45 protein-coding genes and 2 tRNA genes (2 of these 47 cut by a window edge) are annotated in these 57,671 nt (G+C 60.4%); 14 read left to right on the top strand and 33 right to left on the bottom strand.

All coding sequences use genetic code 11. The features are described from left to right. The 10 genes from L6D82_RS01750 to rnr form a co-directional block, all read right to left on the bottom strand. Positions 1-1,466: the 5' portion of a circularly permuted type 2 ATP-grasp protein gene (locus L6D82_RS01750; RefSeq protein ID WP_236187927.1), read on the bottom strand. The gene continues 1,021 nt to the left of window position 1, outside the view; 1,466 of the gene's 2,487 nt are visible here — the first part of the coding sequence; its start codon is at positions 1,464-1,466; the stop codon falls past the left edge of the window. 88 nt (positions 1,467-1,554) lie between these two features. After that, positions 1,555-4,830 (bottom strand): transglutaminase family protein, encoded by a 3,276-nt coding sequence (locus L6D82_RS01745; protein ID WP_236187926.1) that lies wholly within the window; start codon positions 4,828-4,830, stop codon positions 1,555-1,557. Positions 4,831-5,170: 340 nt separating this feature from the next. Beyond that, positions 5,171-7,474, bottom strand: coding sequence for a YgiQ family radical SAM protein (locus L6D82_RS01740; protein ID WP_011332195.1), 2,304 nt, complete (start codon positions 7,472-7,474; stop codon positions 5,171-5,173). A gap of 112 nt (positions 7,475-7,586) precedes the next feature. Beyond that, entirely contained in the window at positions 7,587-8,984 is a 1,398-nt protein-coding gene (dnaB, locus tag L6D82_RS01735) for a replicative DNA helicase (RefSeq protein ID WP_011332193.1), read from the bottom strand. A gap of 120 nt (positions 8,985-9,104) precedes the next feature. Then, the gene (gene rplI / locus L6D82_RS01730; RefSeq protein ID WP_003186385.1) at positions 9,105-9,551 is read right to left on the bottom strand and encodes a 50S ribosomal protein L9; all 447 of its coding nucleotides are present in this window, start codon (positions 9,549-9,551) and stop codon (positions 9,105-9,107) included. Positions 9,552-9,570: 19 nt separating this feature from the next. Continuing rightward, a complete protein-coding gene (locus L6D82_RS01725) occupies positions 9,571-10,461 on the bottom strand; it encodes a YybS family protein (protein WP_039766674.1) in 891 nt (296 codons plus the stop codon). Between the two features lie 36 nt (positions 10,462-10,497). Then, a complete protein-coding gene (rpsR, locus tag L6D82_RS01720; RefSeq protein WP_002551829.1) occupies positions 10,498-10,728 on the bottom strand; it encodes a 30S ribosomal protein S18 in 231 nt (76 codons plus the stop codon). A gap of 28 nt (positions 10,729-10,756) precedes the next feature. Further along, a complete protein-coding gene (gene rpsF, locus L6D82_RS01715) occupies positions 10,757-11,185 on the bottom strand; it encodes a 30S ribosomal protein S6 (protein ID WP_007950702.1) in 429 nt (142 codons plus the stop codon). Between the two features lie 307 nt (positions 11,186-11,492). Next, a complete protein-coding gene (gene rlmB / locus L6D82_RS01710; protein ID WP_007950704.1) occupies positions 11,493-12,260 on the bottom strand; it encodes a 23S rRNA (guanosine(2251)-2'-O)-methyltransferase RlmB in 768 nt (255 codons plus the stop codon). Next, positions 12,257-14,887, bottom strand: coding sequence for a ribonuclease R (gene rnr / locus L6D82_RS01705; protein ID WP_102716970.1), 2,631 nt, complete (start codon positions 14,885-14,887; stop codon positions 12,257-12,259). Before rnr ends, rlmB begins: the two co-directional genes overlap by 4 nt. A 225-nt stretch (positions 14,888-15,112) precedes the next feature. Here rnr and L6D82_RS01700 point away from each other — a divergent pair. From L6D82_RS01700 to L6D82_RS01685, 4 genes are all read left to right on the top strand, one after another. Then, positions 15,113-15,199: transfer RNA gene (locus L6D82_RS01700), tRNA-Leu, on the top strand. Positions 15,200-15,381: 182 nt separating this feature from the next. Then, a tRNA-Leu gene (locus L6D82_RS01695) sits at positions 15,382-15,468 on the top strand. Positions 15,469-15,660: 192 nt separating this feature from the next. Beyond that, positions 15,661-16,671, top strand: coding sequence for an extracellular solute-binding protein (locus tag L6D82_RS01690; protein ID WP_236187925.1), 1,011 nt, complete (start codon positions 15,661-15,663; stop codon positions 16,669-16,671). Beyond that, positions 16,671-18,236 (top strand): ABC transporter permease, encoded by a 1,566-nt coding sequence (locus L6D82_RS01685; protein WP_236187924.1) that lies wholly within the window; start codon positions 16,671-16,673, stop codon positions 18,234-18,236. Before L6D82_RS01690 ends, L6D82_RS01685 begins: the two co-directional genes overlap by 1 nt. 41 nt (positions 18,237-18,277) lie before the next feature. On the opposite strand, the gene L6D82_RS28840 is transcribed toward L6D82_RS01685, so the two are convergent. The 12 genes from L6D82_RS28840 to L6D82_RS01625 all read right to left on the bottom strand — a co-directional run bounded on the left by L6D82_RS28840 (position 18,278) and on the right by L6D82_RS01625 (position 33,270). Then, the gene (locus tag L6D82_RS28840; protein WP_102686853.1) at positions 18,278-20,212 is read right to left on the bottom strand and encodes a methyl-accepting chemotaxis protein; all 1,935 of its coding nucleotides are present in this window, start codon (positions 20,210-20,212) and stop codon (positions 18,278-18,280) included. Positions 20,213-20,352: 140 nt separating this feature from the next. Then, on the bottom strand, positions 20,353-21,642 hold the full coding sequence (locus tag L6D82_RS01675; protein WP_085711159.1) for an adenylosuccinate synthase: 1,290 nt from the start codon (positions 21,640-21,642) through the stop codon (positions 20,353-20,355). Positions 21,643-21,696: 54 nt separating this feature from the next. Next, a complete protein-coding gene (locus L6D82_RS01670) occupies positions 21,697-22,884 on the bottom strand; it encodes an ATP phosphoribosyltransferase regulatory subunit (RefSeq protein WP_102686781.1) in 1,188 nt (395 codons plus the stop codon). A gap of 313 nt (positions 22,885-23,197) precedes the next feature. Next, positions 23,198-24,067, bottom strand: a complete 870-nt coding sequence (gene hflC / locus L6D82_RS01665; protein WP_007950723.1) for a protease modulator HflC — start codon at positions 24,065-24,067, stop codon at positions 23,198-23,200. Next, positions 24,067-25,236, bottom strand: a complete 1,170-nt coding sequence (gene hflK, locus L6D82_RS01660) for an FtsH protease activity modulator HflK (protein WP_039766653.1) — start codon at positions 25,234-25,236, stop codon at positions 24,067-24,069. The genes hflC and hflK overlap by 1 nt, the downstream gene beginning before the upstream one ends. Before the next feature lie 96 nt (positions 25,237-25,332). Further along, positions 25,333-26,634: a ribosome rescue GTPase HflX gene (gene hflX, locus L6D82_RS01655; protein WP_007950725.1), complete on the bottom strand. Its 1,302-nt coding sequence runs from the start codon at positions 26,632-26,634 to the stop codon at positions 25,333-25,335. A gap of 12 nt (positions 26,635-26,646) precedes the next feature. Next, on the bottom strand, positions 26,647-26,907 hold the full coding sequence (gene hfq, locus L6D82_RS01650) for an RNA chaperone Hfq (protein ID WP_007902656.1): 261 nt from the start codon (positions 26,905-26,907) through the stop codon (positions 26,647-26,649). A 93-nt stretch (positions 26,908-27,000) separates the two neighbouring features. After that, positions 27,001-27,972 carry a tRNA (adenosine(37)-N6)-dimethylallyltransferase MiaA gene (gene miaA / locus L6D82_RS01645; protein ID WP_085746507.1) on the bottom strand — a complete coding sequence of 324 codons (972 nt, stop codon included), beginning with the start codon at positions 27,970-27,972 and terminating at the stop codon, positions 27,001-27,003. After that, positions 27,972-29,879, bottom strand: a complete 1,908-nt coding sequence (mutL, locus tag L6D82_RS01640; protein WP_085746506.1) for a DNA mismatch repair endonuclease MutL — start codon at positions 29,877-29,879, stop codon at positions 27,972-27,974. Before mutL ends, miaA begins: the two co-directional genes overlap by 1 nt. Next, positions 29,876-31,261 (bottom strand): N-acetylmuramoyl-L-alanine amidase, encoded by a 1,386-nt coding sequence (locus tag L6D82_RS01635; RefSeq protein ID WP_371857334.1) that lies wholly within the window; start codon positions 31,259-31,261, stop codon positions 29,876-29,878. The genes mutL and L6D82_RS01635 overlap by 4 nt, the downstream gene beginning before the upstream one ends. Before the next feature lie 51 nt (positions 31,262-31,312). After that, positions 31,313-31,783 (bottom strand): tRNA (adenosine(37)-N6)-threonylcarbamoyltransferase complex ATPase subunit type 1 TsaE, encoded by a 471-nt coding sequence (gene tsaE, locus L6D82_RS01630; protein ID WP_007950729.1) that lies wholly within the window; start codon positions 31,781-31,783, stop codon positions 31,313-31,315. Continuing rightward, positions 31,771-33,270, bottom strand: a complete 1,500-nt coding sequence (locus L6D82_RS01625; protein WP_236187922.1) for an NAD(P)H-hydrate dehydratase — start codon at positions 33,268-33,270, stop codon at positions 31,771-31,773. The genes tsaE and L6D82_RS01625 overlap by 13 nt, the downstream gene beginning before the upstream one ends. Before the next feature lie 63 nt (positions 33,271-33,333). Here L6D82_RS01625 and queG point away from each other — a divergent pair, with 63 nt between their 5' ends. After that, on the top strand, positions 33,334-34,404 hold the full coding sequence (gene queG / locus L6D82_RS01620; RefSeq protein WP_236187921.1) for a tRNA epoxyqueuosine(34) reductase QueG: 1,071 nt from the start codon (positions 33,334-33,336) through the stop codon (positions 34,402-34,404). Positions 34,405-34,413: 9 nt separating this feature from the next. Here the strand turns inward: queG and L6D82_RS01615 are convergent, their stop codons facing one another. From L6D82_RS01615 to orn, 7 genes are all read right to left on the bottom strand, one after another. Further along, positions 34,414-35,904 (bottom strand): leucine-rich repeat domain-containing protein, encoded by a 1,491-nt coding sequence (locus tag L6D82_RS01615; protein WP_236187920.1) that lies wholly within the window; start codon positions 35,902-35,904, stop codon positions 34,414-34,416. Positions 35,905-36,247: 343 nt separating this feature from the next. Beyond that, positions 36,248-37,582, bottom strand: a complete 1,335-nt coding sequence (locus L6D82_RS01610) for an RHS repeat-associated core domain-containing protein (RefSeq protein ID WP_236187958.1) — start codon at positions 37,580-37,582, stop codon at positions 36,248-36,250. After that, positions 37,566-41,012 carry an RHS repeat domain-containing protein gene (locus L6D82_RS01605; RefSeq protein ID WP_236187919.1) on the bottom strand — a complete coding sequence of 1,149 codons (3,447 nt, stop codon included), beginning with the start codon at positions 41,010-41,012 and terminating at the stop codon, positions 37,566-37,568. The genes L6D82_RS01610 and L6D82_RS01605 overlap by 17 nt, the downstream gene beginning before the upstream one ends. Positions 41,013-41,103: 91 nt before the next feature. After that, positions 41,104-42,048, bottom strand: a complete 945-nt coding sequence (locus tag L6D82_RS01600) for a hypothetical protein (RefSeq protein ID WP_236187917.1) — start codon at positions 42,046-42,048, stop codon at positions 41,104-41,106. A gap of 410 nt (positions 42,049-42,458) precedes the next feature. After that, positions 42,459-43,490 carry a hypothetical protein gene (locus L6D82_RS01595; protein WP_236187916.1) on the bottom strand — a complete coding sequence of 344 codons (1,032 nt, stop codon included), beginning with the start codon at positions 43,488-43,490 and terminating at the stop codon, positions 42,459-42,461. Between the two features lie 298 nt (positions 43,491-43,788). Next, the gene (locus L6D82_RS01590; RefSeq protein ID WP_085746499.1) at positions 43,789-44,400 is read right to left on the bottom strand and encodes a trimeric intracellular cation channel family protein; all 612 of its coding nucleotides are present in this window, start codon (positions 44,398-44,400) and stop codon (positions 43,789-43,791) included. Between the two features lie 83 nt (positions 44,401-44,483). Continuing rightward, positions 44,484-45,026, bottom strand: coding sequence for an oligoribonuclease (orn, locus tag L6D82_RS01585; RefSeq protein ID WP_065258764.1), 543 nt, complete (start codon positions 45,024-45,026; stop codon positions 44,484-44,486). A 107-nt stretch (positions 45,027-45,133) separates the two neighbouring features. Between orn and rsgA the strand changes: the two genes are divergently transcribed. From rsgA to L6D82_RS01565, 4 genes are all read left to right on the top strand, one after another. Continuing rightward, on the top strand, positions 45,134-46,165 hold the full coding sequence (gene rsgA, locus L6D82_RS01580; RefSeq protein ID WP_039766628.1) for a small ribosomal subunit biogenesis GTPase RsgA: 1,032 nt from the start codon (positions 45,134-45,136) through the stop codon (positions 46,163-46,165). Positions 46,166-46,374: 209 nt separating this feature from the next. Further along, complete coding sequence (locus L6D82_RS01575; protein WP_064379087.1) at positions 46,375-46,782, top strand: TIR domain-containing protein; 408 nt, start codon at positions 46,375-46,377, stop codon at positions 46,780-46,782. A gap of 2 nt (positions 46,783-46,784) precedes the next feature. Further along, positions 46,785-47,744 carry a caspase family protein gene (locus L6D82_RS01570; RefSeq protein ID WP_102686788.1) on the top strand — a complete coding sequence of 320 codons (960 nt, stop codon included), beginning with the start codon at positions 46,785-46,787 and terminating at the stop codon, positions 47,742-47,744. After that, positions 47,744-48,235 (top strand): toll/interleukin-1 receptor domain-containing protein, encoded by a 492-nt coding sequence (locus L6D82_RS01565; RefSeq protein WP_064379085.1) that lies wholly within the window; start codon positions 47,744-47,746, stop codon positions 48,233-48,235. The genes L6D82_RS01570 and L6D82_RS01565 overlap by 1 nt, the downstream gene beginning before the upstream one ends. A gap of 88 nt (positions 48,236-48,323) precedes the next feature. Here the strand turns inward: L6D82_RS01565 and motB are convergent, their stop codons facing one another. After that, a complete protein-coding gene (motB, locus tag L6D82_RS01560; protein WP_129972330.1) occupies positions 48,324-49,391 on the bottom strand; it encodes a flagellar motor protein MotB in 1,068 nt (355 codons plus the stop codon). 3 nt (positions 49,392-49,394) lie between these two features. Next, positions 49,395-50,246, bottom strand: a complete 852-nt coding sequence (gene motA / locus L6D82_RS01555) for a flagellar motor stator protein MotA (protein ID WP_007952169.1) — start codon at positions 50,244-50,246, stop codon at positions 49,395-49,397. Between the two features lie 166 nt (positions 50,247-50,412). On the opposite strand from motA, the gene L6D82_RS01550 reads away from it, so the two are divergent. From L6D82_RS01550 to asd, 3 genes are read left to right on the top strand one after another with little or no spacing between them, the layout of a single operon-like run. Then, on the top strand, positions 50,413-51,951 hold the full coding sequence (locus L6D82_RS01550) for an HDOD domain-containing protein (RefSeq protein ID WP_085746496.1): 1,539 nt from the start codon (positions 50,413-50,415) through the stop codon (positions 51,949-51,951). 39 nt (positions 51,952-51,990) lie between these two features. Then, entirely contained in the window at positions 51,991-52,806 is an 816-nt protein-coding gene (locus L6D82_RS01545; RefSeq protein ID WP_064379082.1) for a rhodanese-like domain-containing protein, read from the top strand. A gap of 18 nt (positions 52,807-52,824) precedes the next feature. Then, positions 52,825-53,685: an archaetidylserine decarboxylase gene (gene asd / locus L6D82_RS01540; protein WP_007952166.1), complete on the top strand. Its 861-nt coding sequence runs from the start codon at positions 52,825-52,827 to the stop codon at positions 53,683-53,685. A 60-nt stretch (positions 53,686-53,745) separates the two neighbouring features. Here the strand turns inward: asd and L6D82_RS01535 are convergent, their stop codons facing one another. Next, positions 53,746-54,147: a lectin OAA family protein gene (locus L6D82_RS01535; RefSeq protein ID WP_102686793.1), complete on the bottom strand. Its 402-nt coding sequence runs from the start codon at positions 54,145-54,147 to the stop codon at positions 53,746-53,748. A 222-nt stretch (positions 54,148-54,369) separates the two neighbouring features. Here L6D82_RS01535 and L6D82_RS01530 point away from each other — a divergent pair, with 222 nt between their 5' ends. After that, complete coding sequence (locus tag L6D82_RS01530) at positions 54,370-56,124, top strand: molecular chaperone (RefSeq protein WP_129972329.1); 1,755 nt, start codon at positions 54,370-54,372, stop codon at positions 56,122-56,124. 39 nt (positions 56,125-56,163) lie between these two features. Here the strand turns inward: L6D82_RS01530 and serB are convergent, their stop codons facing one another. Beyond that, on the bottom strand, positions 56,164-57,378 hold the full coding sequence (gene serB, locus L6D82_RS01525) for a phosphoserine phosphatase SerB (protein ID WP_129972328.1): 1,215 nt from the start codon (positions 57,376-57,378) through the stop codon (positions 56,164-56,166). 134 nt (positions 57,379-57,512) lie between these two features. Between serB and L6D82_RS01520 the strand changes: the two genes are divergently transcribed. Next, positions 57,513-57,671: the 5' end (the start) of an AhpA/YtjB family protein gene (locus L6D82_RS01520; protein WP_236187914.1), read on the top strand. The gene runs 1,350 nt beyond the window's last position; the window shows 159 of its 1,509 coding nt (coding positions 1-159); its start codon is at positions 57,513-57,515; the stop codon falls past the right edge of the window.

The raw sequence follows: 57,671 nt of genomic DNA, 5'->3' as shown, positions 1-57,671 counted from the left end.
TCACCGCTGGGCGGTCGATCCCCCAGCACCCAAGTGTCCTTGCTCGCGCCACCGCGCTGCATCGACACCACTTCGGCATCGGCTTCTGCCGCGACCCGGGTCAGGCCACCGGGCAGCACCCGATAACCGTCGTGACTCGCCACCGCGTACATGCGCATGCCGATTGCCCGGGGTTGCAGTTGCCCGTCCTCGGGCTGCCAGATCGGCGCCTGGGACAACTGGGCGAGTTCTTGCGCGACATAAGCATAAGGCCGGGCCTGCATGCGCGCGGCGAGACTTTCACGCTGTTTTTCGCTCAGATCCCGACCAAATACCGGCGCAAAACTTTGCGACGGAAACGCCGGTTTGATCAACAGCTCCGGCAGTTTTTCCAGGGCCTGGGCCAACACCGGCGCTTCGCCGCACCACCACGTGGCAATGGACGGCAGAATCAGCTCTTCGCCGAACAGGTACTGATTGATCTTCGGCAGGAAACCCAGCAACCCCGGCGACTCCAGCACGCCACTGCCCAGCGCGTTCGCCACCAGCACCCGGCCCTGACGCACCGCCTCCAGCAATCCCGGAACGCCGAGCGCCGAATCCGTGCGCAATTCCAGCGGATCGCAGAAGTCATCGTCGAGCCGGCGCATGATCGCGTGCACCCGGCGCAGGCCGCTGAGGGTTTTCAGGTAGACCGTGGCATCACGCACCGTCAGGTCTCCACCCTCCACCAGCGGATAACCGAGCTGGCGGGCGAGATAGAGATGCTCGAAATAGCTTTCGTTGAAACGCCCCGGGGTCAGCAACACCACCAGCGGCGCGTCATCGTCGCAGGGGGCCTGACGGGCCAGGGTTTCCTGCAAGGTGCGGAAGAAGCCGGCCAGATGCTGCACTTTCAGATCCCGGTACAACTCGGGAAAGGCGCGGGACACGATGGTGCGATTTTCCAGCGCGTAACCGGCGCCGGATGGCGCCTGGGTACGATCCGCCGTCACCCACCAGCGCCCGTCGGGCGTGCGCGCAAGATCCACGGCATACAGATGCAGAAAGGCCCCGTCCGGTGGCGCAATGCCCTGACAGGGCCAGAGGAAGTTGTTATGGCCGAACACCAGTTCTGCCGGCAGCAGCCCTTCGCTGATCAGCCGCTGCGGGCCGTACAGATCCGCCAGCACCGCATTGAGCAGCCGCGCGCGCTGGGCGATTCCGGCGGACAGTTGTTGCCACTCGTCAGCGGCGATCACGTGGGGCAGCAGATCCAGTTCCCACGGACGATCCGCGCCCTTGGGGTCGGCATAGACGTTGTAGGTGACGCCGTTTTCCTGAATCTGCCGGGTCAGCAACGCCTGACGCTGCACCAGTTGCGCCGGGGTGCTGCGCTGCAATTGGTCGACCAGTCGCCGCCAGTGCGGGCGCACCGCCCCGCTGTCGTCGAGCAGTTCGTGATAGGTGCCCGCCGTCAGCGGGTAGCGGTCAAGCAGGTCAGGCATGGAAAGCTCGGCAGCCGGCAAGGAACGGTCAGACTAACGCAGGCACATGACGCCCGGATATACGAAAAATCCGGGGGTCGTGTACGAATCAAAAACGTCGTAAATCGAGAGTCATCGGTAGCTCGTCGTTCGTTTCGACATTGGGTATCGGAAGTTTCCCCGGCGTATGTCCGATGCGGAAGAAACGCGCCATGCGCCGGCTCTCCGCCTCGTTGGCGTTGACCGGCAGCGTTTCGTAATTGCGCCCGCCCGGATGGGCGACGTGGTACTGGCAGCCGCCCAGCGAGCGCTGCATCCAGGTATCGAGCAAGTCGAATACCAGCGGCGCATGCACCGGGATCGTCGGTTGCAGGCAATTGGCCGGTTGCCACGCGCGGAAACGCACACCCGCGACAAACTCGCCCACCCGGCCGGTCGATTGCAGCGGCACCGGTATTCCATTGCAGGTCAGCAGGTAACGCTGCGGCGGCAGTCCCGTGAGTTTGACCTGCAAGCGCTCCAGCGATGAGTCGACGTAGCGCACCGTACCGCCCGCCGCGCCCTCCTCGCCCAAGACATGCCAGGGTTCAAGGGCCTGACGCAATTCCAGCTCGATACCGTTGACGGCGTAATCGCCGACCTTGGGGAAACGAAATTCAAGGTGCGCCGCGAACCATTCGGCGCGCAGTGGATAACCGGCATTGTTGAGTTCGACGATGACGTCGGCGAAGTCCTGCTCGATGAAATGCGGCAGCAGGAAACGGTCGTGCAGCTCCGTACCCCAGCGCACCAGTTTCGGCGGCGCATAAGGCTCGCGCCAGAACCGCGCCATCAGCGCCCGCAACAACAGTTGCTGAGCCAAACTCATGCGCGCATGGGGCGGCATCTCGAACGCACGCAACTCCAGCAGACCGAGGCGCCCAGTGGCGCCATCCGGTGAATACAGCTTGTCGATGCAGAACTCCGCGCGATGGGTGTTGCCAGTGACGTCGATCAGCAGATTGCGCAACAAGCGATCGACCAACCACGGCGGGCATTCCTCTCCCGGCGCCGGCATCTGCGCGAAAGCGATTTCCAGCTCATACAGCGCATCGTTGCGCGCTTCATCGACTCGCGGTGCCTGAGAGGTCGGGCCAATGAACAGGCCGGAAAACAGGTAGGACAGCGAAGGATGGTTGTGCCAGTAGCTGATCAGGCTGCGCAGCAGATCCGGACGGCGCAGAAACGGTGAATCGCCCGGTGTCGCGCCGCCGAGCACGAAATGGTTGCCGCCGCCGGTTCCGGTATGTCGCCCGTCGACCATGAATTTCTCGGTGGACAGTCGGGTCTGGCGCGCTTCTTCGTACAGAAATTCGGTGCGCTCGACCAGCTCGTCCCAGGTCGCCGACGGCTGCACGTTGACCTCGATCACGCCGGGATCCGGGGTGATGCGGAAATTGCTCAGGCGCGGATCGTTCGGCGGCTCGTAGCCCTCCAGCAATACCGGGCAATGCAGCTCCTCGGCGGTAGCTTCGATGGCGGCCACCAGCTCCAGATAATCCTCGACCCGCTCCAGTGGCGGCATGAACAGGTACAACCGGCCTTCCCGGGCCTCGGCGCAGAAGGCGGTGCGGGTCAGCCAGTCGGCGGACTCGTCGATCTTCGGCACACGTTCGTCCGCCAGCGCCGGCTCGCCGTGTTCTTTGAGCTGCGATGTTTCGGGCAGTTCGGGGAAGTCCTGGTTCGGGTCGTTCGGATGAATGAACGGATACTCCGCCGCTTTCACCCAAGGCTGCGACCCCAATGGCAGGCGATAGCCGAGCGGCGAATCTCCCGGCACCAACCGGCAATGCTCATCGCGCAGATACCAGCGCCCACTCTGCCATTGATCGCCCTTGGCGGTGCGCGCCAGCGGCAGCACCTGGCCGATGATCTTGTCCAACCCCTGACTGAACACCTTGCGCAGTCGCGCACGTTCCAGCGGCTCCTCCAGGCGCGAGTCTTCGGCGCTGACGTTGCTCGGCAAGGCGCCCTCGCGCCAGAGGTAATAGAAATTGTCTTCGTAGGCCGGGAAGACGAAGCGTGTCGGCAGTTTCAGGCGTTCGGCGACGCTCGCCAGAAAGCGCCCGGCCAGTTCACCCGTGGCGCCGTAATCCTGCTGCTCATCGGCGATCAGTGCATCGTTATGCCAGATCGGCACGCCGTCGCGGCGCCAGTAGCAATTCAGCGACCAGCGCGGCAGTTGCTCACCCGGATACCATTTGCCCTGGCCGAAATGCACCAGCCCTTTGGGCGCGTAGTGCTTGCGCATGCGCTGGAACAGTTCGGCGGAGAGCCGGCGCTTGTCCGGGCCCAGCGCGGCGGTGTTCCATTCGGCGCCGTCGGGGTCGTCGATGGACACGAAGGTCGGCTCGCCGCCCATGGTCAGGCGCACATCGCCTTCCAGCAGGTCGGCATCGATCTGCCGGCCCAGCGCCTGGATCGCCAGCCATTGCTCATCGGTGTAGGGCTTGGTGACCCGCGGTGCTTCCCAGATTCGCTCCACGGACATTTCGTGGCTGAATTCGCACTCGCAAGGCTCCACCAGACCGCTGATCGGCGCCGCCGACGATGGATCGGGACTGCAGGCCAGCGGGATATGCCCTTCACCGGCGAACAGTCCGGAAGTCGCATCAAGGCCGATCCAGCCGGCGCCGGGCAGATACACTTCGCACCACGCGTGCAGGTCGGTGAAGTCCACTTCGGTGCCGGACGGGCCGTCGAGGCTTTTCACATCGGCGGTCAGTTGAATCAGATAACCGGAGACGAAACGCGCCGCCAGCCCGAGGTTACGCAGCAGTTGCACCAGCAGCCACGCCGAATCGCGGCAGGAACCGGAGGCGTGTTCGAGGGTGTGTTCCGGGGTCTGTACGCCCGGCTCCATGCGGATCAGGTAATTGATGTCTTCGCTCAAACGCTGGTTGAGCGCCACCAGGAAATCCACGGCCGGCAGCGGCGTGCGGTCGATGGCGTCCAGATAGGCCTTGAATTTCGGCGTCAGCGGCAGGGTTTCGAGGTACGGCGCCAGCTCCTTGCGTTCATCGGCGGCGTAGGCGAAGGGGATTTTCTCGGCGTAGGGCTCGAGGAAAAAGTCGAACGGGTTGAACACCGCCATCTCGGCCAGCAGATCGACCTCGATCCGCAGTTCGGCGGTTTTCTCGGGGAACACCAGCCGTGCGAGGTAGTTGCCCTGAGGGTCCTGCTGCCAGTTGATGAAGTGCTGCTCGGGCGAGACTTTCAGTGAATAGGACAGAATCCGCGTGCGGCTGTGGGCAGCCGGGCGCAGCCGCACGATCTGCGGGCCGAGTTCGACAGCGCGGTCGTAGCGGTAATGGGTGACGTGATGCAATGCGACATGAATCGACACGGCGTGCCTCCTGCGAGCCCAAGCGTATTCGAAAGCGCGCAAGACTTATGCCATGCAGAGGCTTGGGCGCTTTCCCGGAATGCTTAGGGCAGTACAGCACCAAAATCGGGCGATGCGGTGAAATGGTTTGGCACAGTTGCACGCAAATGTTGCGAGGAGCCCCTTCCCCTGACCCTCTCCCGTGATCGTTCCCACGCTCCTGCGTGGGAATGCAGCCCGTGACGCTCTGCGTCACTGGACGCGGAGCGTCCCTGGAGGCATTCCCACGCAGACGGTTCGACGTGGGAACGATCATTGAGCTCCTAAATGCAAAACGCCAACCCGAAGGTTGGCGTTCTCGTTAGCGCGGTACGACCGGCTTGCGTGCCGGTTTCGGCCCTTTGCCTTTCGCGGCTTCCTTGCGCTCCTTGGCGGCCTGCTGGTTGCGGGCGAATGCCGCGGCCTTGGCCTGTTCACGCTTGTCCCAAGGATTGCCGCCATCACTGGCGCGTGGAGGCAGACCGGTGTGCTGGGTGAGGATCTTGGTGGTCTTCTCTTTCGCGACCTTGTGGCTGCCGGCCGGCGTCGAGTTCTTGCGACGGGCACTCTGGTAGCTGTCGGTGGCCGGCTGATGCAGCGGGATCAACTGGTGCTTGCCCGGCCCGATCAGGTCGGCGCGGCCCATGCGGGTCAGCGCTTCACGCAGCATCGGCCAGCCTTTCGGGTCGTGATAACGCAGGAACGCCTTGTGCAGACGACGCTGCTCCTCGCTCTTGACGATGGTCACGCCGTCGCTCTTGTAGGTGACCTTGCGCAGCGGGTTCTTGCCCGAGTGGTACATCGCGGTAGCGGTGGCCATCGGCGACGGGTAGAACGCCTGCACCTGGTCGGCACGGAATCCGTTGCCCTTGAGCCACAGGGCCAGGTTCATCATGTCTTCGTCGGTGGTGCCCGGGTGCGCGGCGATGAAGTACGGAATCAGGTACTGCTCTTTCCCGGCTTCCTTGGTGTACTTCTCGAACATGCGCTTGAAGCGATCGTAGGTGCCGATCCCCGGTTTCATCATCTGGTTGAGCGGACCTTCCTCGGTGTGTTCCGGGGCGATCTTCAGGTAACCACCGACGTGGTGGGTCACCAGCTCCTTGACGTACTCCGGCGATTCGACCGCGAGGTCGTAACGCAGGCCGGAGGCGATCAAAATCTTCTTCACACCCGGCAAGGCACGGGCGCTGCGGTACAGCTGAATCAGCGACGAGTGGTCGGTGTTCAGGTTCGGGCAGATGCCCGGGAACACGCAGGACGGCTTGCGGCACGCGGATTCGATTTCCGGGCTCTTGCAGGCGATGCGGTACATGTTCGCGGTCGGGCCGCCGAGGTCGGAAATGACGCCTGTGAAACCCGGCACCTTGTCGCGGATCTCTTCGATTTCGCGAATGATCGACTCTTCGGAACGGTTCTGGATGATCCGGCCTTCGTGCTCGGTGATCGAGCAGAAGGTGCAGCCACCGAAGCAGCCACGCATGATGTTCACCGAAAAGCGGATCATGTCGTAGGCCGGGATTTTTTCCTTGCCGTACGCAGGGTGCGGAACACGTGCGTAAGGCATGCCGAACACGTAGTCCATTTCTTCGGTGGTCATCGGAATCGGAGGCGGGTTGAACCAGACGTCGATCTCGCCATGCTTCTGTACCAGCGCACGGGCGTTGCCCGGGTTGGTTTCCAGGTGCAGCACGCGGTTGGCGTGGGCGTACAGGACCGGATCGTTACGCACCTTTTCCATCGACGGCAGGCGGATCACGGTCTTGTCGCGGGTCATCTTGGGACTTGCCAGGATCTGTACGACCTTGGCTTCTTCCGGATCTTCAACCGGACCCTTCTCCTGCTCGATCGCGCAGGCCTGAGTATCCTGGGTATTGACGTACGGGTTGATGATCTTGTCGATCTTGCCCGGACGGTCGATCCGCGTGGAGTCGACTTCGTACCAGCCCGCCGGCGTGTCGCGACGGATGAACGCGGTGCCGCGCACATCGGTGATGTCTTCGATCTTGTGACCGTAGGACAGACGCTGGGCGACTTCGACAATCGCGCGCTCGGCGTTGCCGTACAGCAGGATGTCGGCGCTGGCGTCGATCAGGATCGAGTTGCGCACGCGATCCTGCCAGTAGTCGTAGTGGGCGATGCGGCGCAGGGAGGCTTCGATGCCGCCGAGCACGATCGGCACGTGCTTGTAGGCTTCCTTGCAGCGCTGGCTATAAACCAGGCTCGCGCGATCCGGACGTTTGCCCGCCATGCCACCCGGGGTGTAGGCGTCGTCGGAACGGATTTTCTTGTCCGCGGTGTAGCGGTTGATCATCGAGTCCATGTTGCCGGCCGCGACGCCGAAGAACAGGTTCGGCTCGCCGAGCTTCATGAAGTCGTCTTTGGACTGCCAGTTAGGCTGCGCGATGATCCCGACGCGGAAGCCTTGCGACTCCAGCAGCCGGCCGATGATCGCCATGCCGAACGACGGGTGATCGACGTAGGCATCTCCCGTAACAATGATGATGTCGCAGGAATCCCAGCCAAGCTGATCCATCTCCTCCCTGCTCATCGGCAGGAATGGCGCCGGCCCGAAACATTCGGCCCAGTATTTTGGATAGTCAAATAACGGCTTGGCTGCTTGCATGTCGATGACCGGTGTTGAGGTGCAAAATCGCGGGCGCGGAATATAGCACAAAAAATGACCAATTCCGACGGCTGTGGTCGGAAATATCAGGGGCTTTCAGACGACGACAGATTTACTCGTCGTCGTCGAAGTTATAGCTGCCCGGCGCGAGGTTTTCGAAGCGGGTGTACTTGCCAATGAAGGCCAGGCGGATGAAGCCGATCGGGCCGTTCCGCTGCTTGCCGATGATGATTTCGGCGATGCCCTTGTGCTCGGTCTCCGGGTGATACACCTCGTCCCGGTACACGAACATGATCACGTCGGCGTCCTGCTCGATCGCTCCGGATTCCCGCAAGTCGGAGTTCACCGGACGCTTGTTGGGACGTTGTTCCAGGGAACGGTTGAGCTGCGACAGGGCGACTACCGGGCAGTTGAATTCCTTGGCCAGGGCTTTCAGGGATCGGGAGATCTCGGAAATCTCGTTGGTCCGGTTGTCACCGCTGGAGCCGGGGATCTGCATCAGCTGCAGGTAGTCGATCATGATCAGGCCGATGTCGCCGTGCTCGCGCACCAGACGCCGGGTCCGGGCACGCATCTCCGACGGGCTGATGCCGGCGGTGTCATCGATGAACAGCTTGCGGTCGTTGAGCAGGTTGACCGCCGAGGTCAGGCGCGGCCAGTCGTCGTCTTCCAGCTGGCCGGAACGCACCTTGGTCTGGTCGATACGACCGAGGGACGACAGCATACGCATGATCAGCGATTCACCTGGCATCTCGAGGGAGTACACCAGCACCACCTTGTCGCTGCGCAGTACGGCGTTTTCCACCAGGTTCATCGCGAAGGTGGTCTTACCCATCGACGGACGGCCGGCGACGATGATCAAGTCGGCCGGTTGCAGGCCGCTGGTCTTCTCGTCGAGGTCGGTGTAGCCGGTGGACAGGCCGGTGATCGAGTCGGCGGTGTTGAACAGGGTGTCGATGCGGTCGATGGCCTTGGTCAACAGGTCATTCACGCCCACCGGACCGCCGGTTTTTGGCCGGGCCTCGGCAATCGCGAAGATCTGCCGCTCGGCTTCGTCGAGGATTTCCTCGGCGGTGCGGCCTTCGGGATTGAAGGCGCTGTCGGCAATTTCGGTGCTGATACCGATCAGCTGACGCAACGTCGCACGCTGGCGGACGATCTGCGCATAGGCCTTGATGTTGGCGACGGACGGCGTGTTTTTCGCCAGCTCGCCAAGGTAACCGAGGCCGCCGACCTGCGAGGTCTGACCTTCCTTGTCCAGTTGCTCGGCAAGGGTCACGACGTCGATCGGCAGGTTCTGATCGGCCAGTTTGGCGATCGCCCGGAAAATCAGACGGTGGTCATGTCGGTAGAAATCGCCGTCGGAGACTTGATCGAGCACACGTTCCCAGGCGTTGTTGTCCAGCATCAGACCACCGAGCACGGCCTGTTCGGCCTCGATGGAATGCGGCGGCACCTTCAGCGCGGCGGTTTGCAGATCGTATTGCTCGGGAGCGGAGATTTCGTTCATGGCCACTTTTTAATCAGGAAAAGCAGGGAGTGCAAAAAGACAAAGGGCACGACCTGTAAACAGGATCGTGCCCGATGTTAACCGTCTGACGGACAAGCCGCCAGTCGATCAGGGTGTTGCTTAAGCTGCTACCACGACAACGCGTACGGTGGCTTCAACTTCGGCGTGCAGGTGCACAGCCACGTCGAATTCACCCACGTTGCGGATGGTGCCGTTCGGCAGACGAACTTCGCTTTTCGCAACTTCAACGCCGGAGGCGGTCAGTGCGTCAGCGATGTCGTGAGTACCGATCGAACCGAACAGCTTGCCTTCGTCGCCAGCGGTGGCAGTGATGGTCACTTCCAGCTCGGCCAGTTGGGCAGCACGGCTTTCAGCCGATGCTTTACGGTCTGCGGCGGCTTTTTCCAGCTCAGCGCGACGCTCTTCGAACGCAGCCAGGTTGGCAGCGGTCGCAGCGGTGGCTTTGCCGAAAGGCAGCAGGTAGTTACGGCCGTAACCGGCCTTAACGTTTACTTTGTCGCCCAGGTTGCCCAGGTTGGCGATTTTTTCCAGAAGGATCAGTTGCATGTGGAAATCCTCTTAACTTTTAACCTTCACCGTTCGCGTTATCGGTGTCTTTCGACACCCGACCGCGAAAATCAATCAGGCTGTCGACAATGGCCAGAACCACGAGCAACGGATAGATCAGCTGCATGAACAGCAACAGCGTCACGTACAACCCCACCAGCCAGAAACCGGCCAGTCGCCTTTGCGCCACCAGCCCGTGAATCAGGGCCAGCCCGGCGAACACCAGCGGTACACTGCACAACGGCGTCAACATGGCCATCTGTGCACCGAGATTCGGGCCCAGAAGCATCAACGCCAGCAGTAACATCGCCGGTCCCAGCGGGATCCGGATGGCGCGAAACTCGCGACCAAAACCACCCGGGTTGTACAACAACGCCTGCCAGTAACGCCCGACAATCAGGCTCAGCACGCTGACGATCTGCAACAAGGCCGCAATCAGGCCGGTCAGGACCGGTGCGATCAGCGACGCGAAACGCGCCTGCTCGTCTACCGACAATTGTTGGTAGGCATCACCGAGAAGCGCGGGCATGACCTTTACCAAGGCCTGCGCCAGCATCTCGATCTGGGGCGCAAACGCCGCCCCGAGCACCACTGAAAACACCAGCCCCATGGCTACGCTGACCAGCAGCGTGCGGACCCAGGACTCGCTTGCGCGCAACACCAGCGCAAGCCCCGAAGACCCCAGCAGCACCAGAAGTGCCCGTGGGTCATCGGCATACAACCACCATATCAATGCCGGCAGCAGTCCCAGCGACACGACGCCCAGGGCGTCGGTCAATCCGCGCCGCAGAAGCACCAGGCTCCCGGCGGCAGCACCCAACCAATACAACAACGGCAATGTTGCACACCCGGCCACTACGAGAGTGGCCTGCATACGGCCGCGCATGATGAACTCAGCTAAGGCACGCATGCATTCAATCCTTTGCTACTTGTCGACTGCCCGGTCTCAGCGGCCGTGGCTGTCGGTGTAGGCCAGCAGGGCCAGGAAGCGGGCGCGCTTGATAGCGGTGGCCAGCTGACGCTGATAACGAGCTTTGGTACCGGTGATGCGGCTTGGAACGATTTTGCCGGTCTCGGATACGTAGGCTTTCAGAGTGTTGAGATCTTTGTAATCGATCTCCTTCACGTCTTCAGCGGTGAAGCGGCAGAATTTACGACGACGGAAGAAACGTGCCATTTGATAGGCTCCTTAAAAGGTCCGTGGATTACTCGTCAGCGTTATCGCTGTTGTCGCTGTCGCTATCGCTGTCATCGCCATCGGCGCTGCCATCGTGCTCAGGACGTTCGCGACGCTCACGGCGCTCACTGCGGTTTTCTTCAGCCTTGAGCATCTCGGACTGGCCGGTAACGGCTTCGTCGCGACGGATGACCAGGTTACGGATCACAGCATCGTTGTAGCGGAAGTTGTCTTCCAGCTCGGCCAGGGCCTTGCCGGTGCACTCAACGTTCAGCATCACGTAGTGAGCCTTGTGAACATTGTTGATTGCGTAGGCCAGTTGACGACGGCCCCAGTCTTCCAGACGGTGGATTTTGCCGCCGTCTTCTTCGATCAGCTTGGTGTAACGCTCAACCATGCCGCCGACTTGCTCGCTCTGGTCAGGGTGGACCAGAAAGATGATTTCGTAATGACGCATGAATGCTCCTTACGGGTTGTAGCCTGCCGCTCAAAAACGGTCAGACAAGGAGTGAATGACACTTATGGACTTGCTGGCGCGGGGCACATGCATGCCTGCCGCCACAGCAAGGGGCGCAATTGTAGAGAAGGGACTGAAGAGGTGCAAGGCAATTGGTGATTATTTGAACAGTCACCAATCCGGGTCACCCCACAAAGCACTGTGGGAGCGAGCCAGCTCGCGATGGCGGCTTAACATCCAACAATGATGCTGAATGTAACTCCGCTTCGCGAGCAGGCTCGCTCCCACATTTTGAAAGGCGTGATGCTTAAGCTTTTTTGGCAGCTGCCTTGGCCTTCGCACCGCGTTGGCGCTGGGCTTCGAACAGGCACACGCCGGTCGCAACCGAGACGTTGAGACTGCTGACGCTACCAGCCATCGGCAGGTGTACCAGGTAATCGCAATGCTCGCGGGTCAGGCGACGCATGCCTTTGCCTTCTGCGCCCATGATCAGGATGGTCGGGCCGGTCAGGTCCTGGTCATAGATGCTGACCTCGGCCTCACCCGCCGTGCCGACAATCCACAACCCACGCTGCTGAAGCTTTTCCAGGGTGCGCGCAAGGTTGGTGACGGCCACCAGCGGAATCACTTCCGCCGCGCCGCAAGCCACTTTACGCACCACAGGGGTCAGGGTGGCCGACTTGTCTTTTGGCACGATGACCGCCAGCGCACCGGCAGCGTCCGCCGAACGCAGGCAGGCGCCGAGGTTGTGCGGGTCGGTCACGCCGTCAAGCACCAGCAACAGCGGTGCGCCTTCGGTGCGATCGAGCAGCTCGTCGAGCATCGCTTCGCCCCAGACCTGGCTCGGACTGACGTCCGCCACCACGCCCTGGTGCACGCCTTCGACCCAGGCATCCATTTCACGGCGCTCGGCCTGACCGATCTGAACCCGGTTTTCGTTGGCCAGTTCGATCAGCGTCTGCACGCGCGGATCGTTGCGGCTTTCAGCCAGCCAGATCTGCTTGACGCGTTTAGGGTGGTGACGCAGCAACGCTTCTACCGCGTGAACGCCGTAGATTTTTTCCAACTGACTCATGACTTCGCCTTCGGTTTACGCGCCCCGCCACTTTTGGCTGGAGCGGAACCCGCTTTCGGCGGGCCTTTACGGTGTTTGCTCGGTTTGGCTGGCTTGCCGCCGGAGGCCTTTTCAGGCGCCGACCGTCCGGTCTTTCCCCCGGACGCCGCTTTACCACCGTTTTTGGCGTCGGCCAGCAAGGCCTTCTTCATTTCACGGCTTTTGCGCAGCTCGGCGTTTTTCGCCACGGCGTCGCTCGGGCGATAAGCCTCGGCAACCTTTTCCTTGGCCGGACGACGGCTGGTGGATTTTGCCGGAGCTTTTTCTTCCACAACCTTGGCTGCAGGAGCAGTCGTTTCGGCGCCACGCTTCTTGCGGCCGATCGGCGCGCTGATGGTTTTTTCAGCCATCTCGAAGTCGATCTTGCGCTCGTCGAGATCGACGCGCATCACGCGCACTTCAACGGTATCGCCAAGACGGAAGCTGCGACCGGTGCGCTCGCCCGCCAGGCGGTGATGCACAGGGTCGAAGTGGTAGTAGTCGCCCGGCAGCGCCGTAACGTGCACCAGACCTTCGACGTAGATATCGGTCAGCTCGACGAACAGGCCGAAACCGGTCACAGCGGTGATCACGCCCGGGAACGATTCGCCCACGCGGTCTTTCATGAACTCGCACTTGAGCCAGTTCACTACGTCGCGGGTCGCTTCATCGGCACGGCGCTCGCTCATCGAGCACTGCTCGCCGAGTTGCTCCAGCGCTGCTTCGTCGTACGGATAGATGCGCGCCTTCGGAATGGTCATCGCCCCGGCACGACGAACGTGCGGAGTATCCTGTTTCGAATGGATCACGCTGCGGATCGCCCGGTGCGTGAGCAGGTCCGGGTAACGACGGATCGGCGAGGTGAAGTGGGTATAAGCTTCGTAATTCAGGCCGAAGTGGCCTTCGTTCTGGGCGCTGTACACCGCCTGGCTCAGGGAACGCAGCATCACGGTCTGGATCAGGTGGAAATCCGGACGGTCCTTGATGCTGGCCAACAGGGCCTGATAATCCTTCGGCGACGGACCATCCTTGCCTTTGTGCAGGGACAGACCGAGCTCACCGAGGAACGCGCGCAGTTTTTCCAGACGCTCCGGTGGCGGGCCGTCGTGGACGCGGTACAGCGCAGGGATTTCGTGCTTCTTCAGGAATTCGGCGGTGGCCACGTTGGCCGCCAGCATGCATTCCTCGATCAGCTTGTGTGCATCGTTACGGGTGGTCGGACGGATTTCGGCAATCTTGCGCTCGGAACCGAAGATGATCCGGGTTTCCTGAGTTTCGAAATCGATCGCGCCACGCACGTGACGGGCAGCCAGCAATACCTTGTACAGCGCGTAGAGCTGCTTCAGATGCGGCAAGACGTCGGTGTATTCACCGCGCAGCTTGCGACCTTCGGTAGCCTTCGGCGTTTCCAGCATCGCGCTGACCTTGTTGTAGGTCAGACGAGCGTGGGAATGGATCACCGCTTCATAGAAGCAGTAGTCGGTCATTTCGCCGGACTTGGAGATGGTCATCTCGCAAACCATGGCCAGACGATCGACATGTGGATTCAGCGAGCACAGGCCGTTGGAGAGCTGCTCCGGCAGCATCGGCACCACGCGCTCGGGGAAGTACACCGAGTTGCCGCGCACCTGGGCTTCATTGTCCAGAGCCGAACCGATCTTCACGTAGCTGGAAACGTCGGCAATCGCCACGTACAACTTCCAGCCGCCGGAGAACAGGCGCAGCTTGCCGGGCTTGGCTTCGCAGTAAACCGCGTCGTCGAAGTCGCGGGCATCTTCGCCGTCGATGGTGACGAACGGCAGATGGCGCAGGTCGACGCGCTTCTCTTTGTCTTTCTCTTCGACTTCCGGCTTGAGCTTGCCGGCTTCCTTCAGCACGGCTTCAGGCCAGACGTGCGGAATGTCGTAGGTGCGCAGGGCGACATCGATTTCCATGCCCGGCGCCATGTAGTTGCCGACGACTTCGATCACGTCACCTTGCGGCTGGAAGCGCGGGGTCGGCCAGTGGGTGATTTTCACCTCGACGAACTGACCGATCTGGGCGTTGGCGTTACGGCCCGGCGTCACCAGCACTTCCTGCTGGATCTTCGGGTTGTCCGCGACGACGAAGCCGATACCGCCTTCTTCGAAGTAGCGGCCGACGATGCTTTCGTGGGCACGGGACACCACTTCGACGATCACGCCTTCGCGACGACCGCGACGGTCCAGGCCGGACACACGGGCCAGGGCACGGTCGCCATCGAACACCAGACGCATTTGCGCCGGACTCATGAACAGGTCGTCGGAGCCGTCATCCGGCACCAGGAAGCCGAAACCGTCGCGGTGACCGCTGATGCGGCCGAGGATCAGGTCGAGCTTGTCCACCGGCGCATACGTGCCACGGCGGGTGTAGATCAGTTGAGCGTCGCGCTCCATGGCGCGCAGGCGGCGGCGCAGGGCTTCGATCTGGTCTTCTGTGGTCAGACCAAACTCTTCGACCAGTTGCTCGCGGGCAGCAGGCGAACCCCGATCAGCAAGGTGCTGAAGGATCAGTTCGCGGCTGGGAATAGGGTTTTCATATTTTTCCGCTTCACGAGCGGCCTCGGGATCGAGGGACTGCCAATCGGCCATTAGAGAGTTTTCACCTTGTCTATATGCGGGTTAGTTTGGCATAGGCGCCATCAAACGGGAAATTTCCGACTATATAAGACGCGTCTGGAGCCTTGTATCGACGCCTGGAGGGCGTTTTGAACACCGCTGGTAAAAAAAATCATTTTTTTTGCTGCCAGGGGTTTACAGTTAAAAAGGCGCTCCGTATAGTGCGCGCCATCGACGACGTACACACGTTGACGAGATGCCCAGGTGGTGAAATTGGTAGACACGCCAGCTTCAGGTGCTGGTGACCTTACGGTCGTGGAAGTTCGAGTCTTCTCCTGGGCACCAATTTCGAGTTTGAGACTAGATCAGTTTCAAGACTCACACAAAAACCCGCGAAAGCGGGTTTTTTGCATTCTGCGCCCCGCCTTTTTTCTGAAAATGATTTATTAAAATCAAATCAGGGGTTTACAGATCAAAAGGCGCTCCGTATAGTGCGCCACATCAACAGCGGCAACGCTGAAGATGAAGCCCAGATGGTGAAATTGGTAGACACGCCAGCTTCAGGTGCTGGTGACCTTACGGTCGTGGAAGTTCGAGTCTTCTTCTGGGCACCAATTCAAATTCAAGGTCACGATCTTGAATATCACAGAAACCCGCGAAAGCGGGTTTTTGCGTTTCCGGGGGCTGGAAAAGTCTGAGCCCCAACGCCTACCAGACCAACTCCCTCCCCGCAAGGCGCACTTGAGAAACAATATCGTTTATCATTGTTGCAAGTTTTTGCAATGCGACAGTGAGGAACCCTGCGAATGATGTTTCGAAATACCCTGCGCCGCGGCTTGACCTTCACCCTGCTCGGCCTGGCACTCGCCACTCCCCTCACCCAGGCTGCCGACGCGGTTTCCCTGACTCTCTACAACGGTCAACACAAGGAAGTCGGCGACGCGATCGCCAAAGCCTTCGAAGCCAAGACCGGCATTCACGTCAATGTCCGCAAGGGCAGCAGCAATCAGCTGGCCAGCCAGATCATCGAAGAAGGCGACCGCTCCCCCGCCGACGTCATCTACACCGAAGAATCCCCGCCGCTGAACAACCTCGGCGAACAAGGCCTGCTGGCCAAGGCCGACGACGCGACCCTCGCCGTTCTGCCGAAAGAATACGTCGCCGGTAACGGCACCTGGATCGGCGTCACCGCCAGGGTTCGTGTAGTGGCCTTCAACCCGAAACTGGTCGATGAAAAGGACCTGCCGAAATCGGTACTGGATTTCGCCGACCCGCAGTGGCAAGGCAAGGTCGGGTTCGTATCGACCAGCGGCGCGTTCCAGGAACAGGCTGTCGCCATTATCAAAAAACACGGCCGTGAAGCTGCCGAGGAATGGCTGACCGGTCTGCGCGCCTTCGGCAAGACCTACAGCAACAACATGGTCGCCCTCAAGGCTGTGGAAAACGGCGAAGTCGCCACCGTGCTGGTGAACAACTATTACTGGTTCGCCCTGCAACGGGAAAAAGGCCAGCTTGATTCGAAACTGCATTACTTCACCGGCGGTGACGTTGGCGGCCTGATCACCGTGTCCAGCGCAGCCGTGCTGAAATCCAGCAAACATCCAAAAGAAGCCCAGCAATTCCTCGCCTACATGGCCAGCGAAGAAGGCCAGCGCGTGATCACCCAGACCACCGCCGAATACCCGCTGCATAAAGGCATGGAATCGGATCGCGGCCTCAAGCCTTTCAGTGAACTGGAAGCGCCGGACGTCACGCCGGCCGATCTCGGTAATGCCGAAGAAGCTTTGGAGCTGGAACGCGAAGTTGGCCTGAACTGATGACCGCATCGTTATCCGCCCCCGCTACACGCGGGGGTTACGTGCCACGGCGCAAGCGGCCGTCGATCTGGCTGGTGCTGCCGGTGTTGTTGCTGGTGGTCATGAGCCTGTTGCCGCTGGCCTACGTCGGGCTCAAAGCCTGGCAAGCAGGCTGGTCCGAGGCGCTGCACTTGCTGTGGCGCCCGTATGTGTTCAGCCTGCTGCGCAACACGCTGGCGCTGATGGTTGGCGTAACCGTGACCTGTGGCGTGATCGGCCTGACGCTGGCGTGGTTGCTGGAGCGCAGCAATCTGCCAGGCCGACGGCTGTGGGGCGTGATTCTTTGCCTGCCGTTCGCGGTGCCGGCATTTGTCAGCAGCTTCACCTGGGTTTCGCTCAGCGCGCAGTTCGAAGGACTCGGCGGGGCGATTCTTGTGATGAGCCTGTCGAAGTACCCGCTGATCTTTCTGCCAGTGGCCGCCACACTGCGCAATCTTGATCCCTCCCTTGAAGAGTCGGCTCGCACACTGGGACAGAATCGCTGGGGCGTGTTTTTCCGCGTCACCCTGCCGCTGCTCTGGCCTTCGCTGCTGGCCGGCTCATTGCTGATCGCATTGCACATGCTCGTGGAATTCGGCGCACTGTCGATCATTGGCCTGCAAACTTTCACCACGGCGATCTATCAGCAATTCGAACTGGAATTCAGCAATGCCAACGCGGCAATGCTGTCGGCAGTGTTGCTGGCGCTGTGCCTGATGCTGTTGTGGCTGGAGTTGCGCGTGCGCGGCAAGGGCCGTCATGTGCGCACTGGCCAGGGCGCGGCGCGTCGGGCTGAACAAGTGCGACTCGGGCCTTGGGCGATTGCCGGTCAGCTGTATTGCCTGATGCTGGCGATTGTCGGCAGCGGGATTCCGCTGGGCATGCTGGCCTACTGGCTCGCCGTGGGGTCGTCAGCAGCCTTCCCGGTGGCAGCAATCACCGAAGCATTGCTGTCGTCACTGGCACTATCGCTGGGTGGCGCGGGATTGTGTCTGGTGCTGGCGGTACCGGTCGGACTGCTGGTGGTGCGCTATAAAGGTCAGCTGGCGATCTGGGCCGAGCGCCTGCCCTATCTGCTGCACGCCCTGCCGGGATTGGTGATCGCCCTGACGCTGGTGTATTTCGCCCTGCATTACGTGCCGGCGCTGTACCAGACCTCCGCGCTGTTGCTGATCGCTTATGCGCTGCTGTTTCTGCCGCTCGCTCAGGCGCCGATCCGCACGGCGTTGAACAAGGCGGCTCCGCAGCTCGAAGAAGCCGCCCGCACTCTGGGCGCTTCTTCATTCACGGCGTTCTGTCGAGTGACCCTGCCGATCATCTTCCCGGCACTGGGTGCGGCGTTCGCTCTGGTGTTTCTGGATGCCATGAAAGAACTGACGGCGACACTGCTGTTGAGTCCGACGGGGCTCAACACATTAGCGACCGAAGTCTGGGCGTACACCGCGAATGTCGAGTTCGCAGCAGCGGCGCCTTATGCGGCGTTGTTGATTGTGGTGTCGGGATTGCCGGTGTACCTGCTGACGACCCGGATGTATTTGAGCCGATAAAAAAATCGCAGCCGAGGCTGCGATTTTTTTTGCCCGGACTATCAGGCCCGGAACTGCCCCAGACTGGCCTTGAGCTGCGCCGCCAAACCATCCAGCACCTTGCCGCTGGCCGTGGTCTCGACCACCGCCTGGGCGGCTTTCTCGGCCTGGGCATGGATCGTCTCGACCCGCCCACGCACGGCCTGCGCGCCCTGCGCCTGATGCGCCGCGGCCTGAGTCGCCAGGCCAATCGCCGCATGCACCTGCTCGACCGACGCCTGCACCGATTGCTGCAACCGTGCGCTGTCACGCAGCACCAGCAAACCTTCGCTGGCCTGACGCCCGGCCTGACCGATCGCCTCGACCGCCTCACGGGCACCCTGCTGCAGCGCCACGATATGCGCCTGAATGTCGCCCGTGGAGCTTTGGGTCTTGCTCGCCAACGCGCGGACTTCATCCGCCACCACTGCAAACCCGCGTCCGGTCTCGCCGGCCCGGGCGGCTTCGATGGCCGCGTTGAGCGCCAGCAGGTTGGTCTGCTCGGCGATGCCGTGAATCACGGTCAGCACCACTTCGATCTGCTCGCTCTGCTGCGCCAGCCGCTCGATGACTTTCGCCCCGGTATCGACCTGCCCCGCCAGCGCCTCGATCAGGCTGCCGACCTTGGCCGAAGTGCGAGTGTTCTCGTCGGTGGCCTGGCGAATATCCACCACCTGCTTCAACGCAGCCTGCATCGCATGGCTTTCCGATTGCGCTTCATCGGCCATTTGCGACAGAGCCCGCAAACTTTCGGCCACTTCATCACGCTGCATTCCGGCCGCCGCATCGGCACCGGCATTGCGCAAGGTCATCGCACCGATTTCCACACCGGTACGCTGAGCCACATCCCCGGCCTCGCGCACGATCGGCTGCAACTTGTCCACAAAGCGGTTGACCGCCGACGCCATGTCGCCGATTTCGTCCTTGCTGTTGATCTGCACGCGTTTGGTCAGATCGCCCTCACCTGCTGCCAGATCATCCATGGCGGCGTTGAGCATCTTCAGGCGATTGACCACTCGATGACCGAGCACCACCGCCAGCAGCAACAGCACCCCGGCACCGACCAGCGCCAGACCCATGCCGATACGCCAGCGCAGAGTTGCTGCTGCGTCCTGCACTGTACTGGTGGTGTTGGCCTTCATTTCGGCAGCCGTGGATTGCGCCGATTGCAGGCGCGCGCGCATGGCGGTGGCGCTGTCGGCAGCAGCGCCTTTGAGGCTGTCACCGACCAGTTGATCGCTGCTGGCAATCAACGCCGTGAAGCGCTGATCGAGCGCCGCCAGATCGGTTTCGACCGAAGCAGTCGAGACACCCATCAGCACCTTGCCGATTTCCACGCCATTGGGGTTGATCGAGGCTTCGAGGTAGTAGACCGACGGATCGTTCTTCGCCGCATCCAGCACTTTATCCAGCGCCCGCTCACCCTGGCCTTTTTCCAAAAGGGCCTTGTTGATCGGGTTTTCGCGGTTGAGGTAGCGGGTCAGATGCTGGCCGGTGGCGTCGTCATACACCACGAACAGCACGTTGGGATTGCGCTGGGCCCGGCGGGCGAACTCGGACAAGGTCGGCACGTCGCTGTCCCACATGGCGCGAGGCGCCACCGAGGCCAGCAACTGGGCCATGTCATTGGCCGAATCCTTCAGGTCTTTTTCCAGAGTCGCACGCAGTTGCGCCTGCTCTTCCTTCAGACGCGAGGAAAGACCGGCGGTAAGACGCTGACGGGTACTCGAGGAGAGGTTGTCGAGGCTCGACGTGACTTCGCGCCCGGCCTGCTCCAGTTCACCGGACAACTTCTGGCTGTCGGCGCCCAGACGAGAGCCGAGATCGGCTTCCAGCGCGGTGACGGTGCTCCGCGTCAGGGCGACGGCCACCAGCACTTGCACCAAAAGGGCGATACCAAGGGTAACGAACACAGGCCGCAACAGACGGCTTTGTAACAGTGAGAGAACGGCTGACACTTTGAATCCCTCTACTTCTGACGCCATTAATTTGATGGCACTCTTGTAGACAGAATCACAGCAAAGGTCATGCCGTCCAACAGGCATAAACGACAAAGGCCCCGATGAAGGGGCCTTTGTGTTTTTACATCAACGACTTATCAAGCGAACGGATGACGCAGAACGATGGTTTCGTTGCGATCCGGACCCGTCGAAATAATGTCGATCGGCGCGCCGATCAACTCTTCAACGCGTTTGATGTAGGCACGAGCGTTGGCCGGCAGCTCTTCCAGGGTTTTGGCACCCACGGTCGATTCGGTCCAGCCCGGCACTTCTTCGTACACAGGCTGCAGGCCTACGTAGCTGTCAGCGTCAGTTGGAGCAACGGCGTTGCCTTGTGCATCTTTGTAGCCGGTGCAGATGTTGATGGTTTCCAGGCCGTCGAGTACGTCCAGCTTGGTCAGGCAGATGCCCGAGATGCTGTTCACATCGATAGCGCGACGCAGGATAACGGCGTCGAACCAGCCGCAACGACGGGCACGGCCGGTGGTGGCGCCGAACTCGTGACCTTGCTTGGCCAGGTGCGCACCGACTTCGTCGAACAGCTCGGTCGGGAATGGACCCGAACCTACGCGAGTGGTGTAAGCCTTGGTGATGCCCAGGATGTAGTCCAGGAACATCGGGCCAACGCCCGAACCGGTCGCCACGCCACCCGCGGTGGTGTTGGAGCTGGTCACGTACGGATAGGTACCGTGGTCGATGTCGAGCAACGAACCCTGGGCGCCTTCGAACATGATGTCTTTGCCGGCGCGACGCAGGTCGTGCAGCTCGGCAGTCACGTCCAGCATCAGCGGCTTGAGCAGCTCGGCGTATTCCTTGCACTCGGCCAGCGTCTTTTCGAACTCGATGGCAGGCTCTTTGTAGTAACCGACCAGCATGAAGTTGTGGTAGTCCACCAGTTCACGCAGCTTGTCTTCAAAGCGCGGCATGTTGAGCAGATCGCCAACACGCAGGCCGCGACGTGCAACCTTGTCTTCGTAAGCCGGGCCGATGCCGCGACCGGTCGTACCGATCTTCAGCTCGCCGCGGGCCTTTTCACGGGCCTGGTCCAGTGCCACGTGGAAGGACAGGATCAACGGGCAGGAAGGGCTGATGCGCAGGCGCTCGCGCACCGGTACGCCTTTCTCTTCCAGCTTGGTGATCTCGCGCAGCAGGGCGTCGGGTGCAACCACCACGCCGTTGCCGATCAGGCACTGCACGCCTTCGCGCAGCACGCCCGACGGGATCAGGTGCAAGACGGTTTTTTCACCATCGATCACCAGAGTGTGACCGGCGTTGTGGCCACCCTGGTAGCGCACTACGGCGGCAGCATGTTCGGTCAGCAGATCAACGATCTTGCCTTTGCCCTCATCACCCCATTGGGTGCCCAGGACTACGACATTCTTACCCATAACACTTGTCCTCATTCGCGCAAACTTGGTGCCGGCTTCAGCCGGCAGGAAAACTCAAGAAGCCAGTGGCGATACTTGCCAAAGCCCGTTCTGCTGGATCAATTGCCGGTCGCAGTCCGCATCACGGGCGGCGGCCAAAGGTTGTCCAGGCAATGCCTGAACGACACGCTGACCCTCACTGCGCAACTGGCAAACCTGCTGCCAGAGTGCCGCATCCGTACTGTCAGGCATCCAGATACCGCCAGACGGTAGCTCGATCTCAGCACGCCCCAGGGTCACCAGGGTTTTCAAATCGGTGGAGAAGCCGGTGGCCGGACGGGCGCGACCGAAGTCGGCGCCGATGTCGTCGTAACGACCGCCCTGAGCGATGGACTGGCCAACGCCCGGCACGAACACCGCGAACACCACACCGGTGTGGTAGTGGTAACCGCGCAACTCGCCCAGATCGAAGTACAGCGGCAGCTCCGGGAAGCGCGCCGACAGACGCTCGGCGATCGCCAGCAAGTCTTCCAGTGCCGCCAGTACCGGGGCCGGCGCATTGGCCAGACGCTCGCGGGCAGCGGTCAGGACTTCACGGCCGCCGCACAGGTCGACCAGCGCGCGCAGCATGCCGGACAGATCGGCCGGCAGGCCTTCGGTCAAGGTAATGACCTCGTCGATGGCCTTGCGTTGCAACGCATCGAACAACTGCTGCTCGACTTCACCCGACAGACCGGCCGCCTGGGCCAGACCGCGGTAGATGCCGACATGCCCGAGGTCCATGTGCACGTCCGGCACATCGGCCAGTTGCAGCATCGCCAGCATCAGGCTGATGACTTCGACGTCGCTGCTCGGGCTGGCATCGCCGTACAACTCGGCACCCAGCTGGATCGGGCTGCGCGAGGACGACAAGGCACGCGGCTGGGCATGCAGCACGCTGCCGGCGTAGCACAGACGGCTCGGGCCTTCGCGACGCAGGGTGTGCGCATCGATGCGCGCCACTTGCGGCGTGATGTCGGCACGGAACCCCATCTGCCGGCCCGATTGCGGGTCGATGACCTTGAAGGTACGCAGATCCAGGTCCTGGCCCGCGCCGGTCAGCAGGGATTCCAGGTACTCGATATGGGGAGTCACGACAAACTCGTAACCCCAGCTCTGGAACAGATCCAACACCTGACGACGCGCGACTTCAATGCGCGCCGCTTCCGGTGGCAGTACTTCTTCGATGCCATCTGGCAGCAGCCAGCGGTCTACCGTTGCCATTACGCCATTCCCCTTAGATCCGGGCGGCCAGCCCGAGGGCGAGCCTTGAGTGAAGCAGAAAATGACCGGCCCGTTCAAAACGCACGCGCATGAACGACGCGGCGAAAGGCCTGTTACCGGCTTCGCCCATCACTTTCCTCGAAAAACTGTCGGGCCATTCAACCCGATCTTCTGCAACAAAAACAGCAATCAAACGTGCAGACGCAAAAAAGCCGGGAATTTCCCGGCTGCCGCATCATACACACGTTTTCCCAAAGGATCACCCCGCCCGAGGTTTTAGCCGCCGGGCGGAATGATTCAGGTCAACGTCGTATCAAGGCTTGGACTTTTCCAGGTAACGGAAGAAGTCGCTGCTTGGGTCGAGGACCAGGACGTCGGATTTGTTCGCGAAGCTTTCACGGTAGGCACGCAGGCTACGGTAGAAACCGTAGAACTCCTGATCCTGACCGTAGGCCTTGGAGTAGATCGCAGCAGCCTGGGCATCACCGTCACCGCGAATCTCTTCGGATTCACGATAGGCTTCAGCCAGCAGCACGCGGCGTTGACGATCGGCGTCGGCACGGATGCCTTCGGCCAGCTCGTTACCCTTGGCGCGGTGCTCGCGAGCTTCACGCTCACGCTCGGTGCTCATACGTTCGAACACGCTGCGGTTCACTTCTTTCGGCAGATCGATGGCCTTGACCCGGACATCGACCACTTCGATACCCAGCTCTTTCTCCGCCATCTTGTTCAGCGACGCGGTGATATCGGCCATCAGCGCATCGCGCTCACCGGATACCACTTCGTGCAGGGTGCGTTTACCAAACTGGTCACGCAGGCCCGATTCCAGACGACGGGACAGACGCTCGTCGGCGATCTGCTTGAGGCCGGACGTTGCGGTGTAGAAGCGCTCGGCATCTTTCACGCGCCACTTGGCGTAGGCATCGACCATCACGGCTTTCTTTTCCAGCGTCAGGAAGCGTTGTGTCGGTGCATCCAGCGTCATCAGACGCGCGTCGAATTTACGCACCTGGTTAACGTAAGGAACCTTCACATGCAGACCCGGCTGAACGTCAGCCTGAACCACGCGACCGAATTGCAGCAACACCGCGCGCTCGGTCTGAGCAACGATGTAGAAGCAGTTCCAGCCAACCAGTACCACGACAACGCCAACGATCAGGGCGATCAGCGATTTATTGCTCATCAGCGGGTCTCCCTTGTGCGCGACTGCGGCACGTCAGTGACATGCGGCGTGACGTCCGTGTTGTTGCTGGCGGCAGCCGAACCGGTGACCGGTGCATTGCTGCCCGAACTGTTCTGAATCATCTTGTCCAGCGGCAGGTAAAGCAGGTTGCTCTGGCCGTTCTTGTTGCCGGTCACGAGAACCTTGCTGGTGCTGCTGAAGACTTCCTGCATGGTGTCCAGATATAGACGCTGACGAGTGACCTCGGGCGCCTTGCGATACTCGGCAACCAGCTTGGTGAAGCGATCCGCCTCACCCTTGGCCCGCGAGACCGTTTCGTCACGGTAACCGTTGGCATCTTCGAGGATGCGCTGGGCCTGACCACGGGCTTCCGGCACCACGCCGTTGGCGTAGGTTTCAGCCTGGTTGCGCGAACGCTGCTCGTCTTCACGGGCGCGGATCACGTCATCGAAAGCTTCCTGCACTTCACGCGGTGCCGCTGCGCTCTGTACGTTGACCTGGGTGACGGTGATACCGGTGCGATAGGTATCGAGGAAGCGTTGCAGACGCTCCTTGATCTCGCTGGCCATCAGCTCACGACCTTCGGTCAACACCTGGTCCATCGCGGTGGAACCCACCACATGGCGCAGCGCACTGTCGGTCGCATGTTGCAGGCTGATTTCCGGCTGGTCGACGTTCAGCACGAAGTCCTGCAGGTTGCTGATCTTGTACTGCACGGTCAGCGGCACTTCGACGATGTTCTCGTCTTCGGTCAGCATCTGGCCCTGCTTGGTGTAGGCACGCTCACGCGTGACGTTCTCCATGTACTTCTTGTCGATCGGCGGGAAGTAGATGTTCAGGCCGGGACCGACAGTCTCGTAGTACTTGCCGAAGCGCAGCACCACGGCTTGCTCCTGCTCGTCCACGACATATACCGCGCTATACAGCCAGACGGCCGCCAGCACGACAAGGCCGATGCCGAGCAGGCCGCCGAAGCCGCCGCTCTTGCCCGAGCCACCACCGTCATCACCGCGTTTTTTTCCACCACCGAACAACCCGTTCAGGCTTTCCTGCAGCTTTCGGAAGGCCTCGTCGAGATCCGGCGGCCCCTTGCGGTCGCCGTTGTTGCGACGCTTGCCACCCCAAGGATCCTGATTGTTCGAGTTGCCACCCGGCTCATTCCAAGCCATAGCGCTCTCCATCTGATAAAGCAAAGACGCACCCACGGCGCGCCGACCAATGCTACAGAATGCCTGCCGTTGCGGCACAACCGCTTTGCCAGGCTTTTATTGCAAAGTGTGTTGCTCGATGAACTCCGTCGGCACAACGCCTTCACGACTCACCAGTCGATTGAGCTCCGAGCGTGGCAATCGAACGGCCAGCAAGCTGACCCCTTCTTCGTCGTGTTCTTCTTTCTGTACCGCGCCCAGTTCGAAGAACTGCGCACGCAGACGCGCGAACCGCTGAGGCAGGCGCAAGGTTCCCACGAACAGGTCGCTGCCCAACAACTCGGCAATCGCCTGCTCGAGCAATTCCAGACCGGTGCCATCACGCGCAGACAGCCAGACCCGCTGGGGCTTGCCGTTTTCATCGCGCTGGATTTGTGGCTCAACGCCTTCAAGCAAATCGAGTTTGTTATAGACCTCGAGGATCGGCAAGTCCTGGGCACCGATCTCGCCCAGCACTACCATCACCTGCTCGATCTGCAACATGCGATCCGGTTCGGCCGCATCGATCACGTGCAGCAGCAGATCGGAGTTGCTCGACTCTTCGAGCGTAGACCGAAATGCCTCGACCAGTTTGTGTGGCAAGTGGCGGATGAACCCTACCGTGTCGGCCAGGACAATCGGCCCCAGGTCGTCCAGATCCAGACGGCGCAGGGTCGGGTCGAGCGTGGCGAACAGCTGGTCAGCCGCGTACACGTCGGACTTGGTCACGTTATTGAACAGCGTGGACTTGCCGGCGTTGGTGTATCCCACCAGAGACACGGTAGGGATATCCGCACGCGAGCGGCCACGACGCGACTGTTCGCGCTGGCTGCGCACTTTTTCCAGACGGCCCTTGATCTGGCGCAGGCGAACCCGCAGCAGTCGCCGGTCGGTTTCGAGCTGGGTTTCACCCGGGCCGCGCATGCCGATACCACCACCTTGACGCTCAAGGTGAGTCCAGCCGCGAACCAGCCGGGTGCTCATGTGGTCAAGCTGGGCCAGTTCTACCTGGAGCTTGCCCTCATGGGTACGGGCGCGTTGGGCGAAAATATCGAGAATCAGACCGGTACGGTCGATCACGCGACACTCGAAAACACGTTCGAGGTTACGTTCCTGACTGGGCGTGAGGACGTGATTGAAGATCACCAGATCGGCTTCTTCGGCGTGGACCAGGTCGCGCAGTTCCTCGACCTTGCCGCTGCCAATCAGGTATTTGGCGGTTGGCCGATGACGCGGCACGTTAAAAAACGCAACGGTCTCGGCGCCAGCCGAATTTGCCAGTTCCTGAAACTCCTGCGGATCTTCGCGCGCCTCAGGGTCCTGTCCATCCAAGTGAACGAGGATGACTCGTTCACCACCACCGTGGCGCTCAAAGAACAAAGGAGACTCCTATCAGGCGTTACCTGGCTCAGCGTCACCTGCTTCGGATTCGGTTGCGCTTGGCAGACGAATTGGACGAACCGGCACGACTGTAGAGATAGCGTGTTTGTAAACCATCTGGCTGACGGTGTTCTTCAGCAGGATAACGAACTGGTCGAACGACTCGATCGTGCCTTGCAGTTTGATCCCGTTCACCAGGTAGATGGAAACCCCCACTTTCTCTTTACGTAAAGTATTCAAGTAAGGGTCTTGTAGCGAATGCCCTTTTGACATGTGCCGCACTCCTTTAAGGATTCAATATAAAAAATAGGTAAACAGATGGCTTTTGCCGCCACACCCCCAAGGATAGACGGCAATTGCAAGGACTCAGCTCAATATGGAGATCGTCCCAAGGTATTTCAAGGCGCGTGGCAGATTGTCGCAATCCAGACTGTCGAGCCAATGTAAATCTTTCCAGCTGCGCAGCCAGGTGAACTGGCGTTTGGCCAATTGGCGCGTGGCGATGATGCCCCGCTCCTGCATCTCGGCCGACGTCAGCTTGCCATCCAGGAAGTCCCAGACCTGGCGGTAGCCTACCGCACGTATAGACGGCAACCCGGCATGCAGGTCACTTCTATTACGCAGGGCTACGACCTCGTCGATGAATCCCTGTTCCAGCATATTTGTGAATCTTTGTTTAATGCGCTCGTGCAGTACCTGCCGATTAGTTGGAGCAATCGCCAGGTTCGCGACAGTATAGGGCAATTGTTGCAGTCCCGATGCGGCCGCTTCGGTACTTTGTACAGATTGTTTCAGCCGCAGTTCAGTCATGCTCTGACCGCTGACCCGGTAAACTTCCAGCGCACGACTCAGTCGTTGTGGATCGTTCGGATGAATGCGTGCCGCAGACTCCGGATCGATGACCGCCAGTTGATCGTGCAGGGCCTGCCAGCCAAGGCGCGCAGCCTCTTCTTCGATTTGCGCGCGAACCTCGGGATCGGCCGCCGGCATGTCCGCCAGACCTTCGATCAAAGCCTTGTAATAGAGCATCGTACCGCCCACCAGCAGCGGAATTTTTCCGCGGGCGGTGATCTCGGCCATGGCCTGGAGCGCATCGCGGCGGAAATCCGCTGCCGAATAGGCTTCGGCCGGGTCGAGAATGTCGATCAACCGGTGCGGAAACTCGGCCAGCAGTTCTTTGGACGGTTTGGCGGTGCCGATGTCCATGCCGCGATAGACCAGCGCCGAATCGACGCTGATCAGCTCGCACGGCAGTACCTTGGTCAGCTCGATGGCCAGATCGGTCTTGCCCGCAGCGGTCGGGCCCATCAGGAAAATCGCTGGAGGAAGCTGGCTCATCAACGACCGCGCAGGAACAGTTTGTCCAGATCGTCCAGGCCCAGTTGGGTCCAGGTCGGTCGGCCATGGTTGCATTGACCGCTGCGCTCGGTATTTTCCATGTCGCGCAGCAGGCCGTTCATTTCCGGCAGGGCCAGGCGCCGGTTGGCGCGGATCGCGCCGTGGCAGGCCATGGTGCCGAGCAATTCGTTCAGATGTGCCTGGATCCGGTCGCTGGTGCCGTATTCCATCAAGTCCGACAGCACATCACCCACCAGACGGTTGGCTTCGGCCTGCTTGAGCAGGGCCGGAATCTGCCGGATGGCCAGGGTTTCCGGGCCAAGGCGCTGCAATTCAAAACCGAGGCGCTGGAACCACGCCGCATGTTCTTCGGCGCAATCGGCCTCGCGCTGACTGACCGCCAGGGATTCCGGCACCAGCAAAGGCTGACCGCTAAGGCCTTCGCTGGCCATGGCGATCTTCAGACGCTCGTACATGATGCGCTCGTGAGCGGCGTGCATGTCCACCAAAACCAGGCCTTGGGCGTTCTCGGACAGAATGTAGATGCCCTTGAGCTGCGCCAGCGCATAGCCCAGCGGCGGAATGTCTTCCTGACCGGCTGGCAATGCATTGGCGTTGGCCTCGGGCAGCGGCGCAAAAAACTCGCGGTACGCGGCCTGGGCCTCGGCTACCGGCACGCTCGATTGCGGACGCGGCGTGTATTGATACTGATAAGCCCCGCCAGCGCTGGCACCCGACGAGGTATTGAACGCCGGTTGCGCCTGCGGTTGCTCCAGCAACGCATTGGCCGCCAGACGCATTTCGCCCTGCGGCCCGAACTCACCGGCTTCAAGGCCGGTTGGCCGGACGATCGCGGTGGTGACCGAACCGGCAAGCTGATCTTCCGGCCTCACATCGCCGAGGGCACGGTGCAAGGTGCCATAAAGGAAGTCATGCACCATGCGCCCGTCACGGAAGCGCACTTCGTGTTTGGTCGGGTGTACGTTGACGTCTACTGCTGCCGGGTCGACCTCGAAAAACAGCGCGAACGTCGGGTGCCGGCCATTGAACAGCACATCGCGATAAGCCTGACGCACCGCGTGGGCCACCAGTTTGTCGCGCACCGCACGGCCGTTGACGAAGAAATACTGCAAGTCCGCCTGACTGCGGTTGAAGGTCGGCAGACCGACCCAACCCCACAAATGCAGGCCATTGCGCTCGATCTCGATCGGCAACGCCTGCTCAAGGAAGCCCGAACCGCAGATCGCCGCCACACGCCGTGCGCGCGCCGCGTCATCGTGGGCTTCGTGCAGGCTGAGGATGGTCTTGCCGTTGTGACGCAGATGGAACGCCACGTCGAAACGCGCCAGCGCCAGACGCTTGATCACTTCTTGCAGGTGATCGAATTCGGTTTTTTCAGTCTTGAGGAATTTGCGTCGCGCCGGGGTGTTGAAGAACAGGTCACGGACTTCCACCGACGTGCCGACCGGGTGCGCCGCCGGCTGCACGCGGGGCGCCATGTCACGGCCTTCGGTCTCGACCTGCCAGGCCTGATCGGCATCTCGGGTGCGCGAGGTCAGGGTCAGACGTGCCACGGAGCTGATCGATGCCAAAGCCTCGCCCCGAAAACCCAGGCTCATTACTTGCTCAAGGTCTTCCAGGTTGCGGATCTTGCTGGTGGCGTGACGCGCCAGGGCCAGCGGCAGGTCATCGGCGGAAATACCGCTGCCGTCGTCACGCACACGCAGCAGTTTGACGCCGCCCTGTTCAACATCGACGTCGATACGTTTGGCGCCGGAGTCGAGGCTGTTTTCCAGCAGCTCCTTGATCACCGAGGCCGGGCGTTCGACCACCTCACCGGCGGCGATCTGGTTCGCCAGCCGCGGGCTGAGCAGTTCGATGCGCGCAGCGTTCAGGACCTGATTCATTCTTTGGACGCCAGTTCGGTGCCGGGAATGGTCAGGTGCTGACCGACTTTCAGATCATCGCTTTTCAGATTGTTGGCGCTGCGCAACGTGGCCGGCGAAATCTGGTAACGCACGGCAATCATCGCCACGGTTTCACCCGGACCTACCCGGTGATCACGCGGCCCCTGAGCAATCTTGCCCGAATCACGCAGCCAGGCGATGTAAGTGCCCGGTGGCGGATTCTGCTGGAAGAACTGACGCACGCCGCTGCTGATCGAACGCGCCAGCGCCTGCTGGTGGCTCGCTGCCGAGAGTTTGTTTGCTTCGTTGGCGTTGGAGATGAAGCCGGTTTCCACCAGGATCGACGGGATGTCCGGCGATTTCAGCACCATGAACCCGGCCTGTTCCACCCGCTGTTTGTGCAGCGGGGTGACCCGGCCAATGTTGGTCAGGACTTTCTGGCCGACGTTGAGGCTGGAGGTCAGCGAGGCGGTCATCGACAGGTCGAGCAGAACGCCGGCCAGCATCCGGTCCTTGTCATCGAGACTGACGTTGCCGGCACCGCCGATCAGGTCGGAACGGTTTTCGCTGTCGGCCAGCCAACGGGCGGTTTCCGAAGTGGCGCCACGGTCGGACAGGGCGAACACCGACGCACCGAACGCGGCCGCAGACGGCGCGGCGTCGGCGTGGATCGAGACGAACAGGTCTGCGCCCTTCTTGCGAGCAATCTCGGTACGGCCGCGCAGCGGGATGAAGTAGTCGCCGGTACGGGTCAGTTCGGCGCGGAAGCCTTTCATGCCGTTGACCTGACGCTGCAACTCGCGGGCGATCTGCAGTACCACGTCTTTCTCGCGCTGACCGCGAGAACCGGACGCACCCGGGTCTTCGCCACCGTGGCCGGCGTCGATCACCACAATGATGTCGCGCTTGCCGGCCGGGGCCGGTGGCAGTTTGATCGCAGGCTCGGCCGGGGTGACCGGCACCGCAGGCACGGTCGCAACCGTTGGGGTCGGCGCAGGTGTCGGCGGTGGTGCGGCGTCAGCCGGGTTGTCGAACAGATCGACCACCAGACGGTTGCCATATTGCGCATTCGGCGCCAGCGAGAAACTTTTCGGGGTGACGGCTTTTTTCAGGTCGATGACCACCCGCAGGTCGGTCGGCGTACGTTGGGCCGAGCGCATGGCGGTGATCGGCGTATTGGCGGTCTGCACATTCAGCGGCGCGCCGAGGGTGGCGCCGTTGATGTCGATCACCAGACGATCCGGCGCGGTCAGCGTGAAGACGCTGTGTTGCACCGGGCCTGTCAGGTCGAACACCAGTCGCGTGTTGTCCGGCGCCCGCCACAGGCGCACGCTGTTGACCTTCGTCTCGGCCACAGCGTTGACGGTTACTGCCATCAACATCAGTCCAGCGGCAGCCACCAACGCGCGAAAGCGCATACCTAACCCCATCATTCAATTGGTTTCCAATGCCAAAGCGGCACACCAGGCCTCGCCGCGCGAGCCCTGGGATAAAATGGTCAGCGAACGTCCGCTGTCTTGCGGGCTAATGGTAATGGTCAGGTCAGGCTTTGGCAAAAAGCCTGCACCTTTATCGGGCCATTCGATCAGGCACAGGGCGTCGTCTTCGAAATAGTCGCGAATCCCGAGAAACTCCAGCTCTTCCGGATCGACCAGGCGATACAGGTCGAAGTGAAACGCCCGGACGTCACCGATCTCGTAGGGCTCGACCAACGTGAAGGTCGGACTTTTCACCGCCCCGACGTGCCCCAGGCCGCGAATGATGCCCCGCGACAGCGTGGTTTTGCCCATCCCGAGGTTGCCTTCGAGAAAGATCAGACCATGGCCCTGGGTGATACGGGCGATGCGTGCGCCAAAGTCGCTCATGGCCTGTTCATCGGCCAGGTACAGGGTTACTTCAGACACGGTGCATGCTCCTCCAACAACTGACGAATGGCTGGAATCAGATCACTGGCCGCCAGCCCACGGCCGAATTTACCTTGTTGCGCCCCAGCGTTGGCGTGCAGCCAGACCGCCAGACAAGCCGCGTCGAAAGCTTTCATGTCCTGGGCCAGCAGCGCGCCGATCAGACCGGCCAATACATCGCCGAGCCCGGCGGTGGCCATGGCCGGATGGCCTTGATGACACAGCGCCAGACGACCATCGGGATGAGCAATCAGACTGCCTGCGCCTTTGAGCACCACCACCGCTGTATATTTTTTGCTCAATGCCAGCGCCGCCGCTGGACGATCGGCCTGCACCTCGGCGGTGCTGATCCCCAGCAGCCGCGCCGCCTCACCCGGATGCGGCGTGATCACGCAATCATTGGGCAGACTGACAAAACCGGAGGCCAGCAGGTTCAGTGCGTCGGCATCCCATACCTGCGGCAGCGAGGCATTGGCAGCGGCCGACAACAGCGCCCGCCCCCAACTCGCCTGCCCAAGCCCCGGCCCGACCACCAGCACGGACACTTTTTCCAGTAGCCCCATCAACTGATTGGCTGAAGAGGTGCCCAGCGCCATGGCTTCCGGCACCCGGCTCAACGCCGCCGGCACATGTTCCGGACGGGTCGCAAGTGACACCATACCGGCGCCACTGCGCAAAGCACTTTCGGTGCTCAACAGAATTGCCCCGCCAAAGCCGTGATCGCCGCCGATCAGCAGCACATGGCCGAAACGCCCCTTGTGCGCAGCCGGCGCACGGGCCGCCAGACGCGGCAGGTTAACCGCGTTGAGCCGTTGAGCGGCGGCAGGGATGTCACTGAAGTTTTCGGCCAAGGCCTGCAGATCGTTAAACAGCAGTTCGCCGACGTGATCCGCCGCCGCGCCCGTGAACAGCCCGAGCTTCAGGCCGATGAAAGTCACGGTGAGGTCAGCGCGCACCGCATCACCCAGCGCATGACCGGTATCGGCGCACAATCCGGAAGGGATATCGACCGCCACCACCGGCAGTCCGCTGGCATTGATCGCCGCAATCGCAGCGGCATAAGGCTCACGCACTTCGCCGCTCAGGCCGGTGCCCAGCAACGCTTCAACAACGATGCCGCGCAACTCGCAGGACACATCCCACGGGGCAATCGAGACGCTGTCGGCCACGGCTTCGGCGTGCGCCACGGCGGCATCGCCCTTCAAACGTTGCGGGTCGCCGACAGCCAGTACCTGAACCTGCCAACCCGCACGGTGGGCCAGCGCCGCCACCAGATAACCATCGCCGGCGTTGTTGCCGTGCCCGGCCAGCACCGTCAATTCATTCGCGGCCGGCCATTGGCGTACCAGTGCGCGCCAGGTGGCATGGGCGGCACGCTGCATCAATTCGAAGCCCGGCGTGCCGGCGGCGATCAGCCGTGCGTCGAGTTCGCGCACCTGCGCGGCACGGTACAGCGCGTCGGGTAATTGATCTTTAGTGTGCGGCATGCGTCTTCGGGCTCCGATGTCTGGCAGAATTATACGCACCTCAGCTCCGGTTTCTCTCGCCTCATGTCCGCCATCACCACAGATCTGCCTGCCCTCGCCCAATCCATCAAGGACTGGGGCCGCGAGCTGGGCTTCCAGCAAGTCGGCATCAGCGGTCTGGATCTGGCCGAGCATGAGCAGCACCTGCAACGCTGGCTCGAGGCCGGCTACCACGGCGAAATGGATTACATGGGCGCCCACGGCAGCAAACGCTCGCACCCCGAAGAGCTGGTGCCGGGCACCTTGCGCGTAGTCTCACTGCGCATGGACTACCTGCCGGGCGACACGCAGATGGCGCAATTGCTGGCAAAACCGGAAAAGGCCTACATCTCGCGTTATGCCTTGGGCCGCGATTATCACAAGTTGATCCGTAAACGCGTTCAACAACTGGCGGACAAGATTCAATCCGAGATCGGCCCGTTCGGCTTCCGCGCCTTCGTCGACAGTGCACCGGTGCTGGAAAAGGCGATTGCCGAACAGGCCGGACTGGGCTGGATCGGCAAAAACACCCTGGTGCTGAACCGCAAGGCCGGCAGTTACTTCTTTCTCAGCGAGCTGTTCGTCGACCTGCCCCTGCCGGTGGATGAACCCCACAGCACCGAACACTGCGGACGCTGCACCGCGTGCCTGGACATCTGCCCGACCAACGCCTTCGTCGGCCCGTATGTGCTGGACGCGCGACGTTGTATTTCCTACCTGACCATCGAACTGAAGAACGCCATCCCCGAAGACCTGCGACCGCTGATCGGTAACCGGGTGTTCGGCTGCGACGACTGCCAGATCTGCTGCCCGTGGAACCGCTTCGCCCGCCCGTCCGGCGAAAGCGATTTCAAGCCACGGCACAATCTGGACAATGCCGAACTGGCCGAGCTGTTCTTGTGGGATGAGGACAAATTCCTCAGCAGCACCGAGGGTTCGCCGTTGCGCCGCGCGGGTTACGAGCGTTGGCTGCGCAATCTGGCGGTGGGATTGGGCAATGCGCCTTCAACGATTCCGGTGCTGGAAGCATTGAAGGCGCGACGGGATCATCCGTCAGAGTTGGTTAGAGAACATGTGGAGTGGGCGTTGCGCCAGCATCTCGATGAAAGTACGTGATGCCCTCACTCACGAACTCTCCACACCACTGTCCTCACCTTCGAAGTCTAAAATCTGCGGTTGTATCTGGTTTTCTCCATCAACTTGAATCAGGACTCTCCTATCCAGGCCAGCGGCCTCGATATAGGCACTGACTCGCTGCAGAGTGGCCTCATCCAGCGGATTGTTTCGAAAGTTAAAATTGACCTGTTGAATATCCGGCACCTCAAAAAGTTCGTCTGGCAAGTGTTCAATTTCGTTATTGTGCAGATCGGCAAATGTCAGGCTTTCGCTTTCAAATAGCCCGACAGGCACCTCGTTCAGCCCCGTATCCGAGAGATAAAGACTGTCCAGGCGCCTCATGAATCTGAGGTCGGGCGACAGCCCGAGCGGGTTGTTGCTCAAGTCCAGCAGCGTCAGTTGTTCAATGTGGGCGAGGCCTTCGACGCTGGCTTCGGTGAGCCGTATGTCACAGTTGTCCAAGGTCAACGTCACCAGTTCCCTCATCTGGTACACCTCAGCGGGAAACGATTTCAGGGCAAAGCCCGACAGGGTGAGATACCGCACACCCGGAAAACTCGCGAGAAAGGCGCTGTCTTCCAACGGGGAAGTGCTGGTCAGACTCAACTCGCGAACATGGCTGAAATCCGCCGACAAACGAGGCAGGCTGCCAAGTACATCGAGATCGTAATCCAGCGTCGATGGCGTATACGGATTGGCGCTGGTTGCCTTCCGGGACCAATTGCCCTGAAGTTCCTGTGCAAAACGCTCTCGGCTTGTTCTCTGCACGCCAATCTCGGTACTTGTCAGGGGCAACCCCGTGACCGGGTGCCGGGACGGCACCTGCCCGGCCCACGCGCCAAGATCCTTCAACAGAGTGAAGTATTCCGCTTCCAGCCGGGCCACTGCCAGCAGCGGATCACCCGTCAATCGCTCGCGGTGCATGGAAGTCCGAGCATCCTGGGCCATGGTCGGAAACAACGCTGCCAGACGCTCATCTACATTGCGCGCCAGCCCCGACGGGGCATCGCCTCGATCCAACGGGTTCCCTGATGCTATAGGGTGCCAGTACCTGCCCTCGGCGTCCGGCTCCATCAGCGGACCGGAAGCCTTGAGTTCTCTGGCGACCGTCGCGCGAAAAAGGCCGCTTTCGGTATCCCGAACCACTTGTACGAAATGATCGTCGGAAACAGCCACATACTGGCGCTGCTTGAACTCCCGAACGCCCTGCGCATCGACCTCGCCGAGATTTTTTCGGGCGGGCACCCGGTAGTCCGCGAAAGAAGTGGGCGAGGCAACTCCCGCTACTTCATTGATCGCGAAAAGCTCCACGCTCGGCCTGGGATTGGTTATCTGCGCCGTCGTGACAGGATCCGGCAGGAAAAGAGACGGTCGCGGATCCGGGCGATGCGGCAGGGCTGAGATGGGAGAATCCCCCCTGGGCACCCGATGAGAACTATCGGCAGCGGAATCATTTATTTTGCTGGAGCCAGGTTTGATCCTGGGTGATTTGTCAGCCATGAAACTCTCATCCTTGAGATTGGGTTGCACTGATAACGGAGTTCTGCGCGAACCGTATCGAACGCGCAGGTCAGTCAGCCAAACCTGAATTGTCTGGCCCTCGAAAAATCATCATACCGCCGTGCTTGCTGCGCACTGTCGTACATATGTCTACCGCATGAGCCTGCATGCTCACGCTGCAGCCTGGAGGCGCGTTGATTGCCTGATCAGTAAATTAAAGAGAAAAGGCGCCTTCAGCGATTCCTCTTGGAACCACCGAAGGCGCGACCGGATCATTCCTCAGAGTGTATCCGGCAAAAGCACGAGTGGGCGCTGCCCTCCCGGCCATGGCACGCCAGGCCCATCAAGCGCCTCGAACGGTATGACCAAACGCATGCATGGTTACCGTCCGGGTGTCATGGTTCGCAAAGAAAAACAGACGTGTGGCCTGGTTAAGCCTGATTTCCGTGTAACCCGTGTCATTGAAGTAACCTGGGTCGCGGAGCTGACGCGGGTTGGGAGACTTGAAAGGGACCATCTCATTGTAATAAGTCTTGCCCCCAAGACCATTTGCAGCTTCGCTTGGAGACTTTCCTCCGTCCTTGATTGCATCCTTGAAACGGAAGAATTTATCCCTTGAAATGTCATCAAGGTCTTCGAAGCCGGGAATGGCGCCTCTTCCTGTTTTTTGACCATCTACCGTCCCTCTGAAGCCCTGTGTCTTGTATGTCCATTTTCGTGGACCTGCGCTCGTTCCCGAAGTGCTTCGCCCCCCCATTCCACTCGCCATGGCTCTGGCGGCCTCGCGAGGATTAGTGCTCAACCCTGACTTGAAAGCCCCCGCCAACCTGCTGGCACCTTTGATAGCCTGACCCGCCAGGCCGGCGCCAAGGGATGCCAACCCAAGTCCCAGACTGATGTAGCCAAGGACGTCACCCGCCGAAGAATCCGGGGCCAGTTCATGAGCCAGCTCGCTGGCGATAGCGGTAACACCCGAGGCGACTCCCAGCCCGATGGCCAGCACACCGAGTGGCGAGGCCGCTCCCAGCGTCAGAAAACTCACCGCAGTCCCCAGTGCTGCTAGCGCAACCCCGGCAATCGACTGCCAGGAAACATGCCCCGTAGGATCCACTCGGTTAACCGGATCGCCAAGGCAATACGCGTAAGCATTCAAGCCGCCTGCATCGAACGGACTCAGGCTGTCCGGGCTGATGAAGCGCATCAGTGTCGGGCTGTAGGCCCGGTAACCATTGCCCAGCAGATACAGACCGGTGACCTCATCCAGTTGCTCGCCATTGAAACCCGCCTGACTGAACAGGCCTCCCTCGACAGGCCGATGCCCGTAGGGACTGTAGGCGCTGTCGAGCGATTGTTCGCCATGCGAGCGACTCAGCACGCTCTGCTGCTGGTCAGCCCCGAAAAGCCGGATACCCGCATCCGCTCCCAGTTGCTGCTGTCCCAATATCAGACGGCCGTGTCGCACGACACTGCGTGATTCAGGACCACTGACTTCGTTGCTCATTTTGTTGTGGTGATAGAAGCGCTGCACCGCCGACTTTCCGGATTGCGACAGCTCGACCAGCCGATCGAAGCCGTCGTATTGGTAACCACGCAGGACCTCCCCACGTGAATCGATAACCTGAGTCAGGCGGCCAAACGTGTCGTAGGCCAGAGTACGGCCCTTATCGTCCTTGATCATCCGGCCGTTGGCGTCGTATTCCAGGGTGACCGGTGCCGGATAGTCGGCATGAGAATGTTGAACCCCGACCAACTGGGCCGGATCCTGTTCGCTGAAACTGAACGTCGTCACGTTGACACCCAGAGGGAACGTAGTTTTGCAAGGAGAGAATGTTATCCAGCGCATCGAACGTGAATGTTTGCTGGATAATTTCCTTGCCATAAGGGTCCCGCGGTCGCTGGATCCCTTCACAGTCGTACTGGATGAGTCGACCGCGTGCATCGTAAGAAAACCGCTCATCGCGCAACACCATGAAGCCGCGTTTGAGAACCTTCTGCGCCAGCTTGCCCGTCACGGTGTAACTGGAGCTCAGCGTTTGAGAGGGTAACCCGTTGACTTCAAAACGGCGGGTCAGCTCACGACCGATATCATCGTAGGTCAGATGCGTGAGGATATGATGCCCGGACAGGGTATCCCGGGTTTCGATCCGCTCAAGCAAACCAGCCTTGCCATAGAAGTATCGAGTTTCTATCGGGCCTTGCCTGTGCAAGGTTTCGCGCCCCCAGATGTCGTACTCGGTTTTGTGCCGCGTGCCCGATACGTCCACGTGTTCCAGAGGGCGCCCCGCCAGGGAGTAGGTATGGGAGGTCGTCCGGCGCTGCCCGTCAAAGCGGGTTGTTTCCGACTTCAGACGCCCGGACGGAAAGTACTCGAACAGATTCTCACGTCCTTGCTCGACGCAACTTTCCATTCTGCCGTTTCGTTCATCGTAGGTGAAACGGGTAAGCCCTCCGCCTCCTGTTAGCGCTTTGCGCTCAGTCAAGGCGCCACCCGGACCCGATGAATAAACAAACTCGGTCGTTTCCCCTGCCGCACTCGTGTGCGATGTGGGCTGAGTCTTGCCGGCCGGATAAACTGCAACTGACTTGCGCCCGCCCACCGAAAGCTCGGTCAGCCGATTCAAACCATCGAAGACTTGCTGCCCCAACAGTTTCCCGGCGACTCTGATCGCGACCGGCAAAACCTCGGTGCTGTGGACGGCAAAATCGGTCTGCACCGCATGCCCGTCCGGCAAAACACTGCGAAACAGTCGATCGTACGCATCGTACTCATAACCGGTCCTGTTCCCGGCGGGGTCGGTTTGACTGATCGTTCGACCCAATCCGTCGTACTCAAAGACGGTTTTGCCAAGGCTTTGCGCCTTGAGGTCGAAGACTTCAAGGCTGTCCGGCTTGCCGAAGGCATTGAAGACAGTAACAGTTTTACCCAGGCCTTGCTGCCAGCGCTTCTGCTGGCGAGCCACCGGGTCGAACTCGTTATACTCGACTCGCCCGTCGGCATGGCGAGTCTCCTTGATCTGACCCCAGTTGTCGTAAAACACCTGCGATTTCACAGGACGTGCAACACCGTCCCACCAGTCGGTGCGGGTCTGCTCAGTCAGTCGTCCGACCCGATCATGGAGCGCGGCATAGACCGCTCGCATCGGAAATGAGCCTGCCGGATCCGGGTTGTCGCAATCCTTTTCTTCAACGCCTATGACCCTCCCCAACGCGTCATAGGTAACTTTTTGCATGCCTCCCGACGGATCGGTCAGAACCACCGTGGCCGGCACGTCTACCTTGGCCGTTTCGTGACGCCATTGATACGAAGCAACATTCGTCGTGCCAGAGACAAGCGTCTTGCGTACACGACGTCCAAGCTTGTCGTATTCGAATGTAACCACACTGTCGTCAGCATCGCGCTCGGACAGCGTCAAACCACTCAGGGTGGAAAGCGTTTGCTCGGTCGAACTCGCTGTACCGTCGAACCCCTGCAAGGTTGTCTTCAGCCGCAGGGAGAAATCGTCGGTCGTGTAGGCATGCTTGATACAAGTCGTCGTGCCGTTACGAGTGACCTTCTGCTGCTCCAGGAGGCCGTGTGTAAGAGGGTTGTCCGGTGTTTCCAGATAAGTCAGAGCAAGGGTCGAACGAAGAACTTCGCGATCTGCGACCCACTCGAAAGATTTTTCCTCGACAGGCACCACACTGGCCAGCGTCCCGCCCTTGAGCACGGAGAGCAAGGCATAGCGATAACGCGTGACGATGGACGCACCGCCACCCGTCGCGGGAGCCACGGTTTTTTGCTTCAGGAAGCGGACAAACTCCAGCGGATCCGCTGGACAATCCGGTGTCTGGGTCGCCGGATAGTATTCAAACCGCGTTGTCACCCCGTCCGCCCCGACCTGTTTGAGCAGGTTGCCGATGGCATCGTATTCAGTGACAGAGGCCTCGGAACGCTTCTCTTTTGTCGTCAGGTCCTCGTAAGTCAGGGTCTGGACTTCAGGCATCCGGAACTGCGCGGGCTGCTGGGTGAAAGGCAGTCTCACGTCACAGTAGTACCGCGTTGCAACTGATGTTTGCGCATTACCGCAAGTGGTCACCTCGGAGATCAACAAATGGAACTTGTTGTAGGTTCGCTTGATACGGGTGTGGACTTTGTTCCCGACAATCAGCCGCTCTTCGCTGGAGTACTGATAGCCCCCCACGGCGCGGAAAAGAGGATCGCCATCGTCCTGGGGATCCACTGCAACGCCGTGCCCAAGGTAATTATGGTCCGAATAGGTGTAGATCTTGCTGACCTTCGGTTGCCCGTATCTGGCGTAAATATCGTGGGCAATGACGCAAGGCAGGCTTTGATCACCCTCGACGGTCGGAAATAGATGGCCGACTTCCTTGTAGCGAATGTTTTCCACGGCACCCAGGGGCGATTCAACTCGGGTCAGATAACCGTCTGCGTACTGCAGCTTCCAGCCCCCACCTTCCGGTAAATCGATGGCGTTGACCTGATCGTTTCTGAGCGTCAGAGCAAACTCAGCGCTGGAGGGCGTCTCCGGATGCCGGGTCAGAATCACCCTTGTGTCTTTGCGGGCGATCTTGAGCAACGTTCTTTGGAAGTCGCTGATCTCGATCAGCATCGGCTGCTCATTGAACGTCCTGTACTTCAGGGAAATACTCACGCCATTGGCTGCGAATATCGTCTCGGGAACCGCGATGTTGGTCGCCCCATGGACCCTGAGCACTTCACGTCGACCATCCTTGTATCGGATCTCGTATCGTCCATCAGCAGTTTTCAGAACCTTGGCGCTTTCCAGCTTCATTTCCTTGAAATGCAAGGCTCCCCGCGACTCGACAGCTTTGTAGCGCTCGCCGCTGGAGAACGTCATAACCTTACTGCGCAAGTCATAATGGGTGATCGACAAGGACCAGCCAGCGCCATAACCGGCATTGCGCGAATTCAACGGATTGAAATTCAACGCAAGATTGAATGAAGGGCCGTTAAGGTCGACGGACTGAATAGACCCAAGGGATAACGAACAGGTATAAACGCCGGTTCTGGGATCGACCCCGCCGGCTACAAAATCACCAAAATTGAATGCATTCGAATGCACGGACTCCGGAGAGTGGTTACTCATAACTAACATCCTGTCATTTATTTGCGACAAACTGTTTGCGCAAGAAGATTGCAGAGCAACGCCAAGAGAGCGTCAAATTGAAAAATGCATTTCAACTTAATGTGAATGACCGATTTGCAATATCCGGGTTTATACGTATCCGATGTTCGGTGCCATACTCGTCGTAGACATTTAGATCCAGAAACTCCCGGCGTATCACCTTACTTTGGAGTTCTGCTGTTATATGGCTGATTATCGAGATCGTACCGGGATCCTGACGCAACGTCCGAAAGCCACTCGGCGTGCGCGCGGTCACCTGATCGCTGAAAGCAGGACCGATGTAACCGATATAACTTCTCAAACCGGCCGACACTTTTGTTGCATCGCCGGAATAGAAAAACTCGCTTGCATATTCGGTTTCCTGCTGTACCGTCCCGCTGGACCATTCGAGCAAATGAATCAGACGACCTTCTGCGTTTAAGGTCAGACTGTGCTGCTCCATCCTTTCAAACAGACCTGGCCGATCCAGCACCCTTGTCCTGGCCAGCATGAAATTGGCGATCGGATATTGCCTGGGTGAGATGGCCTCCAAGGTGATACTGCTGTCGCGGCCGTCCTGGCCGTTGCTTCGATACCTTTTGCCATCCAGGATGACCTCGGCAGCAATCTGCATCGACCCCGAGCGACTGCTGGAAACCCAGTACTCAAAAACCTGGACGACCTCCGAAGGGTCGGACAATCGATTGCCGGCGGCAGGCACCAATGGCGAGACCCGTGCGTGCCCCCCCTTAATGTCGTGGGCAAAATGATTCTCCCGGGAGCTCGCTGTCCAGTCACCTGTCAGCGGTGCGGCGGAGTTATAGTCAATCAACCGAAGTGTCTCCAGAGCAGAGTGGCCATGGAGCGAAACAGCGTTGCCTTGCGCATCTTCACCAGAAATCAACACCAACACCCGAATCTGCATGCGACCGTTGGCATAAAGTGCTTTATGGCGAATGGCCGCCGAAGAATCGAACTTCACTTCAATACGCTGGATAATCAAACCTTCTTCAGACATATCAAACCCCTTAAACAAAAAAGTTATCGCGAAGCTTGAATAGCATTCACGTCAACTCATTGATACACGCTCCAAAAACAAATAAAACAGACAACCAGTGACAACATGTAATCACACACAATGAAACAACGATAAACTCACTTCCGACTCTGAAATGCTCAACACCCTCTTCAACAAACGGACATTTAATTACGCACAATAAAAAACCGTTTTCCCGCAATCATTTAAAACTGCGAGAAAACGGCTAAATTAACCGTAGCAACAAATCGGGCGATATCAGAAAACCAAGCGCGCGCTGCCACGCGCACCTCCAATCTATAAAGGTGTCGGCACCGCTGTATATTTAATTGGCAAGGTCGGATCCTTTTCGACGAAAAGAACTCAAGTAGTGAATGCACCTCGCCGCAGACTCATCCCCGTTCCAGAAAGAACTCACGCTTTTCAGAGTTGGTCCGAATGGCCAACTTGTGCTCCGTGCCATATTGGTCGATTGCGACAAAGGGAAACACGCCATCCGCACTGGATTCGGCCGCCGTGTATGCGAACTCGGAAAGCGCTTGCACGACGGTCAACTCGCCGTGACGATCATTGACTCTGACGACATACTCTTTGGTCTTTGCCGAAGAATCCAGAGCGTGATCTCGAAATATATAATTTACAAAGGTATTGTCATTAACAGGTAGCGCCACAGTGACATCAGTTTTATTCGGCCTTACCAGAATCCCCTTCAAATAGTTGGTTTTCGACGCATATATCCAGTTGCCATAGGCAAACTTGACATCATCCGTACCTCTCGAAGAAACCCAGTCCACCAGTTTGATCTGCTGTCCCTGATAAACAAGTCCGAGATAGTAGTTCCAGATCCGGTTTCCCGGCTCCTCATTGCCTCGTCTGTTCGAAGTCCAGCGAAACTGTTCTACCGAGTAGGTAACCGGCACCTGAGCGTCCAGAGTGATACTGCTGTCCTGAAAACCGGAAAGACCGGTTCCATTGCTTCGGATAGTTGCCCCGTTCAAAGAAACACTTGCCGCGATTTGCGTCGTGCCGCTACCCGAGGACGATACCCAGAATGTGCGCACTTGCGGGTGGATACCATCATCCGGCTCATCGTCAGAGGGTTGTGCTGCATCCTGTATCACCGGCGTTTCCAGCGTAAATCGACCTTGTTCGGTACTGGCACTCCAGCCATCGCGCAAGGTTCTCCCGGTGTTGTAGTGAATAAGTTCAATCGTATTCATGACTTCTGCTGGAACCAGAATGCGATCCCCGTTTCCATCATAACCCGATACCAGCACCTGAACCTTTACTTGCATACGGCCGTTGCCGTACAGCACTTTACTTCGCGTTAATGACGAAGAGTCGAACTTCACCTTCAAGTCGATATTGTCCAGCCTTTCAGGATGGATCAACTGGTTTCCTGATACTTCGTTAAGCTCACTCATATTTTTACTCCTTGTGTTTGACGTCATTCCATACCTCGCAAAGCAAACGCGAAGTGAGACATGAATAACATGCAACCACAAACCGGCAAAAATTTAAATGTAAGAACCTGTAGCTAAAATGAAAGCAGAATCAGCAATTTGAAAAACCCGGCCACATTACCTCCGAGATACATTCATCATGAAATGTAAGTTCGAAAGAAAAAAACCACGAAGAACGTAAAGCAGCCGCACTCGACAACACAGATAGCGAAAAAATCATTCGCTGGCAGAACAGCTACGAATTCATTTGCGCAAGGTCTCAATGTTCGTCGTTATAAACGAACTTCGGCATTTCCCAATGAAAACGAATCGCCAGCAGGCGCAACAGGAAGCCACCAAACAGCGTGATCAGAATCGCCTGCTCGCCCGGCACGTTCAGGAACAGACACAGCATGTAGCACCAGGCCGCAGCGAACGAGACGCTGGCGTACAGCTCACGGCGGAAGATCAGCGGGATGTCGTTGCAGAAGATATCGCGCAGGATGCCGCCGAACACCCCGGTGATCACGCCGCTGACCGAGGCCACCAGCATGCCGTGGCCCATTTCCAGGGCGGTCATGCAGCCGATCAGGGTGAACGCCACCAGACCGACCGCGTCGAGCACCAGAAACAGCGAGCGCAGATGGCGCATCCAGCGAGCCGTGAACACGGTGATCATCGCCGCGACTGTGGTCAGTACCAGATATTCCGGGTGTTTGACCCAGGTCAGCGGGTAATGCCCGAGCAGCACGTCGCGCACCGAACCACCGCCCAATGCCGTGACGCAGGCGATCAGCACCACGCCGAACCAGTCCATGCCGCGACGGCCCGCAGACAGGGCGCCGGTCATGGCTTCGGCAGTAATGGCGACGAGGTAGAGCATCAGCAACATGGTGGCGATCCTGGCAGGAAGGCGCGCAGTCTACTCACTTCGCCGAGGCACCAAAAGAGGGCACCCCGGCGTGGGTGCCGATCTCAGAACTTGATGAAATGCTTGCGGTAGTGCTGCAGCTCGGCGATGGATTCGCGGATGTCGTCCAGCGCCAGGTGAGTGCTGCCCTTCTTGAAGCTGTCACGCACGTCCGGCGCCCAGCGCGCGGCCAGTTCCTTGAGCGTGGAGACGTCGAGGTTGCGGTAGTGGAAGTAGCTTTCCAGCGACTTCATGTGGGTATAAAGGAAGCGGCGATCCTGGCAGATGCTGTTGCCACAGATCGGCGACTTGCCCTTCGGCACCCACTTCTCCAGGAAGGCGATGGTTTCGGCTTCAGCCTCGGCCATGCTCACGCGGCTTTCACGCACGCGCTGGGTCAGGCCGGAGTTGCCGTGAGTGCGGGTGTTCCACTCATCCATGCGGGCGAGGACTTCGTCGCTGTGGTGGATGGCGATCACCGGGCCTTCGGCCAAGGTGTTCAGGTCACTGTCGGTGACGATGGTGGCCATTTCGATGATCACGTCGTTTTCCGGATCGAGACCGGTCATTTCCAGGTCGATCCAGATCAGATTCTGCGGGTTTTGCATATTTCGGCTCCTGAGCAATGCTGCGCAGTTTAGCCTAGGCAGCCTGCCGGGCGTGCTAAACTCGCGGCCGTTTTACCTAATCGCTGCATTCTTCAGACGGAACACCCATGGCCAAACGCCAACTCAATCGTCGTCAAAACTGGCGCATCGAAAAGATTCAGGGCGAGCGCGCCGCCCGCGCCGCCAAACGCGAGTCCTCGGCTGTCGAGGCGCTCGAAGGCGGCGACCTGGGCCCGGAACAGCACGGCCTGGTGATCGCCCACTTCGGGGTGCAGGTCGAGGTCGAGGCCGTTGACGGTGAGCTGGCCGGCCAGGTCTTCCGCTGCCACCTGCGGGCCAACCTGCCGGCACTGGTCACCGGCGACCGGGTAGTCTGGCGCGCCGGCAACCAGGGCATCGGCGTGATCGTGGCGCAACTGCCGCGCACCACCGAACTCTGCCGTCCGGACAGCCGTGGCCAGCTCAAACCGGTGGCCGCCAACGTCGACATGATCGTCATCGTGTTCGCCCCGCTGCCCGAGCCCCATGCGAACCTGATCGACCGTTATCTGGTCGCCGCCGAGCACGCTGGCATCCGCCCGTTGCTGCTGCTGAACAAATTCGACCTGATCGACGAACAGAACGCCCCGGCGCTGAATGCCCTGTTGGCGGTCTATCGCACGCTGGGTTATCCGGTGCTGGAAGTCTCGGCGCACCACGGCAACGGCATGGAGCAATTGCAGAAGCAGCTCGACGGGCGCATCAGCGTGTTCGTCGGCCAGTCCGGTGTCGGCAAGTCGTCCCTGGTCAACAGCCTGCTGCCGGAAGTCGAAACCCGTGTCGGCCCGCTGTCCGAGTTGTCCGGCCAGGGCACGCACACCACGACCACCGCGCGCCTGTTCCACTTCCCTGGCGGCGGCGAACTGATCGACTCCCCGGGCATCCGTGAATTCGGCCTCGGCCACGTCAGCCGCGCCGACGTCGAAGCCGGTTTCATCGAGTTCAACGACCTGCTCGGCACCTGCCGCTTCCGCGACTGCAAGCACGATCGCGAACCGGGATGCGCACTGCTCAAGGCCCTGGAAGACGGCCGCGTGCAGCAGCAGCGGATGAACAGCTACCGCTCGATCATCGCCAGTTTGCCGGAAAACGGCTACTAAACAGCCCTGTCGGCGGCCCTTCCCCAAGGGCTGCCGGTTGTCGGAACCTGGCGGCGTTCCCACCCTCACCTTAAACACAAGCCCTTTCTGTAAGCCTGATTACTTCAGTTTGCAGGACATTTCTCTTTTCCCGCCCAAACCTTGTAGCGCCCTTCCAGAGGCCTAAATTGGGTTCTTCCTTCGCACCTATGCGATCTCCGAGGAACCCCATGCAGACCTATCATTTGTTCATCAGCCACTCGTGGAACCACCCCCACGCCCACGACAATCTGGTGCGCCTGCTCGGCGCTCAACCCGACTTCTGCTTCAAGAACTTTTCCGTGCCACCGCACAATCCGATCATGGGTGCACGCACCGACAAGCAGCTTGAAGAGGCGATCGAAAACAAGATCCGGCCGTGCTCGGCGGTGTTGATCATGGCCGGCATGTATTCGACCTACAGCAAGTGGATCAACAAGGAAATCGAGATCGCCAGACGCATGGGCAAGGTGATCATCGCGATCAAACCGTTCGGTGCCGAACGGATTTCCACCGTTGTACGCAATGCCGCACATGCCGAGTGTGCGTGGAACACCCAGAGCATCATCAAGGCCATCCGCCTGCACACGGCGGTGTAACCATGCGCAAGGGACTGTTTATCGGCATCAACCACTACACCCACGTCGCGCCACTGAGCGGCTGTAACAACGATGCGATGGCAATGGCCTCGGTACTGGAGCGCCACGCCAACGGGCGGCCGAACTTCAGCAGCAAGGTACTGACTTCAGCCGAGGAGAACCTGACACTCGACACGATGAAGCAACAGATCCGGGAGCTGTTTTCCGGCGACTGCGATGTGGCGCTGTTGTACTTCGCAGGCCATGGCCAGTTCGACACCAGCATCGACGAAGGACTGCTGATTCCACAGGACTTCCGGCACGGCGGCGAAGGCATTCGCATCAGCGACATTCTGACGTGGGCCGATCAGGCACCGCACATCAAGAACAAGATCATCATCCTGGATTGCTGCCAGGCCGGCGCAGCAGGTGCCATGCGCAGTCTGCGCGGTGGCAGCAGCGTGATCGGCGAAGGCATGACCATCCTGACGGCCTGCAAGAAAGAACAATCGGCGCTGGAAAGCCGTGGCCACGGGGTGTTCACCGATCTGCTGTTGCAAGCCCTGCACGGCGGCGCAGCCAATGTATTGGGCAAGGTCACGCCGGGCAGTGTGTATTCGTTTGTCGACAATGCGCTGGGGGCATGGGAACAGCGGCCGGTGTTCAAGACCAACGTGTCGCAATTCGTACCGCTGCGCGAAGTCGCGCCGCTGATTGCCGAAGAAACACTGCGCAAGCTCAAGGACTGGTTTCCCGAGCCGAGCTTCGTCTTCCGGCTCGATCCCAGCTACGAACCCACCGAAGCGGCATTCGATCCCGATCACGGCGATGTCTTCAAACAGTTGCAGATGTGCAACCGCCACAGCCTGATCGAACCGGTCGACGCCGAGCACATGTACTACGCCGCCCTCCACTCCACCGGCTGCCGCCTCACCGCACTCGGCGCCTATTACCGAGAGCTCGCGCTCAAAGGACATTTCTGATGCCCGTATTCATCAGCTACCGCCACGGCGATCGCGCTCAGGCGATTGCCATCAACAGCCGCCTGGTTCAGGCCAATATCAAGACCTACCTTGATGTGCTGGATCCTGAATCCCAGACCACCGACGACATCACGGGTGTCATCACCCGTAACATCACCGAGTGCAGCCACCTGCTGGCCGTGGTGTCGGAAAAGACCGCACTGTCGTGGTGGGTGCCGTTCGAAATCGGCGAGGCGACCATCAGCCACCGACGAATCTGCTCGTTCAGAACCGGCCCGGCAGAGCTTCCGCACTACCTGGACAAATGGCCGAAGCTGAGCACCGATCGGGATCTGGATTTCTTCATCGATGCTTACCGCACCGAAGGAAGCGTCAAGCGCTCCATGACCCTGGATTCGGTCACGGCAAATCAGTCAACGCGAACCGCCAACCGACAAAACGCCGAAGTGTTTCATGACGCGCTGAAAAACCGTATTCGACGCGGGTTTTAGTCAGCCCGAGCGCCGCAGGGAATGCGTCTGTGACCAGACTTCCCGCCGGACACAAAAAAGCCGACATCACTGTCGGCTTTTTTGTGGGTCACTGTTTCGGCGCGGGAGCCGGTGCAGCAGGTACCGGGGCTGGCGCCGCGGCGCCCGGCTCGGTCGGTTTCGGCAGCGGGTCGTCGAACAGGTTCAGCCGTTCGCGCAACTCGTGTGCAGGCACCGGCTGCTGATCCGCCGGCAAGGCGTTCGGGTCGACCGGGGTGGCCGGCGCCGCGCCGTTCTGGCCTTGATCTGCCGGTTTCGACGGGTCGGCACCTTGCGAACCTTCGATGGCCGCCTGGGCCTTCTTGGTCAGCACCACGATGTCGATGCGGCGGTTGACCGGGTTGAACGGGTTCTCCTTGTCGAACAGTGCCGACGAGGCGTAACCAACAACCCGCGCCACTTGAGCATCCGGATAACTGCCCGCCACCAGCGCACGCCGCGCGGCGTTGGCACGGTTGGCCGAGAGTTCCCAGTTACCGAAGTCGCCATTGCCCACGTAAGGCTTGGCATCGGTGTGACCGCTGATGCTGATCTTGTTCGGCACCGCCTTGATGGTGTCGGCCATGGCCAGCAGGATGTCTTCGAAGTACGGCTTCAGGCGTGCAGAACCGGAGTCGAACATCGGTCGGTTCTCGGCGTCCATGATCTGGATGCGCAAGCCGTTCGGCGTGATCTCGAACAGGATCTGATCCTTGAACTTCTGCAGTTGCGGGTTCTCGTCGACCTTGTTCTGCAGTTCCTGCAGCAACAGTTCCAGGCGTTCCTTCTCGACCTGCTCGGCCATGCCTTCAACCTGTTCGGTGTCGACCGTGACCTTGTCCGGTTGCGGCTGCGACTTCACTTCAGGGTTGAGGGTGTTTTCCGGCGCCAGGGTCGGCGTGCCGCCCAGATCGATGATGTACGGCGTGCCGCTCTCGGAGAAACCGACCGGGTCCTTGAAGTAACCGGCGATGGCGATCTTCTGTTCCGGGGTCGCGGTGGACAGCAGCCACAACACCAGGAAGAACGCCATCATCGCCGTCGCGAAATCGGCGAAGGCGATCTTCCACGCCCCGCCGTGATGCCCGCCGGCGATGCGCTTGACGCGCTTGATGATTATCGGCTGGTTATTTTCCATGACTTAGCGACCGCGAACGGCTTGTTCCAGCTCGGCAAAGCTTGGACGGTGAGCCGGGTACAGAACCTTGCGACCGAACTCGACAGCCAGCGACGGCGGCATGCCGGAAGCCGAAGCCACCAGCGAGGCCTTGATGGCTTCGTAGACGTTCAGCTCTTCCTTGGCATCGTGCGCCAGGGAGTGCGCCAGCGGGCCGAAGAAACCGTACGCCGCGAGAATACCGAAGAAGGTACCCACGAGTGCCGCACCCACGTGCAGACCGATGGACTTCTGATCGCCCTCACCCAGGGAGGCCATGGTCACCACGATACCCAGTACCGCCGCGACGATACCGAAACCCGGCATGGCGTCGGCAATGCCGTTCACCGCGTGGGACGGATGCTCGAGGTCTTCCTTCAGGCTGTACAGTTCCATGTCGAACAGGCCTTCCAGCTCGTGGGGAGCCATGTTGCCGGAGGACATGATGCGCAGGTAATCGCAGATGAACGCGGTCATGCGTTCGTCTTTCAGTACCGCCGGGTACTTGGCGAAGATCGGGCTCGCGGCGGCGTCTTCGATATCGCCTTCGATGGCCATCATGCCTTCGCGGCGGCTCTTGTTGAGGATCTCGTAGATCAGGCCCAGCACTTCCAGATAGAACGTGTGGCTGAAACGCGAACTGAACATGCTCAGGGATTTCTTGAGCACGTGCATCGTCATGTAGCCGGGGTTGGCCTGCAGGAATGCACCGAGTGCAGCACCGCCGATGATCATCACCTCGAAGGGCTGGATCAGGGCGGCAATCTTGCCGTGGGAGAGCACGTATCCGCCGAGCACGCTCGCGAATACGACGATGATGCCGATAATTTTAGCCATAGGTAGAAAGTACTTATTTAAGTCGGGTTCAAGGTCATATTCGGAAGTTAAAAAATCTCTTCTTCTACTTATCGGCAAAACTGCGCCAGACTATAGCCAGTTCAGGCGAAAAGCCAATTTAGCCCATGCCGGGCGCGTCTACAGTCAGTGAAGATCTCGTCCAGACATGGCTAATGAAACGAACGTCCCACACGTAAAACCGACCACACTCGATGGCTGGGTGAAGCTGCTCGACAGCGTTCGCCTGCCGGTGCCGCAAGATGCCCATGACCGGGTCTGCCGGGCGATTCGCGATGACCGCAGCTCGCTGCGCGACATCGCCGACCTGATGCAGGACAGCCCGGCACTGGCTCTGAGCATCATCCGCGAAGCCAACCGCCACACCCACGGCAACATGACTGCGCCGGCGGAAAACCTCGAAGTGGCGATCAATCGCCTCGGCCTTGGCCGCACCGAAGAACTGCTCGCGCGCCTGCCCGCCGAACCTTCCGCACAGATCCCCCAGGCCCTGCGCCAGTTGCAGATGATCAGCCAGCACGCCACGCAACAGGCCAACGGTTTTTTCGCCAGCCGCCTCGCACGTTTGTGGCAGGACATCCATTGGGGCAGCCTGCTGTTTCTCTCGCCGCTGTGGCCGTTGGCACTGACCTTTCCCCAATTGCTTGAAGAGTGGGAAGTGCGGGTTATCCACAAGGGCGAATCAGCGCGCGTCGTGGAAAAGCAGTTGTTCGGCGTGCGCCTGCTGAAAATCGGCGAAGCGCTGGTCGAAGCCTGGCGTCTGCCGATCTGGGTGCAACAAGGTTATCGGCTGCTGCTGACCGAGCAGCGCGAACTGGTCAAGGTCCTGCGCATTGCCCGCGATGTGGATCATCCGTTGCGCCAGCAAAACCGCCTCGACGACGATCCGACCCTGCGTCGCTGGCTCAATCAGCCGGCCAACACCGTGTTGCTGGCCAACGGTCTGGCACTCTCGGCGCAACAGGCCTGGGACAGTCCGCACAGTGAGCGCTGGCAATTCCTGACCAGCCTCTATCTGCAAATCTCGATGGACGAGGTGCAACAACAGTTGCACCAACAGGCCGCCGTCAGCGCTCGCCATCATTCCATGCCGGATCTGTGGCACCCGGCGGTTTCGCTGCTCTGGCCGTGGGGCACCCGTCGTCTGCCTGCCGGAATGCTGCCGGCTGCGGCGCCATCCGCTGAAGATCTGACCCAGTGGCGCCGGCAATGCGCCGAGCTGCTGGCCGTGCCAAGCCGCTTCACCAATGCCATGAGCCTGACTGTCGCCGCCCGTGACGCGCTGGTCGCCAGCGGCATGCGTCGGGTGATGATCCTGATGGCCGACCGCAGCCACGCCAATCTGCGCGTCCATCAAACCTCGGGGTTGCCGAAGGAAGCCGCTGCGCTCAATTTCGTCGTCAGCCAGAGTTCGGTGCTGCAACGCTTGCTCGCGCAGCAGGCGCAAGTGCGGATCACCCCGGACAACAATGCCCAGTTTTCCGCCCTGCTGCCGCCCTCGCTGCGCACGCTGTTCCGGGGCGAGCACCTGTTCCTGCGTTCACTGGTGAACAACGGCCGGGTGATAATGATCGTGGTCGCCGACCAGGGTGGCGGGCCGTTCGCCGACATCACCGTGCAAGCCTTCGGCAAAACCGCGCAGTGCATCGAGAAAGCCCTGCACAGTTTTAGCCAGCGCGGCCAATGACAGCTACAATCCTTCCCCTTTGTGCTCTGGAGACCTCACATGTCTGATTTCTCTGGCCTGGCCCTGGTGATCGAGCCGAGCGACCTGCTGCCGCGCCTCGAATCCCGCGATCTGATTCTGGTGGATCTGACCAGTGCCGCCCGCTACGCCGAGGGACACATTCCCGGCGCACGTTTTGTTGATCCGAAACGCACCCAGCTGGGTCAGGCGCCGGCTCCGGGCCTGTTGCCGAGCAAAGAGAAACTCGAAGAACTGTTCGGTGAACTCGGCCATCGCAAAGACGCGGTCTACGTGGTCTATGACGACGAAGGCGGCGGCTGGGCCGGGCGCTTCATCTGGCTGCTCGACGTGATCGGCCATGACAAATACCACTACCTCGACGGCGGACTGCCGGCGTGGCTGGCGGAAGGTTCGCCGATGTCGATCCAGATTCCTCCAGCGGCGGGCGGCCCGGTTGCCCTGACCCTGCACGAGGAACCGACCGCCACCCGCGAATACCTGCAGAGCCGTCTTGGCGCCGCTGACCTGGCGATCTGGGACGCTCGAGGTCCGCTGGAGTATTCCGGCGAAAAGGTCCTGGCGGCCAAGGGCGGGCACATCCCCGGCGCGGTCAATTTCGAATGGACGGCGGGCATGGATCAGGCGCGCCAGCTGCGCATCCGTACCGACATGCCGCAGATCCTCGAAAACCTCGGGATCACCAAGGACAAAGAAATCATTACCCACTGCCAGACCCATCACCGGTCCGGTTTCACTTATCTGGTGGCCAAGGCTCTCGGTTATCCGCGGGTCAAGGGCTACGCCGGTTCCTGGGGCGAATGGGGCAACCACCCCGACACCCCCGTCGAGCTTTAAGGATTTTTAAGGACAGTCATGAAAGAGCGTTTGTTTATCATCAGCCAGTACCTGCTGCCTCATCACCTGCTGTCGCGCCTGGCCGGCTGCGTCGCCGAGTGCCGCGTGCGCTGGTTCAAGAATGCCTTCACCACCTGGTTCGCCAAGCGTTATCAAGTGGACATGTCGCAGGCGCTGGTTGAAGACGTGACCGCTTACGAGCACTTCAACGCCTTCTTCACCCGCGCGCTGAAAGACGGCGCACGTCCACTGGACCAGACCCCGGGCGCAATCCTCAGCCCGGCCGACGGTGCGATCAGCCAGCTCGGTCCGATCGAACACGGTCGTATCTTCCAGGCCAAGGGCCACAGCTTCAGCGTGCTGGAACTGCTGGGCGGCGACGCGGCCAATGCGGCGCCGTTCATGGGCGGTGAATTCGCGACTGTTTACCTGTCGCCGAAGGACTACCACCGCGTGCACATGCCGCTGGCCGGCACCCTGCGCGAAATGGTCTACATTCCGGGCCGGATCTTCTCGGTCAACCAGACCACCGCGGAAAACGTTCCTGAACTGTTCGCCCGCAACGAGCGCGTGGCGTGCATCTTCGACACCGAGCGCGGGCCGATGGCCGTGGTGCTGGTGGGCGCGATGATCGTGGCATCGATCGAAACCGTATGGGCCGGTTTGGTCACGCCGCCGAAGCGCGAGCTGAAAACCTTCCGTTACGACGAAGCCGCCCGTGCGCCGATTCATCTGGAAAAAGGTGCGGAACTGGGGCGCTTCAAGCTGGGTTCGACCGCGATCGTGCTGTTCGGGCCGGATCAGGTGAAATGGGTTGAAGAATTGAAAGCCGGCTCACCGGTGCAGATGGGTCAGGCCCTGGCACTGTCCAACGCCTGAACCTGTTGATCCGCCCTTTCGCACGTCTGCGAAGGGGCGGACACGACCTGAGTGGCGCCGTTACTCTATCTGCCCACGGAAGCCGATCGGGCCTTCGTTGGCGTAGGTATTGGTGCCACTGAGGTTTTTCCCTCCGTCATTGGATGTGACACTCAACGCGATAACATTCTGGTTATCCCGCCCGCCGATCACCCACTTGCCACCTGGGTGCCACGGGGCATCGTTGCCACCCCACTGGTTTTCAACGTTGTACTGGTTCTGGCCAGTACGCTGAGCCTTGAAGCCAATAGGGCCTTCGCCGGCGTAAGTCATAGTGCCGTTAAAGGTTTTGCCACCGTCGCCGGACTTGATCTCGATCGCGACGACGTTCTGGTTGTCCCGCGCGCCCAGCACCCAGGTTCCACCCGGATGCCAGGGTGCCGAACTACCGCCCCATTGATTTGCCACTGCGTATTTAGACATGAACCTCATCTCCTTGAAGTTTCGGGAGACCTGCCCCGACGTTGACGGCAGGCCGTGCAACCGTGCGTTTCCGATCGCACGTCTGAGAGCCTAGTAGCGCCTGCGGGAATGGCACCAGGCCAGCAGACCAACGGTAAAAAACCCTGACAATCGCCTGCGAAACAGACCACAACTGCTAGAGTTTTTGGCATTGCCCTATTCGCCGCCGGAGCTTGTCACGGCATGAGTGAGCCTCGTTCCCAACCAAAACTGAGCGCCCCGACCCCGACGCAGTTGCGCCTGTCCTTCTGTGAAGCCACCCCGCGCGACCTCAAGCGCTGGATCGCCGACCTGCCGAAAGCAAACATCGGCGAAACCGCGCGCCTGCTGTATCAAGGCTTAGGTGAGCTCAATCAATTGCTGACGCCCAGCGATAATCGCCTGCATCTGCTGGAACTGTTGCGACCCGAGGTTTACTTCGTCTGCCAGCATCTGGAACGGCATTTTCTGCATCAGGCGATCATGCTCGATGAGCGCTCACGCAAGATCAGCAACCTGTGCCAGGCCCTGCAAAGTCAGCTGGCCATCGGTTACAAACAGATCATTCTGCGGATCGCGCCCAAGTATTCCCGGGATCGCGCAGCCCTGGTGAGCGAAGCGCTGCAACGGGCGGCCCATGCGCTGAAAGGGCAACTGGTTCGCGCCACGCAGTTGTACAGCGCCGCACCGGAACAGCTGTGGTTCGAACTGCATCAATTGTTTCGCTGCGCCTGCGAGCTGCAACTGCAACATCGCCGGGTGCGCGACGACCTTGCCAGCCTGACCGCCGAGTTGAGTGTCGAACAGACCTACCTCGCCGCCCTGCTGCTGGGCAGCGCCCGCTGCAATCAGTTGCGGCAGAATCAGATCGTGCGTCTGGCGCAAGTGGTGGAACCGTGGAGCGCCTGGCTGAAGCTGCATCCCGCCCATCCGGGCGAAGGGTTGTTCGCGGTTTCGGCAGAGATCGACGCCGGCCCGCGTTACCGCTACCAATTCCGTAGCGAGCAACAAGCCAGTCTGCTCGGTTTCGATCCGCAACCACTGGTGAACGCCATCGAGGCCCACCTGCTGCATCAGGATGCGACCAGGCCGCTGCCCGTGCCGTCCGGCCTGACGCTCGACACCCTGCAACATTTGCACGCCACCTGGGGCGAAGCTGCCGAACGCAGCTTCCAGCGCACCGTCGGCCAGGGCAACCTGACCGTGTGCGTCGGCATGAGCGCCCTGCACTTCTACCTCGGCGGCGAACGCACCTTCAGCGAACTGCTCAAGCACCCCGGCGCCCGTGCAGCGAATTTCAGCCGCGCGGTGGTTCAGGGCGAAAAGGACAGCTGGAGCCAGGCGTTCGATGCCGCGCCGCAGAGCACATCCGATGAATTGTTGCCCTACGAGGAAATTCGTTACGAACCGCTGATCGACGATGAAGACGACGCCGACAGTCCGCCGCATTACCCGACCTACGCCTTGCCGGTGATCAACCACAGCCCCGGCGGTTATTGTCTGGCCTGGCCGAAGGATGTACCCGCCGAATTGCAGGCCGGGGAAATGGTCGGGATTCAGGACAGCCTCAATCAGGGCTGGAGCATTGCCGTGGTGCGCTGGATCCGCCAGGTGCGCGGCGCCGGTACGCAAATGGGCATCGAACTGGTGGCGCCCCATGCGCGGCCGTGCGGTTTGCAACTGGTGCGTTCGCGGGATGATCACAGCCAGTATCTGCGCGGTTTGTTGTTGCCGGAAATCAGTGCGATCGACTTGCCGGCGACGCTGTTGGCGCCACGGCTGCCGTTTCAGGAAGGCAACAAAGTGCTGATCAACACCCAGGGCGAGGAGCACCGCGCCGGGCTGGATCGGCGGGTGGCCAGCACTCACAGTTTCAATCAGTTTGCCTATCGCTCGCTGGAAACCGCCAGGAATGGCGGGAGCGAAGAGGATTTCGACTCGTTGTGGAAATCCCTTTGAGCCAGGACCGCAGCCGAAGGCTGCGATCCTGCGCCGATGTCAGAGCTGCCCGTCGCGATCGCGGAAGCCCAGCAGGTACAGCACGCCATCCAGACCGAGGGTCGAGATCGCCTGCTTCGCCGACTGCTTGACCAGCGGCTTGGCGCGGAACGCCACGCCCAGACCGGCAATCGCCAGCATCGGCAGGTCGTTGGCGCCGTCGCCCACGGCGATGGTCTGCTCCAGACGCAAACCTTCTTTTTCAGCCAGCTGCTTCAGCAGATCAGCCTTGCGCTGGGCATCGACGATCGGCTCGATCGCCACGCCAGTGCACTTGCCGTCGACCACTTCCAGTTCGTTGGCGAACACGTAATCGATGCCGAGTTTGGCCTGCAATTGCTTGGCGAAGTAGGTGAAGCCGCCCGACAGGATCGCGGTCTTGTAGCCCAGACGCTTGAGTTCGGCGAACAGGGTTTCGGCGCCTTCCGTCAGGCGCAGCGAGGCGCCGATCGAATCGAGCACGCTGACATCCAGGCCCTTGAGCAGTGCCAGACGCTCCTTGAAGCTGGCGCGGAAGTCCAGCTCGCCGGCCATTGCCCGCTCGGTGATTTGCGAAACCTGATCGCCGACGCCGGCGGCCTTGGCCAGTTCGTCGATGACCTCGGCTTCGATCAGGGTCGAGTCCATGTCGAACACCGCCAGACGACGGTTGCGACGGAACAGCGAATCTTCCTGGAAGGCGATGTCGACGTTCAGCTCCTGTGCCACGCTGAGGAACTCGGCGCGCAGGGCTTGCGGATCGGCGGCTTCGCCGCGCACGGAGAACTCGATGCAACCCTTGCCCCTGTCAGCCGGGGTGTCCAGCGGCATACGACCCGACAGACGGTCGATATGATCAATGTTCAGGCCGTATTTGGCGGTGATCGAGCTCACGGCCTGCAACTGGCCGGCGGTGACCTTGCGGGTCAACAGAGTAACGATATGGCGCTTCTTGCCCTGATTGCCCACCCATTGCTGGTAATCCTCTTCGGACACCGGGGTGAAGCGCACCTGCTGGTCGAGCTCATAGCCCTTGAACAGGATGTCCTTGAGCACCGACTTGCCTTGCTCGGAGTCGGGGATTTCCACAAGGATGCCGAACGACAGCATGTCGTGGATCACCGCCTGACCGATGTCGAGGATATTCACACCACCCTGGGCCAGAACACCGGTAATGGCCGCCGTCAGACCCGGACGGTCGACTCCCGTGATGTTAATCAGGACGATTTCGCGCAACGCGCACCCCCGCAACTGGAAAAAAACCGCATTCTACCCACTTTCAGTGACCATCGGGCACCGCCAGCGCTTTGCCGGTCTAGGGCCTGTCGCTATACTGCGCGTCAACTTCACGGACAAAAGAGCCGAGCTCAGTGAACCGGCCCACGCCAGTTAAAACCGATAACTTCTTTCTGCTGATCTTCCGTGCACTGCGCCACCGCCGTGTACCGATTGCATTGCGCATTGCCAGCCATAACGTGATCCTGGTCGCTCTGGCCCTGGTGATCTATGCCTGCGTGATGGGCCTGCAG

Origin of the sequence: Pseudomonas paraglycinae, from assembly GCF_021601625.1 — a bacterium.
Classification (GTDB): Bacteria; Pseudomonadota; Gammaproteobacteria; order Pseudomonadales; family Pseudomonadaceae; genus Aquipseudomonas; species Aquipseudomonas paraglycinae.
Note: the sequence above shows the minus strand (reverse complement) of the source record. Positions and strands in the feature narration are given on the sequence as shown.

What these genes read in the sequence shown, in the direction of transcription:
- orn (WP_065258764.1), bottom strand. Translation starts at nt 45,026, where the DNA reads ATGCAAAACCCGCAGAATCTGATCTGGATCGACCTGGAAATGACCGGT.
- L6D82_RS01610 (WP_236187958.1), bottom strand. Translation starts at nt 37,582, where the DNA reads ATGATCAAGGACGATAAGGGCCGTACTCTGGCCTACGACACGTTTGGC.
- L6D82_RS01615 (WP_236187920.1), bottom strand. Translation starts at nt 35,904, where the DNA reads ATGGCTGACAAATCACCCAGGATCAAACCTGGCTCCAGCAAAATAAAT.
- rlmB (WP_007950704.1), bottom strand. Translation starts at nt 12,260, where the DNA reads ATGAGTCAGTTGGAAAAAATCTACGGCGTTCACGCGGTAGAAGCGTTG.
- L6D82_RS01545 (WP_064379082.1), top strand. Translation starts at nt 51,991, where the DNA reads ATGTCTGATTTCTCTGGCCTGGCCCTGGTGATCGAGCCGAGCGACCTG.
- dnaB (WP_011332193.1), bottom strand. Translation starts at nt 8,984, where the DNA reads ATGAACGAAATCTCCGCTCCCGAGCAATACGATCTGCAAACCGCCGCG.
- L6D82_RS01535 (WP_102686793.1), bottom strand. Translation starts at nt 54,147, where the DNA reads ATGTCTAAATACGCAGTGGCAAATCAATGGGGCGGTAGTTCGGCACCC.
- rpsF (WP_007950702.1), bottom strand. Translation starts at nt 11,185, where the DNA reads ATGCGTCATTACGAAATCATCTTTCTGGTCCACCCTGACCAGAGCGAG.
- L6D82_RS01740 (WP_011332195.1), bottom strand. Translation starts at nt 7,474, where the DNA reads ATGCAAGCAGCCAAGCCGTTATTTGACTATCCAAAATACTGGGCCGAA.
- hflK (WP_039766653.1), bottom strand. Translation starts at nt 25,236, where the DNA reads ATGGCTTGGAATGAGCCGGGTGGCAACTCGAACAATCAGGATCCTTGG.
- L6D82_RS01565 (WP_064379085.1), top strand. Translation starts at nt 47,744, where the DNA reads ATGCCCGTATTCATCAGCTACCGCCACGGCGATCGCGCTCAGGCGATT.
- L6D82_RS01530 (WP_129972329.1), top strand. Translation starts at nt 54,370, where the DNA reads ATGAGTGAGCCTCGTTCCCAACCAAAACTGAGCGCCCCGACCCCGACG.
- rsgA (WP_039766628.1), top strand. Translation starts at nt 45,134, where the DNA reads ATGGCCAAACGCCAACTCAATCGTCGTCAAAACTGGCGCATCGAAAAG.
- L6D82_RS01685 (WP_236187924.1), top strand. Translation starts at nt 16,671, where the DNA reads ATGACCGCATCGTTATCCGCCCCCGCTACACGCGGGGGTTACGTGCCA.
- queG (WP_236187921.1), top strand. Translation starts at nt 33,334, where the DNA reads ATGTCCGCCATCACCACAGATCTGCCTGCCCTCGCCCAATCCATCAAG.
- hfq (WP_007902656.1), bottom strand. Translation starts at nt 26,907, where the DNA reads ATGTCAAAAGGGCATTCGCTACAAGACCCTTACTTGAATACTTTACGT.
- L6D82_RS01595 (WP_236187916.1), bottom strand. Translation starts at nt 43,490, where the DNA reads ATGAGTGAGCTTAACGAAGTATCAGGAAACCAGTTGATCCATCCTGAA.
- L6D82_RS01635 (WP_371857334.1), bottom strand. Translation starts at nt 31,261, where the DNA reads ATGTTGATGGCAGTAACCGTCAACGCTGTGGCCGAGACGAAGGTCAAC.
- rnr (WP_102716970.1), bottom strand. Translation starts at nt 14,887, where the DNA reads ATGGCCGATTGGCAGTCCCTCGATCCCGAGGCCGCTCGTGAAGCGGAA.
- L6D82_RS01690 (WP_236187925.1), top strand. Translation starts at nt 15,661, where the DNA reads ATGATGTTTCGAAATACCCTGCGCCGCGGCTTGACCTTCACCCTGCTC.
- L6D82_RS01600 (WP_236187917.1), bottom strand. Translation starts at nt 42,048, where the DNA reads ATGTCTGAAGAAGGTTTGATTATCCAGCGTATTGAAGTGAAGTTCGAT.
- L6D82_RS01575 (WP_064379087.1), top strand. Translation starts at nt 46,375, where the DNA reads ATGCAGACCTATCATTTGTTCATCAGCCACTCGTGGAACCACCCCCAC.
- L6D82_RS01605 (WP_236187919.1), bottom strand. Translation starts at nt 41,012, where the DNA reads ATGAGTAACCACTCTCCGGAGTCCGTGCATTCGAATGCATTCAATTTT.
- L6D82_RS01625 (WP_236187922.1), bottom strand. Translation starts at nt 33,270, where the DNA reads ATGCCGCACACTAAAGATCAATTACCCGACGCGCTGTACCGTGCCGCG.
- mutL (WP_085746506.1), bottom strand. Translation starts at nt 29,879, where the DNA reads ATGAATCAGGTCCTGAACGCTGCGCGCATCGAACTGCTCAGCCCGCGG.
- rplI (WP_003186385.1), bottom strand. Translation starts at nt 9,551, where the DNA reads ATGCAACTGATCCTTCTGGAAAAAATCGCCAACCTGGGCAACCTGGGC.
- hflC (WP_007950723.1), bottom strand. Translation starts at nt 24,067, where the DNA reads ATGAGCAATAAATCGCTGATCGCCCTGATCGTTGGCGTTGTCGTGGTA.
- L6D82_RS01725 (WP_039766674.1), bottom strand. Translation starts at nt 10,461, where the DNA reads ATGCGTGCCTTAGCTGAGTTCATCATGCGCGGCCGTATGCAGGCCACT.
- L6D82_RS01570 (WP_102686788.1), top strand. Translation starts at nt 46,785, where the DNA reads ATGCGCAAGGGACTGTTTATCGGCATCAACCACTACACCCACGTCGCG.
- L6D82_RS01670 (WP_102686781.1), bottom strand. Translation starts at nt 22,884, where the DNA reads ATGGCAACGGTAGACCGCTGGCTGCTGCCAGATGGCATCGAAGAAGTA.
- motB (WP_129972330.1), bottom strand. Translation starts at nt 49,391, where the DNA reads ATGGAAAATAACCAGCCGATAATCATCAAGCGCGTCAAGCGCATCGCC.
- L6D82_RS01675 (WP_085711159.1), bottom strand. Translation starts at nt 21,642, where the DNA reads ATGGGTAAGAATGTCGTAGTCCTGGGCACCCAATGGGGTGATGAGGGC.
- L6D82_RS01550 (WP_085746496.1), top strand. Translation starts at nt 50,413, where the DNA reads ATGGCTAATGAAACGAACGTCCCACACGTAAAACCGACCACACTCGAT.
- miaA (WP_085746507.1), bottom strand. Translation starts at nt 27,972, where the DNA reads ATGAGCCAGCTTCCTCCAGCGATTTTCCTGATGGGCCCGACCGCTGCG.
- rpsR (WP_002551829.1), bottom strand. Translation starts at nt 10,728, where the DNA reads ATGGCACGTTTCTTCCGTCGTCGTAAATTCTGCCGCTTCACCGCTGAA.
- L6D82_RS01590 (WP_085746499.1), bottom strand. Translation starts at nt 44,400, where the DNA reads ATGTTGCTGATGCTCTACCTCGTCGCCATTACTGCCGAAGCCATGACC.
- motA (WP_007952169.1), bottom strand. Translation starts at nt 50,246, where the DNA reads ATGGCTAAAATTATCGGCATCATCGTCGTATTCGCGAGCGTGCTCGGC.
- asd (WP_007952166.1), top strand. Translation starts at nt 52,825, where the DNA reads ATGAAAGAGCGTTTGTTTATCATCAGCCAGTACCTGCTGCCTCATCAC.